Annotated in this window: 51 protein-coding genes (2 of these 51 cut by a window edge); 44 read left to right on the plus strand and 7 right to left on the minus strand. The window is 39.2% G+C overall.

The window, feature by feature from the left end:
* The 34 genes from ESV85_RS14425 to ESV85_RS14590 form a co-directional block, all read left to right on the plus strand.
* A protein-coding gene (locus ESV85_RS14425) for an SLBB domain-containing protein (protein WP_146918846.1) crosses the window boundary here: on the plus strand, positions 1-447 show its 3' end. 2,139 nt of this gene lie to the left of the window's left edge; the window shows 447 of its 2,586 coding nt (coding positions 2,140-2,586); the start codon falls outside the window, past its left edge; the stop codon is at positions 445-447.
* A 29-nt stretch (positions 448-476) separates the two neighbouring features.
* Entirely contained in the window at positions 477-1,796 is a 1,320-nt protein-coding gene (locus ESV85_RS14430; RefSeq protein ID WP_146918739.1) for a UDP-glucose dehydrogenase family protein, read from the plus strand.
* A gap of 59 nt (positions 1,797-1,855) precedes the next feature.
* Entirely contained in the window at positions 1,856-2,470 is a 615-nt protein-coding gene (locus ESV85_RS14435) for a DapH/DapD/GlmU-related protein (protein ID WP_146918741.1), read from the plus strand.
* A gap of 45 nt (positions 2,471-2,515) precedes the next feature.
* Positions 2,516-3,613 carry a GNVR domain-containing protein gene (locus ESV85_RS14440; protein ID WP_146918743.1) on the plus strand — a complete coding sequence of 366 codons (1,098 nt, stop codon included), beginning with the start codon at positions 2,516-2,518 and terminating at the stop codon, positions 3,611-3,613.
* A gap of 7 nt (positions 3,614-3,620) precedes the next feature.
* A complete protein-coding gene (locus tag ESV85_RS14445) occupies positions 3,621-4,748 on the plus strand; it encodes a DegT/DnrJ/EryC1/StrS family aminotransferase (RefSeq protein WP_146918745.1) in 1,128 nt (375 codons plus the stop codon).
* Positions 4,749-4,866: 118 nt separating this feature from the next.
* Positions 4,867-5,439 carry an acyltransferase gene (locus ESV85_RS14450; protein WP_146918747.1) on the plus strand — a complete coding sequence of 191 codons (573 nt, stop codon included), beginning with the start codon at positions 4,867-4,869 and terminating at the stop codon, positions 5,437-5,439.
* Between the two features lie 2 nt (positions 5,440-5,441).
* Positions 5,442-6,410, plus strand: coding sequence for a Gfo/Idh/MocA family protein (locus ESV85_RS14455; protein ID WP_146918749.1), 969 nt, complete (start codon positions 5,442-5,444; stop codon positions 6,408-6,410).
* Positions 6,411-6,506: 96 nt separating this feature from the next.
* Positions 6,507-7,658: a dTDP-4-amino-4,6-dideoxygalactose transaminase gene (rffA, locus tag ESV85_RS14460; protein ID WP_146918751.1), complete on the plus strand. Its 1,152-nt coding sequence runs from the start codon at positions 6,507-6,509 to the stop codon at positions 7,656-7,658.
* Positions 7,648-8,790 carry a TDP-N-acetylfucosamine:lipid II N-acetylfucosaminyltransferase gene (locus ESV85_RS14465; RefSeq protein ID WP_146918753.1) on the plus strand — a complete coding sequence of 381 codons (1,143 nt, stop codon included), beginning with the start codon at positions 7,648-7,650 and terminating at the stop codon, positions 8,788-8,790. The genes rffA and ESV85_RS14465 overlap by 11 nt, the downstream gene beginning before the upstream one ends.
* Entirely contained in the window at positions 8,790-10,256 is a 1,467-nt protein-coding gene (locus tag ESV85_RS14470) for a lipopolysaccharide biosynthesis protein (RefSeq protein ID WP_146918755.1), read from the plus strand. The genes ESV85_RS14465 and ESV85_RS14470 overlap by 1 nt, the downstream gene beginning before the upstream one ends.
* 25 nt (positions 10,257-10,281) lie before the next feature.
* Entirely contained in the window at positions 10,282-11,379 is a 1,098-nt protein-coding gene (locus ESV85_RS14475) for a glycosyltransferase (RefSeq protein ID WP_146918757.1), read from the plus strand.
* A gap of 23 nt (positions 11,380-11,402) precedes the next feature.
* Positions 11,403-12,623, plus strand: coding sequence for a glycosyltransferase (locus tag ESV85_RS14480; RefSeq protein ID WP_146918759.1), 1,221 nt, complete (start codon positions 11,403-11,405; stop codon positions 12,621-12,623).
* Positions 12,620-13,903, plus strand: coding sequence for a glycosyltransferase (locus ESV85_RS14485; RefSeq protein ID WP_146918761.1), 1,284 nt, complete (start codon positions 12,620-12,622; stop codon positions 13,901-13,903). Before ESV85_RS14480 ends, ESV85_RS14485 begins: the two co-directional genes overlap by 4 nt.
* Positions 13,896-15,056, plus strand: coding sequence for a hypothetical protein (locus ESV85_RS14490; RefSeq protein WP_146918763.1), 1,161 nt, complete (start codon positions 13,896-13,898; stop codon positions 15,054-15,056). The genes ESV85_RS14485 and ESV85_RS14490 overlap by 8 nt, the downstream gene beginning before the upstream one ends.
* Complete coding sequence (locus ESV85_RS14495; RefSeq protein WP_146918765.1) at positions 15,019-16,083, plus strand: glycosyltransferase family 4 protein; 1,065 nt, start codon at positions 15,019-15,021, stop codon at positions 16,081-16,083. The genes ESV85_RS14490 and ESV85_RS14495 overlap by 38 nt, the downstream gene beginning before the upstream one ends.
* Positions 16,080-17,675, plus strand: coding sequence for a glycoside hydrolase domain-containing protein (locus ESV85_RS14500; RefSeq protein ID WP_146918767.1), 1,596 nt, complete (start codon positions 16,080-16,082; stop codon positions 17,673-17,675). The genes ESV85_RS14495 and ESV85_RS14500 overlap by 4 nt, the downstream gene beginning before the upstream one ends.
* Positions 17,668-18,756 (plus strand): DUF1972 domain-containing protein, encoded by a 1,089-nt coding sequence (locus ESV85_RS14505; RefSeq protein WP_146918769.1) that lies wholly within the window; start codon positions 17,668-17,670, stop codon positions 18,754-18,756. Before ESV85_RS14500 ends, ESV85_RS14505 begins: the two co-directional genes overlap by 8 nt.
* A gap of 2 nt (positions 18,757-18,758) precedes the next feature.
* Complete coding sequence (locus tag ESV85_RS14510) at positions 18,759-20,444, plus strand: capsule assembly Wzi family protein (RefSeq protein ID WP_146918771.1); 1,686 nt, start codon at positions 18,759-18,761, stop codon at positions 20,442-20,444.
* Between the two features lie 252 nt (positions 20,445-20,696).
* Entirely contained in the window at positions 20,697-22,001 is a 1,305-nt protein-coding gene (locus ESV85_RS14515; RefSeq protein ID WP_146918772.1) for a nucleotide sugar dehydrogenase, read from the plus strand.
* A gap of 146 nt (positions 22,002-22,147) precedes the next feature.
* Positions 22,148-22,876 carry a polysaccharide biosynthesis/export family protein gene (locus tag ESV85_RS14520; RefSeq protein ID WP_146918774.1) on the plus strand — a complete coding sequence of 243 codons (729 nt, stop codon included), beginning with the start codon at positions 22,148-22,150 and terminating at the stop codon, positions 22,874-22,876.
* 12 nt (positions 22,877-22,888) lie between these two features.
* Positions 22,889-25,258, plus strand: coding sequence for a GumC family protein (locus ESV85_RS14525; RefSeq protein WP_146918776.1), 2,370 nt, complete (start codon positions 22,889-22,891; stop codon positions 25,256-25,258).
* A 156-nt stretch (positions 25,259-25,414) separates the two neighbouring features.
* On the plus strand, positions 25,415-27,118 hold the full coding sequence (locus tag ESV85_RS14530) for an ABC transporter ATP-binding protein (protein WP_191322016.1): 1,704 nt from the start codon (positions 25,415-25,417) through the stop codon (positions 27,116-27,118).
* The gene (locus ESV85_RS14535; protein ID WP_146918780.1) at positions 27,115-28,212 is read left to right on the plus strand and encodes a glycosyltransferase family 4 protein; all 1,098 of its coding nucleotides are present in this window, start codon (positions 27,115-27,117) and stop codon (positions 28,210-28,212) included. The genes ESV85_RS14530 and ESV85_RS14535 overlap by 4 nt, the downstream gene beginning before the upstream one ends.
* A gap of 7 nt (positions 28,213-28,219) precedes the next feature.
* On the plus strand, positions 28,220-29,227 hold the full coding sequence (locus ESV85_RS14540) for a glycosyltransferase family A protein (protein ID WP_146918782.1): 1,008 nt from the start codon (positions 28,220-28,222) through the stop codon (positions 29,225-29,227).
* Positions 29,228-29,230: 3 nt separating this feature from the next.
* The gene (locus ESV85_RS14545; protein WP_146918783.1) at positions 29,231-29,896 is read left to right on the plus strand and encodes a CatB-related O-acetyltransferase; all 666 of its coding nucleotides are present in this window, start codon (positions 29,231-29,233) and stop codon (positions 29,894-29,896) included.
* Between the two features lie 15 nt (positions 29,897-29,911).
* Complete coding sequence (locus tag ESV85_RS14550; protein WP_146918785.1) at positions 29,912-31,297, plus strand: hypothetical protein; 1,386 nt, start codon at positions 29,912-29,914, stop codon at positions 31,295-31,297.
* Between the two features lie 2 nt (positions 31,298-31,299).
* Positions 31,300-32,442 carry a glycosyltransferase family 4 protein gene (locus ESV85_RS14555; protein ID WP_146918787.1) on the plus strand — a complete coding sequence of 381 codons (1,143 nt, stop codon included), beginning with the start codon at positions 31,300-31,302 and terminating at the stop codon, positions 32,440-32,442.
* A complete protein-coding gene (locus ESV85_RS14560) occupies positions 32,435-33,556 on the plus strand; it encodes a glycosyltransferase family 4 protein (RefSeq protein ID WP_146918788.1) in 1,122 nt (373 codons plus the stop codon). Before ESV85_RS14555 ends, ESV85_RS14560 begins: the two co-directional genes overlap by 8 nt.
* Positions 33,553-34,617, plus strand: coding sequence for a glycosyltransferase (locus ESV85_RS14565; protein WP_146918790.1), 1,065 nt, complete (start codon positions 33,553-33,555; stop codon positions 34,615-34,617). The genes ESV85_RS14560 and ESV85_RS14565 overlap by 4 nt, the downstream gene beginning before the upstream one ends.
* 103 nt (positions 34,618-34,720) lie before the next feature.
* Positions 34,721-36,100 carry an O-antigen ligase family protein gene (locus ESV85_RS14570; RefSeq protein ID WP_191322017.1) on the plus strand — a complete coding sequence of 460 codons (1,380 nt, stop codon included), beginning with the start codon at positions 34,721-34,723 and terminating at the stop codon, positions 36,098-36,100.
* 127 nt (positions 36,101-36,227) lie between these two features.
* Positions 36,228-37,391, plus strand: a complete 1,164-nt coding sequence (locus ESV85_RS14575) for a glycosyltransferase family 4 protein (RefSeq protein ID WP_146918794.1) — start codon at positions 36,228-36,230, stop codon at positions 37,389-37,391.
* Between the two features lie 3 nt (positions 37,392-37,394).
* A complete protein-coding gene (locus tag ESV85_RS14580) occupies positions 37,395-38,198 on the plus strand; it encodes a glycosyltransferase family 2 protein (RefSeq protein WP_146918796.1) in 804 nt (267 codons plus the stop codon).
* Positions 38,199-38,201: 3 nt separating this feature from the next.
* Positions 38,202-39,281, plus strand: coding sequence for a hypothetical protein (locus tag ESV85_RS14585; protein WP_146918798.1), 1,080 nt, complete (start codon positions 38,202-38,204; stop codon positions 39,279-39,281).
* Complete coding sequence (locus tag ESV85_RS14590) at positions 39,281-40,204, plus strand: glycosyltransferase family 8 protein (RefSeq protein WP_191322018.1); 924 nt, start codon at positions 39,281-39,283, stop codon at positions 40,202-40,204. Before ESV85_RS14585 ends, ESV85_RS14590 begins: the two co-directional genes overlap by 1 nt.
* On the opposite strand, the gene ESV85_RS14595 is transcribed toward ESV85_RS14590, so the two are convergent.
* Positions 40,190-41,431 (minus strand): hypothetical protein, encoded by a 1,242-nt coding sequence (locus ESV85_RS14595; protein WP_146918802.1) that lies wholly within the window; start codon positions 41,429-41,431, stop codon positions 40,190-40,192. The two genes, ESV85_RS14590 and ESV85_RS14595, sit on opposite strands and share 15 nt — an antisense overlap.
* A gap of 94 nt (positions 41,432-41,525) precedes the next feature.
* Between ESV85_RS14595 and ESV85_RS14600 the strand changes: the two genes are divergently transcribed.
* From ESV85_RS14600 to ESV85_RS14635, 8 genes are all read left to right on the plus strand, one after another.
* The gene (locus ESV85_RS14600; protein WP_146918804.1) at positions 41,526-42,524 is read left to right on the plus strand and encodes a Gfo/Idh/MocA family protein; all 999 of its coding nucleotides are present in this window, start codon (positions 41,526-41,528) and stop codon (positions 42,522-42,524) included.
* The gene (locus ESV85_RS14605; RefSeq protein ID WP_146918806.1) at positions 42,521-43,216 is read left to right on the plus strand and encodes a cytidylyltransferase domain-containing protein; all 696 of its coding nucleotides are present in this window, start codon (positions 42,521-42,523) and stop codon (positions 43,214-43,216) included. Before ESV85_RS14600 ends, ESV85_RS14605 begins: the two co-directional genes overlap by 4 nt.
* Before the next feature lie 174 nt (positions 43,217-43,390).
* Positions 43,391-44,185, plus strand: coding sequence for an SDR family oxidoreductase (locus ESV85_RS14610; protein WP_191322019.1), 795 nt, complete (start codon positions 43,391-43,393; stop codon positions 44,183-44,185).
* A 13-nt stretch (positions 44,186-44,198) separates the two neighbouring features.
* Positions 44,199-45,242 carry an N-acetylneuraminate synthase family protein gene (locus ESV85_RS14615; RefSeq protein ID WP_146918810.1) on the plus strand — a complete coding sequence of 348 codons (1,044 nt, stop codon included), beginning with the start codon at positions 44,199-44,201 and terminating at the stop codon, positions 45,240-45,242.
* Positions 45,243-45,358: 116 nt separating this feature from the next.
* Positions 45,359-46,501 (plus strand): UDP-N-acetylglucosamine 2-epimerase, encoded by a 1,143-nt coding sequence (gene neuC / locus ESV85_RS14620; RefSeq protein ID WP_146918812.1) that lies wholly within the window; start codon positions 45,359-45,361, stop codon positions 46,499-46,501.
* Positions 46,464-47,333 carry an NAD-dependent epimerase/dehydratase family protein gene (locus ESV85_RS14625; protein WP_146918813.1) on the plus strand — a complete coding sequence of 290 codons (870 nt, stop codon included), beginning with the start codon at positions 46,464-46,466 and terminating at the stop codon, positions 47,331-47,333. The genes neuC and ESV85_RS14625 overlap by 38 nt, the downstream gene beginning before the upstream one ends.
* Position 47,334: 1 nt before the next feature.
* Positions 47,335-48,408 carry a nucleotidyltransferase family protein gene (locus ESV85_RS14630; RefSeq protein WP_146918815.1) on the plus strand — a complete coding sequence of 358 codons (1,074 nt, stop codon included), beginning with the start codon at positions 47,335-47,337 and terminating at the stop codon, positions 48,406-48,408.
* Positions 48,405-49,397 (plus strand): GDP-mannose 4,6-dehydratase, encoded by a 993-nt coding sequence (locus tag ESV85_RS14635; protein ID WP_146918817.1) that lies wholly within the window; start codon positions 48,405-48,407, stop codon positions 49,395-49,397. Before ESV85_RS14630 ends, ESV85_RS14635 begins: the two co-directional genes overlap by 4 nt.
* 1,086 nt (positions 49,398-50,483) lie before the next feature.
* Here ESV85_RS14635 and ESV85_RS14640 read toward each other — a convergent pair.
* The 6 genes from ESV85_RS14640 to ESV85_RS14660 are packed head-to-tail and all read right to left on the minus strand — an operon-like array spanning position 50,484 to position 55,704.
* Positions 50,484-50,852: a hypothetical protein gene (locus ESV85_RS14640; protein ID WP_146918819.1), complete on the minus strand. Its 369-nt coding sequence runs from the start codon at positions 50,850-50,852 to the stop codon at positions 50,484-50,486.
* 12 nt (positions 50,853-50,864) lie between these two features.
* Positions 50,865-51,014, minus strand: a complete 150-nt coding sequence (locus ESV85_RS22560; protein ID WP_170124584.1) for a DUF5989 family protein — start codon at positions 51,012-51,014, stop codon at positions 50,865-50,867.
* A gap of 1 nt (position 51,015) precedes the next feature.
* Positions 51,016-52,173 (minus strand): SGNH/GDSL hydrolase family protein, encoded by a 1,158-nt coding sequence (locus tag ESV85_RS14645; RefSeq protein WP_146918821.1) that lies wholly within the window; start codon positions 52,171-52,173, stop codon positions 51,016-51,018.
* A gap of 2 nt (positions 52,174-52,175) precedes the next feature.
* The gene (locus tag ESV85_RS14650) at positions 52,176-54,053 is read right to left on the minus strand and encodes a carbamoyltransferase (RefSeq protein WP_223276006.1); all 1,878 of its coding nucleotides are present in this window, start codon (positions 54,051-54,053) and stop codon (positions 52,176-52,178) included.
* 22 nt (positions 54,054-54,075) lie between these two features.
* Positions 54,076-54,750, minus strand: a complete 675-nt coding sequence (locus ESV85_RS14655; RefSeq protein ID WP_146918823.1) for an NDP-sugar synthase — start codon at positions 54,748-54,750, stop codon at positions 54,076-54,078.
* Between the two features lie 3 nt (positions 54,751-54,753).
* Positions 54,754-55,704 carry a polysaccharide biosynthesis protein gene (locus tag ESV85_RS14660; RefSeq protein WP_146918825.1) on the minus strand — a complete coding sequence of 317 codons (951 nt, stop codon included), beginning with the start codon at positions 55,702-55,704 and terminating at the stop codon, positions 54,754-54,756.
* Positions 55,705-55,822: 118 nt separating this feature from the next.
* Here ESV85_RS14660 and ESV85_RS14665 point away from each other — a divergent pair, with 118 nt between their 5' ends.
* Together ESV85_RS14665 and ESV85_RS14670 are read left to right on the plus strand one after the other, a co-directional pair.
* Entirely contained in the window at positions 55,823-56,683 is an 861-nt protein-coding gene (locus ESV85_RS14665; protein WP_146918827.1) for a class I SAM-dependent methyltransferase, read from the plus strand.
* Positions 56,684-56,862: 179 nt separating this feature from the next.
* Positions 56,863-57,671, plus strand: the 5' portion of a protein-coding gene (locus tag ESV85_RS14670) for a PKD domain-containing protein (protein WP_191322020.1). 6,286 nt of this gene lie beyond the right edge of the window; only the first 809 of its 7,095 coding nucleotides appear in the window; it begins with the start codon at positions 56,863-56,865; its stop codon lies off the right edge, out of view.

Raw genomic sequence — 57,671 nt, forward strand, 5'->3', positions numbered from 1 at the left:
TTAAAAGAACAGGATTTTGTTGGGATTGATTTAGAGTATATTTTGACCCATCCCGGCTCAGAAGAGGATTTACTCTTACTGGAAGGAGATGTAATACAGATACCAAAAGAATTACAAACTGTACGCATGGTTGGTGAAGTGCTATTGCCAACCACAGCCAGGTATAGCAAAAAAAATAATTTAAGAAATTACATATCAAAAGCTGGTGGCTTCACTGAAGATGCGCGACGCGGGAAGACTTATGTAGTCTATGCCAATGGTGATGCTAAGAGAACTCATCATTTTTTAGGATTGAGATTCTATCCAGAATTGGAGCCAGGAGCAGAGATTGTAGTTCCAAAGAAGCCAACACGAAGTCGAATAGGCCCAGCCACTTGGATAGGAATAGCCTCGAGTCTGGCAACAGTTGCCATTTTAGTTCAAACCATAGTGAATAATAGCAAATAGTAATTAGTTAATTCTAGTTTAAAATAGATATGAAAATAGCAGTAGTAGGTACCGGGTATGTTGGTCTGGTGTCAGGAGCATGTTTTGCTGATGTAGGGATCGAAGTTACTTGTGTTGACATTGATCAAAAGAAAATAGAAAACCTTAAAAATGGCATCATGCCTATTTATGAGCCAGGTCTCGAAGAGGTCGTCATTCGTAATTTTAAGAGTGGTAGACTCAAATTCAGTACGGATTTGGGTGAAGCAGTCCAAGGTGCTTCAGTTGCATTTATAGCTGTAGGGACTCCTCCAGGTGAAGATGGATCTGCTGATCTGAAATATGTATTGGGCGTGGCAGATGAGATCGGTACTAAAATGACTGATTACATCGTCGTAGCGACCAAAAGCACAGTTCCAGTGACGACTGGAGAGAAAGTTCGTGCTGCGATCAAGGCAGCTTTGGATAAAAGAGGTTCTGATTTGCCATTTGCTGTAGCATCAAATCCAGAATTCCTGAAGGAAGGTGCAGCAGTAGAAGACTTTTTGAAGCCAGATAGAATTGTGATCGGTGTAGATGATGAACGTGCTGAAGAGATCATGAAGCGTTTGTACAAGCCATTTCAACTAAGTGGCGAGCGTATCATCTACATGGATATTCCATCTGCTGAGATGACTAAATATGCAGCGAATGCCATGTTGGCCACCAAGATTTCTTTCATGAATGATATTGCAAATCTATGTGAACTAGTAGGTGCTGATGCAAATATGGTGAGAAGAGGAATTGGCTCGGATCCAAGGATTGGTAATAAATTCATCTATCCTGGCGTAGGTTATGGAGGTTCTTGCTTTCCTAAAGATGTAAAAGCGATCATCAAAACAGCAAAACAATATGGCTACGACCTAAGAGTACTTCAAGCTGTGGAGGAAGTGAACGATGATCAGAAATACGTGCTTTCAAAGAAAGTCAAAGAGCATTTTGGAGAAGACTTAACAGGCATGACCTTCGCGATGTGGGGTTTGAGCTTTAAGCCAAACACGGATGATATGCGTGAGGCTCCTGCTGGAGTGATCATTGATGAATTGAGAGCTGCTGGAGCTACAGTGAGAGCATACGATCCAGTAGCAATGGATGAAGCAAGAGAACATTACATTTTTGATAAGGTTACTTATTGCAAGGATGCTTACGAAGCTCTAGTGGATTGTGATGCCTTACTTTTAGTTACCGAATGGTCTGAATTTAGGATTCCTAGCTGGGATGTAGTAGGTAGACTTTTGAAAAACAAAGTCATCTTCGATGGACGAAATATCTACGATAAAAAATATCTAAAAACGCTGGGTTTTGAAGCTCACGGAATCGGATCTAAATAATAATTATTGCCCTTGGGTTATACTCAAGGGCATTACTATGTTTTAACAAATAGAAATTAATGATAATTGCTGGTGCCGGTGGACATGGATTAGAGGTGGCTTTTGCCCTTAGGGAATTAGGTTTTCTTTCCTCTGATATATGTTTTTTTGATGAAGATAAGTCCAAAGCACAGGACTCATTGTTCAAAGACTCCTTGATTGTGGAAGTGGATGTTTTGAAGATCAAATTGAAGCACGACCCGAGATTTATACTTGGAGTAGGCAATCCAATCTTTAGAGAAAAGTTATTTCACATGCTGACCTCCCTAGGCGGTAGCGCATATGGTATTAATTGCGTCTCCTATCAAGAACCAGAAAATTCAACTTCAGTTTTTGATGCGATGCCTTATAGTTTCATTGGTCCGGAGACCAAAATTGGCTTAGGCGTTTTAGTAAATACCAGAGCTCATGTCCATCATGAATGTGTAATTGGAGATTTCAGTGAAATCGGGCCAGGTGCAATACTGTTGGGAGCATCTAAGGTAGGCGCTAAATGTAGAATCGGAGCCGGAGCAATACTATTGCCGGGAGTTGAATTAGGTGATGAGGTGATAGTAGGAGCTGGAGCAGTAGTGACTAGATCAGTTTTTAGACAATGCGTTTTAGTTGGAATACCAGCACAGCCAGTTTCATGATTTTAAGTAAATTTATTTTTTATTTCAAACCTATAAAAGTTACTCATGCCTTCAAATGATCAGTCAAAAGTGGAGCTGAACTACCTGGAGTTGATCCAGAAAATCTTCTCTTATAAAAGAAGATTGCTTGCATTTACATTGGCGGGACTTTTATTGGGGATTTTAATTGCATTTACCAGCCCCAAAGAATTTACTTCCTCCTCTTTAGTGATCCTTGAAGAGTCTGAAAGTTCAGGACAATTTGGACAAATGGGAGCCTTAGCAGGTTTAGCAGGAATATCAATTCCTCAAATGCAGGGAGATCAAACCAGATTAAGTGCTGAATTATTTCCAGATGTAATCCATAGCAGGGATTTTATGCTGGATATCATGAAGGAAGAATTCTTTTTTCAATCTAAAGGGAAGAAAATGACTTTGGAAGAATATTATGCGGAGGAAAGACCGGGTAATATTGTGAAGAAAACCATTGACTTTATTTTTAGTATTCCAGCACGGATTATTAATGTTTTTTCATCCAGTGAACCTGCCCCAGCACTGGTTGAGGCTAGTGATTCAGAAGCTGTAGAACTCGGTTATGTGGCAGTGACATCACAGGAAAATTATGTCTTGAGGCAACTGAAAGAAAGAATTACCATTGAAGATCAAATGAAATTGATTGAGCTCAATGTATCCATGCCTGAACCGAAAATCTCTGCCGAAGTAAATGCTTTAGTGTTAGAAAGGTTGATTGGATACGTCACAAATTACAAGACTGTAAAGCAGAAAATAAATCTTGAGTTTGTGGAAGAGCGCGTTGATGAAGCTCAGGTTAAGTTTCAGGAATCTCAGTTAAAGCTCGCTTCTTTCAGAGATTCCAACCAAGGAATTATCTCCCGACGGGCTATGACGAAGGAAGAGCAATTGCAATTTGAGTTTAATATTTCCTTCAATATTTACAATACATTGAAGCAGGAGCTGGAACAGGCGACTATTCAACTTAAAAGAGAAACACCAGTGTTTACGGTCATGGAAAAGGCAAGTATTCCATTAGGACCAAGTAAACCAAATAAGCCTTTGATTATTGTTTTCAGTATGTTTCTCGGCTTTTTCGTAGGGGTATTGTATGCTGTCTATCGAATCCTGCTTTCCCAAATTACTAAGTAATCCAAGTATGCGTTCTATACAAATGGTGGACTTAAAGTCCCAATATGTTGCAATTAAAGCTGAGGTAGACCAGGCGATTCAAGGAGTTATCGATACTACTGCTTTTATCAATGGACCTCAGGTAAAAGAGTTTTCAAATGCGCTGGCAGCTTATACTGGAGCGAAGTATGTAATTACCTGCGGCAATGGGACTGACGCACTTCAGATTGCCATGATGGGTTTGGGTTTTCAGCCTGGTCAAGAGGTAATCGTTCCTGCCTTTACCTATGTGGCTACTGCAGAAGTTATCGCCTTACTGGGATTGAAACCTGTGTTTATTGATGTGATTGCTGATACCTATGAGCTTGATATCAGTCAATTGGAATCCAAACTAACTTCAAAAACCGTTGGGATAGTACCAGTTCATCTCTATGGTCAATGCTCCAATATGGAAGAGATTTTAGCTTTTGCCGCAACCCATAATCTGAAAGTGATTGAAGATACAGCACAGGCAATTGGTGCGAAATACACGTTTTCAGATGGGCGCACTTGTCAGGCAGGAACTATGGGTGATGTGGGTACCACTTCATTTTTCCCATCCAAAAACCTAGGATGTTATGGAGATGGAGGAGCAATGTTTACCAATGACGAGAAATTAGCAGAGAAACTTTGGATGATTGCAAATCATGGCCAAAAAAAGAAATACAATCATCATATAGTCGGAGTTAACTCACGTCTAGATACTGTGCAAGCCGCAATTTTGAATGTGAAACTGCAGCACTTGGATAGATACTCAGCTTCCAGAAATCAGGTGGCAGATAAATATGATGCAGCTTTTGCGGGGCATCCTAACGTCAAAACCCCAGTTCGAGCACATAATTCTACCCATGCATTTCACCAGTATACAGTGCAAATTGAAGGTGTCAGTAGGGATGAGTTAAAAGCGTATTTAGCTGAAAAAGGAGTGCCTTCTATGGTCTACTATCCTCTTTCCTTGCATCAACAGGTGGCGTATATGGATTTGGGATTCAAAAATGGTGATTTTCCTGTTTCTGAATCACTTTGTCTAAAGGTGCTCTCACTGCCGATTCATACAGAGATGATAGCCGATGATCAAGAGTATATTATTGAAACCATTAAAAGTTTTTTTGAATGAAATCGAGCCTGCCTGAGGCAGACAGGTATGACTCTAACTTCCCTTCGGAGGAAGTGTCAATCAAGCGAGATTACTGCCGATAGCTATTGGGAGAACCCTTTAAAATAATTATAAACAGATGAAAGAATATTTCGCACATGAAAGTGCCTACATAGATGAAGGCTGCGAAATCGGAGCTGGAACCAAGATCTGGCATTTTTCACATATCATGCCTAATTGTAAAATCGGCGAAGGATGTAATATAGGTCAGAATGTAGTCGTTTCTCCTCAAGTAATCCTTGGTAACAATGTGAAGGTTCAAAATAACGTATCCATTTATACTGGAGTAACTTGCGGTGATGATGTGTTCTTAGGGCCTTCAATGGTATTTACTAATGTGATCAATCCGAGAAGTGCCGTAAATCGCAAGTCTGAATATGCCAAGACTAATGTAGGAAATGGTGCCAGTATCGGAGCTAATGCAACTATAGTCTGCGGACATGATATTGGCCCTTTCGCGTTTATTGGCGCAGGTTCAGTGATTACCAAGAATGTACCTGCCTATGCATTGATGGTAGGTAATCCAGCCAGGCAAATGGGGTGGATGAGTGAATTTGGAAGTAGATTAGAATTTGATGAGCAAGGTCAGGCCGAATGCAAGGAAACTGGAGACCGATATTTGCTCAATAATAATGAAGTAACAAAGCTGTGAGTATGAAGAATTTTGCCTTGATAGGTGCGGCGGGGTATATAGCCCCGAGACATATGAAAGCTGTAAAGGATACAGGAAATGTATTATTAGCAGCTTATGATAAATTTGATAGCGTCGGAGTGATGGATAGCCATTTTCCAGAAGCTGATTTTTTCACTGAATTTGAACGCTTTGATAGACATGTAGAGAAGTTAAAGCGTACCAAGAAGCCAATTGATTATGTAAGCATTTGCTCGCCAAATTACCTACATGATTCTCATATTCGCTTTGGACTGAGGGTAGGAGCAGATGTGATTTGCGAAAAGCCTTTGGTATTAAATCCCTGGAATATTGATGCGCTTTCGGAAGTAGAAAAAGAACATGGAACTCGTGTTTATAATATTCTTCAACTTAGGCTTCACCCTTCTATCGTAGCGCTAAAGAAGAAAATAGAAGAAGGTCCAAAGGATAAGATTTATGACATAGATCTTGCTTATATTACTTCTAGAGGACATTGGTATTTTACGTCCTGGAAAGGCGATGTGAGTAAGTCTGGAGGAATAGCTACAAATATTGGAGTTCACTTTTATGATATGCTTACCTGGGTTTTTGGAGCGGTAAAGAAAAATGTGGTGCACGTGCATACGCATGATAGGGCTTCTGGATATTTTGAATTGGAGAAAGCTCGGGTCCGCTGGTTCTTGAGCATCAACGCCGATACTTTACCAGATGCTGTAAAGGCAAAAGGGGGTAGAACTTATCGCTCACTAACTATGGAAGGAAATGAGATAGAGTTCTCAGATGGCTTTACCGAATTACATACGCATAGTTACCAGCATATTCTCGATGGTCATGGCTTTGGTTTAGAAGAAGCAAGACCAAGCATTGAGATAGTTCACGATATCAGGCATATGGAGCCTATTGGTCTAAAAGGAGATTATCACCCTTTGGCAAAAAGCCCTTTGACAAAACATCCCTTTTTGACCACCTAAAAAAGAGGTGTTTTAAAATCAAAGAAAGTTGAAAATCTTTGATAGCTTTTAAAATTATTTAATTCCAAATAACAGTTTTAATTCCTCGAATATTTAATGATTCCATTTAACAAGCCATATATAACAGGGAAGGAACTGGCTTATATTGAAGATGCTGTAGCATCAGGTAAACTCTCAGGAAATGGGAAATATACTCGACTGGCGCAAACTTTTTTTGAGGAAAAGTATCAGATCAAAAAAACATTGCTGACCACTTCTTGTACTGATGCATTGGAGATGGCGGCTATTCTTATAGGAATAGAACCAGGCGATGAAGTAATTATTCCTAGTTACACTTTTGTGTCTACTGCAAATGCTTTCGTGCTCAGAGGAGCTAAAATTGTGTTTGCTGATAGTAGATCTGATCATCCAGGTGTAGATGAAGAGAGCCTAAAGTCTCTTATCACCGATAAAACAAAAGCAATCGTTCCAGTACATTATGCTGGAGTTGCTTGCGATATGGATATGATCATGGATTTGGCGTCGGAGCACAATTTATTTGTCATCGAAGATGCCGCGCAAGCTGTAGATTCTTATTATACCTCCAGAAGTGGAAAGAAATTACCACTTGGATCGATCGGTCACTTAGCTACTTTTTCTTTTCATGAAACAAAGAATATCTCATCCGGAGAAGGTGGTCTGCTGGCTATCAACGATGAACAATTTGTCCATCGAGCCGAGATTATCTGGGAAAAAGGAACGAATAGAGCATCTTTTTTTAGAGGTGAAATAAATAAGTATGGCTGGGTAGACATCGGTTCTTCCTTTTTGCCATCAGAGATTACTGCTGCTTTCCTTTGGGCACAACTTGAGCATTTATCAGAGATTCAGCTTAAGCGTATTCTAATCTGGAATAGGTACAATGCTCATTTTAGTCAAAAACTGGAATCATTTGGGGTACAGTGCCCGAAGATTCCTAGCTATGCGGACAACAATGCGCATATGTATTACATCATTACAAAAGATGGTAGACAGCGAGACTTCATTCTCAAAAGGATGAAGGAATCTGGTATTCTTGCGGTGTTTCATTACCTCAGCTTGCACAAAAGTGAGTATTTCCATAATTGTCATGACGGTAGAGATTTAGCATTCTCCGATCTATATTCTGATAGGCTAATCAGATTGCCATTTTTCATTGAACTGACTGTGGAGCAGGTTGATCAAATAAGCCAGACTTTACTCGATATTTTGGCTGAATATGAGAACTGAGAATCTCGTATTTCTTCCAGACTCCCCCTATACCGAATGGATAATTAATAGATCAGAAGATTTATTTTCAGGCCTTAATAAATATTTGGTTGTAGTAGAAGATATTTCCAAGCCTACTAGATTCACTAATTCAGAAATTTTGGTAGTGGAAAATGGGGATTTGGAAAACAGCCCTATTGTCTCTGAATTAAGTGATTTCAAACGTATCATCGTTAATTACCACACACCTTTCATAGGCCATTTTTTAATGCGACGTCAGTCCGAACTAAGTCATGCTAAACTGATTTGGATTATTTGGAGTGGAGATTTATATAAGCATCCGAGTTTTCTGTCAAAAGCATATACCAGTCGTACCATGGCCGTGCTGCCACCTGAGAAGATGGTTGAGACTTGGGGTAAATCGGTGCATCATCGAATTTTACAAGCTTTAGGAAAGCCTAACAAGTACAGTTTTGAGAAGTCATTTTCCAAATTTGATTTTGTAGCTACCATTTTCGAAAAGGATGTAATGGAAGCGGAATCGGTTTTAGGTTTAAAAGCCAAGTGGATTCGATTTGCTTTCTTGTCTTTGGAGGAGATGTTTTCGGAAGAATATCTGAAAAACAAACCCGTTTTAGGTGACAAAATAATGGTAGGCCATTCTGGTTCTCCTGAAAACAACCACTTGGATGTATATCATCAAATACATCATCTTTTGCCTTCAAACGAGATGACCATTCTGAGTCCTTTATCCTACGGCAACCCCACTTATATAGAAGCGGTAAAGTCTATGGGCGAAGAGTATTTTGAAGATAAATTCGAAACCCTGGAAGATTTTATCCCTCGCGAATTCTATTACCAAAAACTAGCGGAAGCTTCTGTTGCTATTTTCAACCATAAAATACAGCAGGCTTTCGGTAATATTTTAGGACTTATTTTTATGGGTGTGAAAGTTTTTTTAAACCCCGAAAATCCAGTTTACATAGAATTGACAAGCCATAATATCAAAGTTTTTGATTACAGTAAGATGACACAGGATGACTTGCTCAATCCTCTATCAGCCGAAGATGTAGATAACAATCGAGCAATAATCAGCTTGCTTTTTAAGGAAGAAAAGATCCGGGATTATTACCGTGATCTCTACATCGCCTGATGACGGTAGTCAAAAACATCAAAAATTTGGCTTCAGACAGCATGATCTATGGACTTGCTGGAATTGCCACTCGAGTAATGGGAGTGGTGCTGACACCGCTCTATACTAGAGTGTATTCTCCTGAGGATTATGGGGTTTTTGGCTTAGTGAATAATGCCTATTCTCTGATCGCCTTGTTATTAATCTTAAGCTTAGACAATTCCACTGCACGCTGGTTTTACGATACTGAAGACTATGACTACAGGAAAAAGATCATAAGTACCTGGTTTTGGTTTTATTTATTGATATCAGTCGTTTTCGCAGGGTTTTTCTTTTTTACAGCTCCTTATTGGTCTCAATTTATCACCTATAATGCCGAGGAATCCATAGAATACATTCAAGTTTTGGCATTTTCTCTTCCTGTCTCCGTAGCTACAGTGGTAGCTACCAAAGTGCTAAGATTTGAGAAGAAGCCTAAGAGCACGGTTCTGCTTACTTTTTTGCAAGCCTTATTTTTGATAGTTGCCAATGTGGTTTTTGTCCTAATTCTAGATCAGGGATTAAAAGGTGCCTTCACCGCCAGATTAGTAGCATTCCTGCTAATGGTTCCCTTATCCATGTACTACCTGAAACGCTGGCTGCAGAAAATTAAGCTTTCGGATTTCCGCCTGCTGGGAAAAATGATCAAGTACAGCCTGCCTTTTCTTCCGGCTAGTCTGTCCATATGGATGATCAATCTATCAGCAGTTTTCTTCTTAAATGGAAAGGTATCCGATGAAGATTTAGGACTATTTCAGATAGCATTCGCCATCGCTGGATTCAGCGGTATTGTCGTAAATGCTTTCCAGCAAGCTTGGTCACCTTTTGCTTTCTCCATAATTCATCAGGAAAATGCCAAGGAAACTTATGGAAAAATACTTCTAGCTTATCTCTTACTGATAGGATCACTTACCTTGCTGGCTTCTTTGTTTTCTCTGGAGGCACTGATGATCATTGCCACACCGGCTTATTATGGAGCTGCCACGATTGCCAGTATTTTGGTCTTTAGCAGCTTATTTGCTGGTCTTACCAATATCGCGGATTTGGGATCAGCGATAAGCAAAAATACAGCTCCACTTGGGATTGTTTACTCGGTTTCCTCAGTCATTCTTGTCTTGCTTAATATTTATCTAATTCCCTTGTATGGGGTTTATGGAGCAGCTCTTGCCGTTTGCATTTCTCAGTTTCTAACACCTGTTTTTGTGTTTTATTTCTCGCAGAAATCTTATCCCATTCCTTATGATTTTATAAGAGCTTTTGGATTTATGGTTCTATTATTTCTGGTAGCATTTCTTGGGTATTACTTGTCTAGCGATACCTCTGTGATCCAAGCGGTGCTGATTAAGATCGGTACCTTTGGTTTCTTTGTGCTGATTTCGATTTTGATTTTTAAGCGGGAGTTTTTGTTTTTGAAGCGATTAGTGAGCAATCGATTCAGTAAAACCTAAAATTTTTCAAAAGCTTGTCTTTCCAATGACTACAGTTAACCAAATAAAAAAAATAGTATACTTAGCATCCTTGGATCAGCGTCATAGTCCTGGGGTGTTCAAAAAGATTTTGGGCACGGTGGCAGGAGCAGAGCAAGCAGGATATTCGGCCAGCTTAAAACTGCTGGATACTAAACCAGGATTTCTAGAGAAGTTTGTTGAGGAAATAGATAATTCTGATGCGGATATCTTAATTGTCAGAAGTCTCTGTCAGTATAATTTTTATTTAATTCCAGCCTTTCGCCGAGCCAAAGCCCAAGGGAAAAAGATAATCCTTGATGTGCCTACGCCAAATACAGTCGCTGTCAGTGAATTGGCAGATGCGAACACTGGTTGGAAAAGGAAAGTAAAAGATCTAGCATATCTCATCTTATCTGGGCCGGTGCCTTTTTGGTTCGTTTCCAAGATTTTGCAATATGCCGAAGAAGGTGCATGGTTCTCCATTGGAAACAAGTCAAAAACTTCCCACATAGGAAATGGAATTCAAGTAGCTTCAGTACCTGAGAGAACGCAGGTACCTGTTTTTGACGGTTCTTGCTTGAGGTTGGTTTGTGTAGCCTCTCTGAATTACTGGCATGGAGTAGATAGATTGATCCAAGCTATCGCCACTTTCAATTCGGAGGGCAATGGCTTGAAAGTTCATTTGAAAATTATAGGTAATGGAGCCTCTTTATCCAGCTTGCAAGAGTTGACAGAAGCCTTAGATGTACAGCAATACATTAGTTTTTCTGGTTTCCTTGAAGGTGAAGATCTCTATAGAGAATATCAGTCTGCTCATATGGCTGTAGGTTCTTTGGCTCTATTCCGTAAGAAATTGAAATCAGCTTCCGAACTAAAGTCTAGAGAATATTGCGCTGTTGGAATACCCTTCATGGTTGTAGGTGATGATCCTGATTTTCCAAAAAACACTAGGTTTAGAGTACAGCTACCTAATCGGGAAAACCTTTCTGATCTCACTGATTTTTTCAGAAGTTTTGATTCAAAATACTTAGCATTCACACCAACTGAAATCAGGAAATATGCCTGCGAGAATTTGGATTTTTCTGTAAAAATTAAGGAAATCTTAAAAGAAGTAGAGGATTGAGTCAGCTTAGAACCCTAGTCCTTTTGACCCAAAAATACCCTTTTGAATCCGGAGAGGAATTTCTAGCCACTGAGCTTACTCACCTGGAACAAGCTTTTGATCGTGTAATAATCATACCCACAGCGGTGAGAGATTTCTCGCACCCAAGACCTACCGGGAAAAACACACAAATCAGGATTGTGAAAAACCCTGAATCAGCCAAAGGAATTGCTACAGCTTTTATAAGTAGATTTTTTCAAACGCTTAGCTTACTCGGCTCCGAGCTGAATAAATCTGGGTGGAATCTAAAGCTATTGAAGTATTACTTCTATCATATTCCATTTGCCCTTCAGATCAAGTCAGTAATTTCTAAAGAACTCGAATCAGCTGGAGAGTTTGTCCTTTATTCTTATTGGATGGACACTAATGCATTCGCTTCTTCTTTATTAAAAAAAGATTCTCCGGAAATAAAGTTAGTTGTTAAAAGCCATGGAGGTGACCTCTATAATGAGCGTCAGCCATCGGGTGGGGTAGCTTTCAGAGAAACTGTATATGCAGCAGCAGATTCACTTATTTTCATCTCCGAACATGGCTATAACTATGCTTCAAAACACTATCCAAAGTACTCTTCGAAAATGAAGGTGTTCAGATTAGGGGTAGAGGATAGTGCTACATCTCCCAAATCAAATTTTCCACAGGCTTTTCAAATTGTTTCCTGTTCTAGTTTAATTCCTCTTAAAAGAGTTAATCTCATCGCCGAGGTGTTGAATAACTGCCGTGTTCCTATTTGCTGGACTCACTTTGGCGGAGAAGATTCAGCTATTTCAGCTATGAATAATAGCCTCCCAAAACTTAGAAACGATCTGGAAATTAAATGGAAGGGTAAAGTGAAAAATGAAGAGGTCCAATCCTTTTATGCTAACCAACCCATAGATCTACTAATTAATTTAAGTTCCTCCGAAGGTATTCCAGTATCAATGATGGAAGCTATTTCATTTGGGATTCCTGTTTTCGCAAATGCCGTTGGTGGTATATCCGAAGTAGTGAAAAGTGAGACAGGTGAACTTATACCAGATGGATTATCCTCTAAAGAAATAGCTTCTCGTTTGGATCAATTTCTACTAAGTGGAAAAACCAGAAATGAAGATTTCAGAAATGGAGTTAGGCAGTTTTGGTTCCAGAACTATTCGGCGGAGCAAAATCATCAAATGTTGATCGCACATTTAAATACACAGGCCTTCACCAGGTCATTCCCTACGGAATGAAGAAAATACTTCTGATCTCCAATTACTTTACGCCATGTACGCTGACTCCTTCTCAGCGTATTACTTTTTGGGCTCGAAACATGCATCGTCTTGGATATTTCCCGACGGTCATTACTAGAGACTGGACATCCGAAACCCGATCCCATCAAGACACCAAACGCCCACTTGGCGTTAAGGTACGTCATGAAGTGTTTGATACGCATGAGGTTTATTACTTACCGTTTCGACCAGGAATATTAGATAAAGCTTACTTAGCTTTTGGGGAATCAGCCTTACGCCCTCTGTTTTTAGTGGTTAAGTTAGTAGATGTGTTCTTAGCACGTTTTACATTGAATTTCACCTCTTTCGCCAATTTCCTTCCTTTTATAAAAGAGCTTCTCAAGCAGAATAATTTTCATTCAGCCATTATATCAGGAGAACCTTTTTATTTATTTAGAATTGGATACTCCCTGAAAAAGGACTTCGAATTAAATTGGATAGCAGATTATAGAGACGATTGGAGTACCAACGAACTTCAGATGGAAAAGTCTGGGGGAGTAGTGCGAAAATGGATCGCACAAGTAGAGTCTGACTATGAGAAGCAATGGGTTGGAACTGCCGATGCACTAATCTCTGTAAGTCAGGTTTATACTGATCGAATAGCCAGATTTCTCGATAAAAAAGGGTATACCATTGAAAATGGTTTTGAAGAAGAGTTGCTCACGCTCAAATCCCAGCCCTTATTCCAAGAGTTTACCGTCATCTATAGTGGCGTACTTTATCCTTCTCAGGATTTATCCACCATACTTGGAGCACTACAGCTAGCCAAAAATGCCGATGTACCTTTTCGCCTTTTATTTCTCGGTGCAGGATATGATGTGAAGGAGAGAAGAAGAATAGAAGAAATGGTTCCTATGGAGCTGAAGCCATATGTAGAAGTTACGGATCGCTTACCTAGGGAAGATGCCTTAGTGGAACTTCAAAAGTCCCATGCATTTTTGGCGATGGCTTATGGAAGCATGAAGGGCATACCAAGCAGTAAGCTATATGAATATATGGCTTTGGGCAAACCTGTAGTTCTTTGTCCCTCCGATGGAGATATAATGGCGAAAATGCTAGCTGAAGCTGGATTAGGCTTTCCCGCAAATTCAGCTGAAGAGTGCTTTGAACAAATTCAACAAATTAGAGGCCTTTACAGCACCGGAAAAATTGAAGAATTAAAAGAGATTTCCAAGTCTAAAATCGCTAAGTATTCACGGTTTAGTCAGTTGCAGCAAATCAGGGAGGTATTGGGTGATTAACTCGCCATTGGTAATTCAATCGACTCGAGCGATAGGCAAAACTAGTTTGATCCTATTTGTTTTTCTGATCTCCTGTTCCAAGTTGATCAGTTTGCCTTTGGATAAAGCTGCGATGTTAGGCGTGATAGCCTTGCTGCTATTCCATCAGGTTTTTCTAAGTAAAACTTTTTCGGCTAGATTGCTTTTTCCGATTATTGGCCTGGCATCTTATTTCTTGCTGCCGTATTTGTTAAATCTACCAGATTCCTCATTAATCATCTTTTTTCCAGTCCTGGGGCTGTTTTTTGCTGGACTGGCGGCGGAAGAGGAAGAGTTTCTGGATATCCTATACTGGGGCCTGTTTGTACATATTTGTGTCGGGATTCTGTTTGTGTTCAGTAGTTACTTGATAGGGCTTAACTCCCACGTTCATCCTATGTACGACAAGGGATTACCTTTCCTTCATGCTGCTAAAGGATTCACTACCACAGTTCAGTCTTACGGTACTTTGTTGATCAGCTGGTTTTTGATTTACTATTGGAAAAAGGAAAAAGGGGAAACAGGCAAGTTAGAATCCCTGGCTTTTTGGGTGGCTATTTTGGGATTGATTCTCACATTCAATAGAAATACCTTCGTCATTTTCTACCTCATACTTTTTTTCAAGCATAGAAAAATATTCATTCTGACAGTGGTGTTTGCCGCGCTGTTTTACATCTATTATTTCGAGTTTATCAATAAACTAGTATTCAACGTGAATACCTTAAACTCCCGCGCCGACCTGCTTCAGGCTTTTAGGATATCATTCTTTGAGCAGTCAGGCTGGAAAGAGTACCTCATTGGCCATGGCAATAATATGGTGGATGATGTGATCGCCCGAACGACTATGTACCGTACCGGTTATATAGAAAATGGGACTTCTATGCTTCTTTATACCTATGGATTTATAGGTTATTTAGCCTATTTGGTGGCTGTGATGATCATGTCAGTTATGTTTTTCATGCGTGACAAAGTCTTTTATGCGGCTATGTTTTTCTACATTTTCATCATTGCACAGCAGTTCACACATGAGTTTTATGCCACTACACTTTACCTGATGATCAGTGTCTTTCTTATAATTTTAAATTCAAAAACCACGAGTGCCTCAAAGGATCGCATTTTTTCACCTGCTGAATAATTATACGGGTAGCCCTCAGATCTTGTCGAGCGTGATTAGTACTGCGCAAGACAATGGCGATCAGGTAAAGCTTTATACTAGCAGCACTGAAGGATTTTTGTCAGGATTTAAAAGCAATAACAACTTCTACAAGAGATCAGAACACAGAATCCTTACCCTCTTTTCCTTCTTTTTTAGCCAGTTTTTATTAGCAATAAAGTTGTTGTTTGAAAACAGGAAAGATGAAATCTATTATGTGAATACCATTCTTCCCTTTGGTGCAATATTAATGGGAAGACTACTTGGGAAAAGAGTAATTACCCACGTTCATGAGTATGAGATTAGTCCCAAACTTCTGAGCAATTTCTTGTTTTGGGTAGTTCGTACATTTTCTACTGAGGTAATTGTCGTTTCTAAGTTTCTAAAAACAAACCCCAACTTGGAAGGCGCAAACATCAGGGTGATTTATAATTGTGTCACCAGCGAATTTGAGATGAAATCAAAAGGATTTGTAAAGCCTTCTCAAGCTTTTGAGGTATTGATGCTCGCTTCTCTACGCCCGTACAAGGGCTTAAGTGAGTTTATTGAACTTGCAAGGAGAGTCCCTAAAGTGATTTTCACCTTAGTGCTCAGTGATGAAAAAAGAGAGGTGGATCAATTTCTTACTAAGGAATCCCTGCCTTCAAATATTCAGATTTACCCAGTTACCAAGGATGTGCATGCTTTCTATAGTAAAGCTTCACTGATCTTAAACCTTGCCCATCCGGACAAATGGGTTGAGACCTTTGGGATGACAGTGCTAGAGGGAATGTACTATGAACTGCCAGCCATCGTTCCAACTGTAGGAGGGATTACAGAATTAGTGGACCCAGGAGTGAATGGTTTTCAAATCAATTATAAAGAGTTGGACTTGATCGCCGAGGAAATAAATATGATGGTAAATCAACCGGAATATTGGGAGAGATTAAGTAAAGGCACCATACAAAAGAGGTCAGATTTTTCTCGGGAAGTTTTTTCAACGAAAATAGCTAAACTGCTACACCAGTGAAGAAAACCACTTTACTCTTTATTATTTGGATATTTTTGGGCTATCAAGCCCAAGCTCAGCAGAGTGCTTATTTTACAGCATTTGAAGATTTTGGGTCTGAACTCCCGAATAAAAGTGAATTTAAAGCCTGGAGAAATGAAACGCTGATCTTGCCATTTTTGGTCAATACAGATTCCACTAAAGGCCTGGATTTTCAATTGAAGATAAAAGAGAAAAACGTCAAGGCGGAGGTATTTCAGTTACACTTGGTAGAGGGAGATATTTCTGCTGGTAACTGCGGTATTACCAAAAAGAACGGAACCTTTGTCAAGCAAATGTTTCCGGATCGTGCAGAGTCCATAGTAGGAAATTCCTTTAAAGTGGAGAGTTCAAGTACTTATGGTTTGGTGAAAATTAGTATTCCAGCAAAGCTTAAGCCTGGGAAATATTCCTTGAGTCTGACATTTGAACAAAACGGAAGTTCTCGGGAAATAGAAGCAACCATTGATGTCATCGCTCGTAAGTTGCCAGACTTTGCTGAACTAGATTACGACATGGATTTCTGGCAATTTCCACTATCGATTTCTACCTATTATGATTTGAAACCCTATTCTGAAGAGCATTGGGAGCAGATAGCTCTCATGTTTGAGCAACTGAAAGGCTTCAATCAAACTGTGGTGACCACCTCAGTATTTTACGATCTCTACAATACGAAGATCAAGCCAGTGGAGGAAATGATGATTCAGGTGCGTAAAAAGGTGGACGGAAGTTATTCCTATGATTATTCCACATTTGAGAAGTACGTGGAACTCGCTGCCTCCAAAGGTATTTCGGAGGAAATAGCTGTCCATAATCTTTTCCCCTGGAACCTTACTTATTTTTATTGTGACGAAGCATCGGCTGCCGTTAAGACCTTTAAATCTGAACCAGGTACAGAAGCTTACAATGATTTCTGGAAGCCATTTTTACTCGACTTCTCCTCTTATCTCAAGTCTAAAAACTGGATGGACAAGACCGTCTTCTGGGTAGATGAACGGGATATTAATAAGACAGCCTTACTTGTAAAATATGTGAAGCAAATAGATCCGGCGTTTAAGTTTGGGTATTCTGGAAGGTTCAGTCCTGGTTTGTCAGAATTAGTTTATGACTATTCTCTTTCGAGTAATATTGTGCTTGATCCGGATAAGCTGGCTCTGAGGAAATCTAAAGGATTTAAGACCACTTATTATACTTCTTGCTATGAAGTTCAGCCAAATATGTTGATGGCATCAAATTATGACGATATTTACTTTTTGGTTATGCTTTCTAGAGCTAAAGGATACGATGGTATGTTGCGTTGGGCGTTTAACCTGTGGTCTCCGCAAATAATGAAATCAGCCATATTTTCGGATTTACCTTCAGGAGATAGTCATTTTGTGTATCCGGAAGGGCAGCTTTCTTTAAGATACTTGATTTTGAAAGACGCCTTGGAAGAAGTGCAAAAAGTAGATACCAAAGCGAATTCGGCTAAAACTAAAGAACTCTTAACCTCATACACCCGTTACTTTCTCTTAAATATTGAAAAGGACAGGTTAAATATGGTGAGTACCATGAAGAATTATTTGAATGATTAAGAAAAAACTTGCGATTGTAGGTATTGTGGGCGTTCCTGCTAACTACGGAGGTTTTGAGACATTAGTAGAATATCTGCTGGATCTGCTTCCCAAATTTTATGATATCACTATCTATTGTCAAAGTCAAAGCTATCCCGATAAAGTGGAAACCTATAAAGGGGCGAAGCTAAAATACTTGAATTTGAAAGCCAACGGCGTTCAAAGCGTAATCTATGATTCCGTCTCGCTCTGGAAGTCCATTAAGGGATTTGACTATATTTTGATCTTGGGTGTTTCGGGCGCCATTACTATTCCTTTTATTAAACCGTTTACCCGCGCCAAGGTTATTACTCACATTGACGGTCTGGAATGGAAGCGTGATAAATGGGGTGCTTTTGCAAAACGATTTTTAAAGTTTTCGGAATCTATAGCAGTGAAGTATTCGGACGCCATTATTTCTGACAATAAGCACATATATGATTACGTGCAGGAGGAATATGGCAAAGATTCTCATTTGATAGCCTATGGTGCCAACCATGTCACTAATGTAGATCCTGCCTTATACCAAAAGAAATACTCTTTTATACATAAGCCTTATATTTTCACAGTTTGTAGAATTGAACCGGAAAATAATATTGAAATGCAACTGAGGGTTTTTTCAGAGAATGAACTGGATATTCCTTATGTAATTGTTGGCAACTGGAATTCCAGTGATTATGGAATGCGACTATATCGGGAGTATTCTACTAAGAAGAATGTCATTCTTTACAATCCAATCTATACCAGTGAAGAGCTGAATGTATTAAGATCAAATTGTCACTATTACCTACATGGTCATAGTGCAGGCGGCACCAATCCATCTTTGGTGGAGGCAATGTACCTAGGCCTGCCTATCATAGCTTTTGGTGTTAACTACAACAGGGAAACTACTTTCAATCAAGCGATCTATTTCAACGATTCAATCGAATTGCTTCAGCAATTATCTCGCTTGGAGGAATTTGACAGAGAGGCAATCTCCCGTGATATGTATAAACTTGCTCGGAAAAACTACTCTTGGAAGGCTATCAATAAGAAGTACGTAAACATGCTGAAATCCCTTTGAAATTGAGGTATTATTTCTTTTTAAGCACTTGCCTTTTGGGGTTGCTTTTTTCTAATACCACCTTATCTCAGACTATTCCAGCAGGTTTTCCTGTATTGGAAGAAAGTCTAAGAAGGCAGCAGCTATTAGGAGCTGAGGAGATAAAAGATTTCTCTTTTGGTCTAAGACCTATAGTGAGTTTAAAACAAAACCGTTTTAATGCTTTAGATGATACTTTGCCAATCAAAACAAGTAAAGTTCACCTAGAACTCTTACCAGTTCTGAGCACAACAGTTTTCAACTCCAATAGACCCTATGGCTGGGGTAATTCTAGTATGATGAATAGCACTGGGATTCAGTCGCTACTTTCTCCAGGAGTATATGGTAAATTATTCTTTTTGAAATTTCAGTTCAGACCAGAGTTTGTAGCAAGTCAAAATAAAGCCTATCAAGGATTTGGGGAGAATTACTCTGATAATACCCTTTTTGCCAGATTCAGGTATTGGAATTTTGGAGATCACCCGGAGCGGTTTACTAAGGAGTATAATTCCTTTGCTTGGTGGGGCCAGTCATACGTTAGCTTAAATGTTGGACCAGTAGAACTTGGAGCCTCCACGCAGAATATTTGGTGGGGACCTGGTCAGTTCAATTCCCTGATTTTCAGTAATAACGCTAGGGGAATGAAGCACTTATACCTTCGCACAAGTCGTCCTGCAAATATTTTCATAGGAAAACTGGAAGCTGAGTTGATTATGGGCAGGGCAGAAGATTCCGGGATACTCCCATCCCAAAATGAACGCCTCAATGGCATTTTTGCCAGACCTTTTAGAGGAGATTGGCGATACGTCAGCGGAATCACCTTAACCTATCAGCCAGTGTTCCTGCCTAATTTTTTTGCAGGATTTAGCAGGACTTTCCAGCAATACAATGAAGATGTACCAAACACTTTCCGAGGTCGAATTCCTGTGCTTGAACCATTCCAGAAAGTGAAGCTTTTCAGTAATGATAATTCAGTCGTCTATGACTCTAAGGGACAAGACCAACAGATCGCATTTTTCTTACGGTATTTCAATTCAAAAGGTAATTTTGAGGCATACGCAGAATTTGGTAAGCAGGATCACAGTTATGATTGGAGGGACTTTATTTTGAGTCCGGAGCATGCCAGAGCATATCTTTTAGGCTTTTCCAAGCTTTTCAAAACAGGTAAGCAAGACCAATATTATCAGGTAAGGGGAGAAATCGTACAACAAGCTGAATCTGTGAATAGATACATTCGATACCCTGATCTCAACTCAGGAAATACCAGTTGGCATACGCACTATCAGGTACGGGGATTTACCAATGAGGGGCAATCTATGGGTGTGGGAATAGGAGTGGGCGGCAATGCACAGATTTTGGAAGTTTCCCAGGTTTCAAACCTGAATAAGGTCGGGATTCTGCTCCAACGAATAGAAAATCATCAAGACTTTTATTACAGGTCATTTGGAAATAATCCGAACAAGAGACCTTGGATAGATTTCAGTATGGGAATACTATGGGATCATCAGTGGGATAGATTTATACTAAGTAGTAAAGCCCAAGTGATTCAGGGCGTTAACTACCAATGGGAGAATTTAGCGGGATCAACTTCAGATTTCCCGAAGGGACAGAAGCTTTGGACTTTCTCTGGAACTTTAAATTTAATCTATCAGATTCATCACAAGTATTAGAAGGAAAGTTTAAAATCGCTTAAATCCTGTTAGTTTTGCTCCTTATTTGGAATGAGTAAATTTAGTACTCGTTTTAGCGAAAAATTAAGTTAACAATATGGCAGAGATCTTTTTAGAGCTGAGTTGTATCAGTGAGGAAGTAAAGGTTGTCCTGTCAAACATGCTAAGTTCTGGGACTGAAAGAGCGAAGCTATAGAATATTATAATAGAGAGATCAGATTTTTAAATGGTTATTTTCAAAAATAATTAGTAATGAGAGAAGATTTAAAAGACGTAAAGATTGCCATTATCGGCTTAGGGTATGTTGGACTGCCATTGGCGGTAGAGTTTGCCAAGAAATACCCTACAGTAGGTTTTGATATAGATACAAAAAGAGTAGGAGAGCTTAATAGTGGTGTAGACAACACGCGCGAAGTGGAGAATGACATGCTTCAGAAGGTGTTAGTAAAAGATTTTTCTTTCAGTAGGGAAAATGGTCTTCTACCAACTAATCAGTCTGAAGCACTTGCTGATTGTAATGTTTATATAGTAACTGTTCCTACGCCTACGGATAAACATAACCGTCCGGTACTTACGCCAATGCTCAAAGCATCTGAAAATATTGGAAAGTACCTGAAAAAAGGAGACGTGGTAATCTACGAATCCACCGTTTACCCGGGAGTCACTGAAGACGAATGTGTGCCAGTTTTAGAAAACGTATCGGGATTGAAATACAATGAGGACTTTTTTGCAGGATACTCTCCAGAGCGAATCAACCCAGGTGACAAAGAGCATACGGTTGCCAAGATTCTTAAAGTCACTTCTGGTTCTACTCCAGAGATAGCTGAGTTTGTTGATCAATTGTACCTCACTGTTATTACAGCAGGTACACACAAAGCCACTTCTATCAAAGTTGCCGAGGCTGCCAAAGTAATCGAAAACTCCCAGCGTGATATCAATATTGCTTTTGTAAATGAGCTTTCTAAGATCTTTAATTTATTAGGAATAGACACCAATGAGGTGCTGGAAGCAGCTGGTACCAAATGGAACTTCCTGAAATTCAAGCCAGGGCTAGTTGGTGGACATTGCATTGGTGTAGATCCATTTTATTTAGCACAAAAAGCTCAGGAAATGGGGTATCATCCTGAAATCATCCTTGCAGGTCGTCGATTGAACGATAGCATGGGAAAACATGTGGCTACTGAAGTGATCAAATTGATGATGCGCAAGGATCTAAAAGTGATCGATGCTAAAGTGATGATCTTAGGTTTCACATTCAAAGAAGATTGTCCAGACGTACGTAATACCCGAGTGATTGATATCTATAACGAATTGAGAACTTATGATATCAATGTGGATGTATACGATCCTTGGGCCAACCCTGTAGAAGTGAGCCATGAATACGGTGTGGAAATCATGTCTGGCACAGAAGCTCCAGATCTAACCCCTTATTCTGCTATCATTCTTGCAGTTTCTCATAAGGAATTTGCAGGTCTTACCTTAGAAAAATCAAAAACTCAGGTTATCTATGATGTGAAAGGATATCTTGATAAAAGTCTAATTGATGCAAGATTATAACTGCTCAGGAATTTATTGATAAAAATTTATACTAATTTAGCCGAAATTTTAAATAACCCATGTTCATGAATTCAATGAGAATCCTTCAATTTTTTGTTATAATATTCATGTTTTCATCATGTGTGTCAAACAAAAAACTTGTTTACATGCAGGAGCTAGAAGATAGTACTCCTAACGTTTATTCAAGCGAGAAGTACCCGTACAATGAAGAAAAATATAGATTTCAAAGCTATGATATAGTTGAAATAAATATCAAAACTACTAGCCCTGAGCTTAATGAGATCTTCAGCATCATATCAGGAGAGGCAGGAAGCACATCCATGAATATGGGTCAGAATGGAGGAGATGTTTTCTTCATGAACGGCTACACATTGAATGAAGAAGGTATAGTTGAGCTCCCTTTATTGGGTGAAATGAAACTTATAGGATTGACTACAGAGGAGGCTAAGGCTTTGATTGAAAAGAAAGTACAAGTCTATGTACCAGATGACGGCTTTTTTGTTAGAATTAGATTGGGAGGAATCAGATTTAGTGCCTTAGGTGAATTTAATGGTCCAGGTAAGCAGACAATCTTACAAAGTAGAGTTACAATTTTTGAAGCCCTTGCAGCTGCAGGTGACTTGACTACCATTGCCAAGCGCGACGAAATAATATTACTTCGTCAGTATCCAGACGGTAGCCAGATTCACAAAATCAACCTAAACGATAGAAATCTATTAGGCTCAGAATTTTATTTTTTAAGGACTAATGATGTCCTGTATGCAGAACCTCTAAAAGTGAGAGAACTTGGAGCTGGTACAAACTTTATACAGACTTTAGCCTTAATTACCTCAACAGTATCCACAATTGCCCTTATTTTGACTATCGTCAGATAATTTCTACGCATTATGAATTTTGAAAGTAACGAAAATGACTTTGTAGTCGAAGATTCAGGATTTGAACTGAATGCTATTTTTAACAAGCTAAAGCAGAGGTGGTTAATTATCTTGATTTCTGTTATAGTTTGTTTGGCACTAGGTTTTCTATATACTAAAATGTCTTCTCCACTTTTTAAAGTGGAGTCCATGTTTTTCATTAAAGAAAAGGAAAGCCCTCTTGCTTTCTTTGGATCCCCTTCAATTATCGAAAGCTCAAGTATGGGCCTTCAAAACGAAACCATCATTCTTAAATCTAAGCCGGTTGCATTAGAAGTGCTGAAGGAACTTGATTTTCAGGTTGAATATTTCATAGAAGGAACGTTTGTAGATTCAGAAATCTACCAAAGCAAACCTGTGATTATAGAAGTCAATTGGAAAAGCCCTCAAACTATCGATGGGTATTTAAAAATTGAATGGGAAAATGAAACTGATTATACGCTTTCATACGTGGATGAGGCTTACAACAAATTACTTCCAGACGGAAGTAAGGTTGCTTTTCAGTTTAATCCAGAACCAGTAAAATTTAAATTTAATGAGCAACTCAAGAATAATGAGTTGGATATAAAAGTATTGAAAGTCTCTTCTGAAAAAACTGGAAGTATTCTAGTCAGATTAAGAGATTTAAATTCATTGGCCAATTCTTATTCGGGCTCTTTGAGTATTGAACCCGTAGAGAGAGGTGCTTCCATCATGTTGATGTCGGTGACTAGCCCTAACTTGCAAAAAGGACAAGTATATCTCAATACGTTAATGCGGATATTTCTTGAGATGGAGTTGGATCAAAAGAATCAATCTGCTAGTAAAACCGTCAATTTTATTGATTCCCAAGTTGCTGGTGTTGCTGATTCACTGAGATATTTTGAAAATCAATTAGAGAATTTCAAGTCATCCAACAAAATTTATAGCCTGAGCTCTGAAAGCTCTTCTGTTTACGAACGATTGATCGAATATGAAAATCAATTGGCTCAAGAGGAATTTAAGAGAACCTATTATCAGAGTCTTAAAGATTATCTGGCAAACGAAAGTTACCAAGACGTAATTGTCCCTTCAGGTCTAGGCATTGAAGATCCTTTTTTAAATGGGTTGATCAAAAATTTGCTCGAGCTTCAAGCTGAAAAATCTAGAATGCTTGCTAGCCAGACAGAAGCTTCCCCAGCAGTAATAGAAGCAAACAGAAAAATATCAGACCTTAATAAGTCCATTCGTGAGAATCTTTCCAATGTAGATCTTAATTCTATAGCGCTTATTAAGGATTTGAGAAGTAGGATTGCAGATATTGATAAGTCATTTGCAAGCCTTCCTAAGACAGAGCAGAATTTGATTAGAATTCAACGTGAATTCACCTTAAGTGAGAATATCTATAATTACTTAATGGAAAGGAGGGCTGAAGCTGCTATTTCAAAAGCTTCAAATGAGGCCAACAATAAAATTGTAGAGCCTGCAAAGGGTGGGTATCAAATCAGTCCTACTCCTCTTAAAAATTATATGATTGCTTTCTTGATTGGTTTATTCTTGCCTGTAGCTTTCGTAGTCATAAGAGAACTATTCAGAACCAAAATTGAAGATGTTCACTTCTTGGAGAACAAGCTTAAAATCCCTCTTTTGGGTACAGTTCTTCTAAACAAGAAAAACCTAAGTAACCTGGTGGTTTTCGATCAGAAAAAATCTGGTATATCTGAATCCTTTAGATCCTTAAGAGCCAATATGAAGTTTATTCTTCCAAAGGATAAGCAACTCACATTTTTGGTAACTTCTACTATTTCAGGTGAAGGAAAAACCTTCTGCGCCATGAACTTGGCTGCTGCTTATAGCCTAACTGGTAAAAAGACCGTGCTGGTAGGTTGTGATATGAGAAAGCCTAAAATATTCAGCAATTTTGAGTTGAAGAATGATATAGGCCTTTCCACCTTCTTAAGTGGTCAATTGGAAGATTTTACTAAGATTATCTCCGATACCAAATACAGTAACCTTGATGTGATTGTAGCAGGACCTACACCTCCAAATCCTGCAGAATTATTGTTTGATTCAAGGTTTGAATTACTTCTAAATCACTTGAAAGCAAACTACGACGTAGTAGTTCTGGATACTCCTCCAGTAGGCTTGGTTAGTGAAACCTTGGATTTGCTAACCCTTGTAGATTGTAGCTTGTTTGTATTTAGACAGAATTACAGTCAGAGAACATTTATTGATGCTGTTAACGGGCTCAAGACAAATAAAGGAGTCAAGAATATTTTTGGCATATTTAATGGCGTGGCCGATTCTAAAAAAGTTGCTTATGGCTATGGTTACTCGTATGGCTACGGATATGGCTACTACGAAGATGATAAAAAGTCAAAATAAAATTATTGAAAGAAGGGTTAGAATTTCAAGCCCTTCTTTTTTTATAGCTCAACCTTATTAATGAATATCAAAGGTATCATTCAAAAGAATTTTAAATACTTCTTTTTTTTCTTCTCGTATTTAAGATTTAAAATTTTCGTTTTAATTCTTCTTAGTTTGCTAGTGGGCCTACTCGATGGGTTTGGCCTCGCTTTATTTATCCCACTTTTTCAAGTGGCAGTAGATGATTCCTCATCTCAGGCAAATCCTGAATTAGGCCAAATGGATTTCCTATTGGATTTTATGAATTCAATAGGGTTCAGTCTGTCCATAAGTAACATTCTTCTATTTATGACCATTTTGTTTATTTCAAAAGGGGTTTTTAAATTTTGGGATAGTTACTATAAAGTATCTCTTCAAATATTCTTTGTTAAAAAACTGCGTTTTCAGATGTTGCGTGGTTTGGAAAATGTAAGCTATCAGAATTTCGTAGGTATGGATGCAGGTCGTATCCAAAACACCTTATCAGCGGAAGTTTACAAGGTTACTGCATCTTTTATAAGCTACTTCAATACCCTACAATATGCCGTGCTTCTGGTAGTATATATGGGGCTTGCATTCTTTTCCAATTGGCAATTTGCAATCTTGGTGAGCGTTGGAGGATTTATTTCAAATCTCTTTTTTAAAATGTTGTTTCGCAGAACTGAAGCTGCGTCTATCAGTATTTCTAATAAAGGACACCATTTCCAATCCTTCTTAATTCAGGCAGTTCAGCATTTTAAATACCTCAAAGCAACTTCCTACTTTAAGAAATACAAACAAAAACTAGTCGACCAGATAGATGATATTGAGAATCTTCAGCAAAGAATTGGCTTATATAATTCTCTATTAAATGGTCTTCGAGAGCCTATTGTACTAGTCATTGTAATTTTAGTTATACTGATCCAAGTTAATTTACTTGGTGGTGCTTTGGCTAGCATTCTTTTGAGTTTGATGTTCTTTTACCGTGCATTGAATTATGTCATCAGTGTACAATCTAGCTGGCAGACTTTTATATCACAATTTGGAGGTATAGTATCATCCACAGAGATAATAGAGCTTTTCGAAAAAGGAGAGGAGGAAATCAAAGGTTCAACAGCTTTTGGAAAGCTTGATTCCATCGTCCTTACAGACGTAGTCTTCGGGTTTAAAGACGGAGCTGAAATCTTATCAAACATAGATCTTACCATCAATAAAAACGAAACCATAGCCTTCGTTGGTCCAAGCGGAAGTGGTAAAACTACCTTGGTTAACCTGATAGTTGGATTGTTTGACCAAATCGGTGGTGAAATACAAGTTAATGGCCTGTCTAGATCTACGATCAATATGCTAGAGCTTCGCTCTAGAGTAGGTTACATCACGCAGGAGCCTGTCATCTTTAATGACTCCATCTTTAATAATGTGACTTTCTGGGCAGATAAGACCCCAGTAAATTTAGCCCAATTCTGGAAGGCCATAGAAATGGCCAACCTGGTTGATTTTGTAAATGAACTTCCCGAAGGTGAGGAGATGATCCTAGGAGATAATGGTGTTAAGGCTAGCGGTGGACAAAAGCAAAGAATATCTATCGCAAGAGAGCTGTATAAAGAAGTGGAAATTATCGTCTTTGATGAAGCTACATCTGCGTTGGACAGTGACTCTGAGAAAATCATCCAGGAAAATATTAATTCCCTTCAGGGGAAATATACGATCATACTAATTGCTCACAGACTAAGTACGATCAAGAATGTAGACAAAATATACCTTATAGATAAGGGTAGAATCAAATCTTCAGGAGACTTCGAACAGTTGTTTAGTTCTGATGTCAATTTTAGAAGAATGGTTCAATTGCAGGAATTTTGATTAAGGGTAAGAAAATTCTTCTTGTAGGTCCATTGAATGCCGCCGGGGTAGGTGGGCGCTTGGAGGAAATGAAGGTCTGGGCCAATGCCCTTACACTTGCTGACTGTGAGGTAAGTGTTTTCAGTATGTTTAATGCTAACCCATATTTTGGATCTATTCCTGTTTACGAGTCTTTAGATATCCTTACCCCATTTTCTTCAAAATCACTCCTTGGAAAATTGGCATTGCGGATTTGGGGTTCAAAACCATTCAAAAGGCACAGAGACAATTTTTACTTATCCAGAAAGTGGGAGTCTTTTTCAACTAGATTTGATCACATTATACTTTTTATCACCGATAGCTCAAGAGAAAGATTGATTTTTGAATCCTCCTCTCAAACAAGCGTATTGATTAGATTTACTGGTACCATATTCGATTTTACCAATCTTAAGCGAGATGCAGGCCTGAGTTCCTTACCCTATAGGAAATATGTTTTTCATGATCCTGCTTTGCTATTTGACTATTCTCCTGCTATCTCAACCCATTTTGTAGATCAAACAGCCATAGAAGAAGAGAAATTATTGCAAATTCCAATTACTTCTTCCTTAGCTACTTTCGCTATGATAGGCTTGTTTATGGAAGTCAAGCAGGTAGAAGAAGTTATTTTGAAATTTGCCCAAGTTCCTGACCTTAAGCTGTTGATTTTTGGTCAAGGAGAATTAGAGTCGGTCTATAAAAAATTGATTGCTCAGAATAAATTGTCCAATGTAGAAATCAGAGGTTTCTACCCTTCTTCTCAAATGGACCAAATGTATTCACAGTTCGATGCACTTATCATTAATTCTACGGAAGAAACCGGTCCCATGACTGGGGTAGAGGCTATGGCTGCTGGGAAGATCATCCTCTCTAAGCGAGTAGGTGCCATGGCAGGAAGACTTGCTGATGAGCAGTTGCTTGTTGATGCTAATAATTCTCTCGAAAATACCATTCAATCTCTAGTAAAGGCTGAAAAGGACACGATAACAGAAATAAGAACAAGATTGAGGAATCGATACATTGAAAGTTATTCCAATGAGTCAATTTCTAATAAAATCGCACAGGTAACTCTTAATTAGGATTTCAATGAGAAAAGGGACCAATCCTTCTAAGGCTGATCATAAAATGGAGATCTCTTCTACACATAGAGTTATTCTCGCAGTTTATATACCAGAACTTAAAACGGACTATTTTAAAGATGCTAAGACGATATTTAAGTATTGCATAGAATCATTGTTGAAAACAGTCCATTCTGATACTCGAATTTCAATTATTATTAATGGCTGCTGTGAAGAGGTTATTCAGTTGATTTATGACTATCAGAAATCAAATCAGCTCATTGATCAGGTGTTTTATACCCGGGAAAATCTAGGCAAGATCAATGCTATTTATTCTATAATTAAGAGCAATTTAGAGCCCCTCATTACGATTTCTGATGCCGATGTGATGTTTTTACCTGATTGGCAAAATCAGGTGGAGCAAGTATTTGTTGATTTCCCGGAGGCAGGTATGGTTTCCCCTGTACCTAGTAGTAAAGGATTTTTGTACAGCACAGCTTCTACGCTGTACTATGGTCTTTTCAAGGGTAAAATCAAATTTCGGGATGTACAAGACCCTGAAGGTTTGATTAACTTTCAAAAAAGTGTTGGATCTGATTTGTATCAAAAAATACATTTGGAGAAATACCTGGTCGTCTCAAATGGCATCAATGAAGCGGTGGTAGGCTGTGGCCATTTTGTGGCGACGTTAAGAAAGGAGGCTTTCGAGTCCGCTCCTTCTAATGTTTGTGAATTTCGAATACTAGGAAATAGTGATGAAGACTACGTAGATGAGCCCAATGACTTAGCTGGCTTTTTGAGGTTGGCTACCCTTGGTAACTATGCATACCACCTAGGCAATAGTCCTCAGCCATGGATGGAGGAAAAGTTGCAGTATATAATGGATAGTTCAGCAGCCTCTGCCTCCTTGGAAATTCCTGCTCCTATATCATTTTCTAAAACTCAGTATAAAATAGGGAAGTTTTTAACCAGGTTATTGTTCAACAAATTCAGAAAGCAATATTTTAGTTTTTTGGGGGTCAATGAACCTTATTAGGAGATGAGTTTTAAAAGTAGACTTTTTCAGAAAGTACAATATTGGATTAGACCATACCTCACGTATAAGGATGGGGTAAAGGTGTCTTTGTGGGCCACTGGAGTTCATCATGTGAACTTCGGAGGAAGTAACGCCGTACCTGAATTTTGTGCTTTCTCAGATAGTACCTACATAGGTTACAGAACTACACTAGGCACAAATAATTTTTTTGGAGGTAAAGTGACCATTGGTAAGTATTGCCAACTGGGAAGAGACCTGGCATTTCACCCTACCAATCACCCCATAAGTCACCTGACTACCTACATCAACAGTCAGCTATTTGATGGCGAGCTCAAATCACTCAAGTCCGAAAAGCCAATTAAAATCGGCAATGATGTGTGGATAGGACATGGCGTAGTGGTATTAGCAGGGGTTACGGTCGGCGACGGTGCTATCCTTGCAGCTGGATCTATAGTGACAAGAGACGTTGAAGCTTATTCCATTGTAGCTGGCAATCCTGCTAAACTTATCCGAAAGCGTTTTTCAGAATCCTTGATTGAAGAATTGCAAAGCCTAAAATGGTGGGATAAATCAGACGAAGAACTTGATTTGTTGAAGCCTCTATTTTTTGTTGATCTTGAAGAGCATAATACTCTTCACCCTATTTTATCTCAAATTCAAAAACATTAATTCTCCCAACTACCAATGAAAGTCTGTTTATTGATTCCTGATGGCATTGGTATCAGGAATTATTTATATTCTGATATTATACCTTTACTTCAGGAGTCCAATGTTGATGTTGCTGTTTGGCATTCATTGGACCCTTCAGTTATGAAGGAGGCGGAGCGCCTAAACCCTCAAGTAAATTTTGAGAATTACGCATTCCAATTCTATAAAGAAGATCCCTTACCAAGATTCCTAAGAGACTGTGTCGGTTACGGCCGATTAAAAGTAAATGCCAAAATGGAGGGAAACCCTACTATTTTGGATAACTGGTTGCCTAAGAAGAATTTTAAAGGGAAAATATCTAATTACTTTGCGGAAATAATGGGAGGCTCCTTTACAGATTTGGATAAAATCACAAAGGTGGATACCATTATTCAACATCAGCATCGAAAATCAGCTGCTTATCGAAAATACAAAGAGGATCTGAAAAGAATAAATCCAGATATATTGTTTTGCACGCATCAGCGTGAACCTAATGCCGGTGTTGCCATGCTTGCAGCTCAGGATTTAGGCATCAGAACAGTAGCAGCAATTTTTTCTTGGGATAATCTTCCTAAAGGCCGGCTTCCTATGAGAGCCACCAATTATTTGGTTTGGTCGGAATACATGGAAGAGGAGTTGTTGAAGTATTTTCCAGATATAAAAAAGGAGGATATTCAGATCGTTGGCACCCCTCAGTTTGATTTTTATTCTAATCAAAAGCTGATTAAATCAAGAGCTGAATTTGCAGAAGAAAATGGGCTTGATCCTCAAAAACGCTGGATTTGCTATTCGGGAGATGATTCTTTAACCTCTCCACACGACCCTATTTATCTCAATGACATAGGGGAGGCTTTACAAAATCAACAGGATATTGAAGTACTATTTAGACCAGTACCTGTCGAAGGATTTGAGCGTTATCAATCAGTTTTAGATAAATTTCCATTTATAAAAACTCTGGTACCAAAATGGAAAAAGGGAGAATTCTGGAATAAATATTTCCCTTATCCTGAAGACATCGCCGTGTTGGTTAATCTCGCATATCATGCTGATGTGGTATTGAACGTAGGATCAACTATGGCTCTTGATTTTTCTCAATTTGATAAGCCTGGTGTTTACGTAAACTATGAAGTAGTTCCTGATCATCCTTGGTCCATCAAACGGGTTTATCAGTTCCAGCACTTCCGCACCTTCGCAGACTTGGATGCCGTGGGCTGGATAAATTCACCTGAAGAGATTTTATCCACCATTAGGAAAGCTATCGATACTCCTGCAGAAATCGCAAAAGATCGATTACTATGGAGGGATAGAATTGTTTACCAAGATCAAAAAAGCTCCTCTTCAAGTCGAATAGTAGATTTCCTTATTTCTACCAGTAAGTTATAATAATGCACATTTGCTTCCTTTCTCATGAATACCCAAAAGCCGGACTCAATCCAGGTGGAGTAGGGGTTTTCCTATATACTTTTTGTCATTCACTTACCGAAGCGGGGCATAGAGTAACTGTGCTTGGGGCAAATGATTCCAATAGAACCGAGGACGAAAGCCTAGGGGATTTGAGAGTTATTAGATTTGCCAAACCTTCCCTTCCCGGAGTGAATTGGTGGCTCATCGCAAGGAAATTGAATGCATACCTTAAGGATATCAATGCTTCTCATCCATTGGATATTGTTGAAAGTTCCGAATTAGGCTTGGCATTTCTACAAAAGCTGCCTAACGTCAAGTATGTAATTCGTCTGCATGGGGGACATCATTTTTTCTCCGAATCCGAAAATCGCGGGATTAACCGATGGAAAGGGTTTCAAGAGAAAAGATCCTTTAATAAAGCAGATGCCTTTATAGCAGTTTCTGATTATGTAAGAGAACATACCGCGAAGTACCTTTCATATCAGGGAAAACCTCTCGCGACAATCCGATACATGATTGATCAAAACCGCTTTGCCTACCAAGAATCATATCCTGAAGTGAAGGACTTTTCACTTGTTTTTGCAGGAACTATCTGTGAGAAAAAAGGAGTTGGGAATTTGGTAGATGCTATAGCCAAAGTTTCTCTGAAATTTCCCCAAGTCACTTTAGATATCTATGGTAAGGAATGGTTTTTTCCAAATGGGGATTCATACACTGACTATATCCATTCCAAAATTCCTTCCAATCTAAAAAATCAAATAAGAATTCACGCTCCAGTTGCCCACGACGAAATTCCTAAGGTTTATGGAAAAGCAGCTATTTGTATTTTTCCTTCCTTCATGGAAACGCAAGGGCTTGTAGCTCCTGAAGCTATGGCAATGGGTAAAGTGGTGATTTTTACAGACAAGGGGCCCGGCCCTGAAACAATCACACATGGATTTGATGGTTTCCTTTGCAATCCTCTGGATGTTTCAAGTATTGAGAATTCAATTATCACCGCCTTTGAGGCTAAAGACCAGTTTCATGAAATTGGAATAAGAGCTTACGAAAAAGTGAATTCAGTATTTAATGTTTCCAATGTATTAACAAACATCACATTTTATAAATCTTTGATAAATGGATGATTTCTTAATCATTACTTGTGTACAACACACCAGTAAAAATGGAGACTATTACGCTTATGGACCCTATGTCCGTGAGATGAACCTTTGGATAGAAAACGAAAAATCTGTTAGGGTGGTCGCTCCATTGAAGGAGAATTCTACTCCTGACAAAATAGATACAGCGTACAAACATTCCGCATTTACTTTCCAAGAGGTTCCTGCTTACCATGTACAAAACCCCAAGGCAATCATTCAGGCCATAAAAGACCTACCTTTTATCATAGCTGAGATTTACCGGGCTATGAAGAAGGCTAAGCATATTCACATTAGAATCCCAGGCAATATGGGACTCTTAGCCATGTTTGTTCAGGTCATGTTTCCTAATAAGCCTAAAACTATCAAGTATGCGGGTAATTGGGACGTTGATTCCAAGCAGCCAAAGACATATAAGATTCAACGATTTATAGCTAATTCTACATTTCTGACCAAAAATGCCAAGGTTTTGGTTTACGGACAATGGCCAGACAGTACGAGTAATGTATTGCCATTTTTTACAGCTAGTTATAGAGAAAATGAAAAGGAGCAGGTAATAAAGCCAGCTATAGAAGAGAAGATTCGCCTGGTTTTCGTGGGGGCACTATATGACGGGAAAAACCCGGAAATCGGTCTGCAACTTTCAAGTTTGATGAAGCAGGCTGGTCTTAATTTCGAGTTTATCTACTGTGGTGATGGTGTAATGAGGCAAGAGCTGGAAGCTCAATCGCTTCAATTAGGCTTACAGGACAATATAATATTCAAGGGAAATGTGAATGCCGACACAGTTAAGGATATACTTAAAAAGTCGCACTTCCTGATATTCGTTTCCGAAACAGAAGGTTGGCCAAAAGCAGTAGCTGAGGCCATGTTTTGGGCTTGTATACCCTTTACTTCACGTGTGAGTTGTGTGCCTCAAATGATTGGGGAAAAGCGGGAAAGAGGCGTATTGGTAAATAAAAATCCCCAAGAGATATTTGAGCAACTGAAAACTTTATTGGAAGATAAAATGGAATTCGAGCGCATGGCTGCTGCGGCCATGGACTGGGCCAGAAATTACACCTTGGAAACATTCCAGTCAGAAATTGAACGATTGAAATGAGAATTCTACAACTAATAGATTCCATGGCAGTCGGTGGTGCTGAGCGGATGGCTGTAAATATTGCAAATCTGTTTTCGAATGAAAATATCCCCAATATTCTCGTGGCCAGCAGATCAAATGGCCCAATGAATGACTTCCTACTGGAGAAGGAGAGTTTTCTTTGTCTCCACAAACAGTCATTTTTTGATTTTAGGGCTTTTAAGAAACTGGTTTCCACAGCACAAAACTTCAACCCCACTCATATTCATGTTCACGATTCTTCTGTTTTCTGGGGAGTATTGTTAAAACAATTTATCCCTTCCTCCAAGCTGGTTTGGCACGCACATTACGGAGGTTTCTCTGGAGATGATCAACGATTTGGAAATAAAATCAAATTCTTTGCAGGCTCAATTGACGCAGCCATCACGGTGAATGAAGAACTTAAAAATTGGATCGAAAAGGAATTGACCCAAATCCGAAACGTTGCCTATATACAGAATTTCCCAGATCTACCTGTGCCTGTTTCTAGGCAAAATCCCTCAGATGTGATTCTTTGTTTGGCCAATTTAAAACCACCCAAAAACCATCACTTACTGGTCAATACATTTTTGGAATTTGTAGCATCACACCCTACATACCTGTTAAAACTTGTAGGTTCCACAGACAATCCTGTTTACCTCTCGGAGATTAAAGAGATTATCAGGAAAAAGGGAATGATGGATAAGATACACATTGAAGGAACCCAGCTTAATTTGAATCCTTATATGGAAGAAGCTCAATTTGCCGTCCTGAGTTCTGATGTGGAAGGATTACCTGTGTCTTTGCTGGAGTTGGGATTGGGCAAAGTACCGATAATAACCACTGCGGTTGGGCAATGCGAAGCCTTATTGGAAAAAGGTAAATTCGGTTATTTGGTGGAGCAGGGAAATAAAGAAGAGCTACTCAAGGCAATGAAGCATGTCGCAGTAAATATTTCGGAGGCAAAGGACAAAGCGGAGTTGTTTGCCAGTCATGTCTCAGCTAAATTTGGCAATATGAATTTCTTGGAAAAATATACTAATCTATTAAACGGGCTAAGCTAAGATGTTCATATTTTTCAATTCTTTAAAACAACATAATAAATCTTTTTTTTGGTTTATAGTTCATGTGCTTTTAGGTGCATCTGCGACTATTTCGGCCTTTCCGATGATCATATTTTTTTATGTGGCTCTAGGATACAGTTTCATTAATTTATTCACTGTCAGTGCAACTGAAAGACCCCGTTTGATCGCGGAGATCATTATTTATTTTGCATCATTTGAAGCTCTTGGAAGATTGGCAGAATCTGATCCATTTATCCCTTATGAATTAGGGAAATATATTCTGCTTTTTCTTTGCCCTTTAGGTATTCTTCTCAGTAGGAATCAGACGGCCAAAGGTATGATAGGGGTGGTGATAATTATTCTATCCATTCCCGCCGTCTTGTTTGACGAAAGTAACCAGGTTTCCTTTAATGACATTAAATTCAACCTATTGGGGCTTTTGAACATTGGAGTTGCAATTTGGTTTTATTCCACATTGAATTTAAAGCTTAAGACGCTGATTAGCTGGTCGAAACCTTTGGTTTACCCTATTATTTCTGTCCTGGTTTTTACAATCATCCGTACCCCCAACTTGGATGAGGTGGAGTTCACTCTGGGGGCTAATTTTGCCACTGCCGGTGGATTTGGATCAAACCAAGTCTCTACTATCTTGGGATTGGGGGTTTTCGTTGTAGCAGTAGCTATTCTGTTAAATTATAAGATTTCAGGATATAAATGGCTAGATGGAATATTGCTAGGGCTTTTCACAATTCAAGGTCTTCTGACTTTTTCCCGTGGGGGTATGATAGGAGGGTTTATAGCTATTTTTGTCGTAATGTTTTACCTCACCAAGTTGAGTGTAAAAGAACGCATGGCAATGCGGATCCCCAATTTTAAGAAATTCATCCTCCCTGTAGGTATACTTCTATTTATTGTGATGATGGCCGCAAACCTGATTACAGGTGGAATGCTGCTACTCCGCTACATGGGAGAGACACAAGGAACTCTTGCTGGAAGTGCAGAAAAAAGCCTCAATAAAATAACCACCAATAGATCCGACATTTTCATGGAGGATGTTGATTTGTTTTTAGACCATAGCATGTTGGGAGTAGGCGTAGGAGCTTCCACCTATATGCGGGATGAATACAAAGGATATGCTCCCCACGTAGAATTATCAAGGTTGATCGCAGAGCATGGGATTTTGGGTTTGATAATTTTCATCTTGTTCATAGTTGTATTTTTCCTCAATAAAGGCTACGCCCCGGAGTCTATAAGTAAGGGGATATTGATAGCACTGTTTTTATTGGGATTTCTGGCTACTTTCCATTCTGCTACGCGTACTTACATCACTCCTTTGCTTATGGGGATATCCTGTGTTAACATTGGATCTATGGTGAAGGATAGAAAAATGAATCGAAGAAAAGGTAATTCTAAGGGTAATTCATTAGCAAGAAATAGATTCCAACTTCAGACTGTTGATAAAGTGGAAGAGTTACCTGCTTAGGTTATTCCTTCATTTTGATTTGATTTTCTTTCGAATTTTCAGCATTCACATCTCATTTTTTGAAGCCTTAGTTTCATATAAATAAGCCTTTCTCATTTCACACATTTTCTAAAAGCTAGTTTATCCATTGAAGATATTTGCCTACAACGACTTTATTTTAAAAAAGAACAAGGGTAAAATATATGCCGACGATTCGCATATCTTGTTTATTAAGGCTACCTGTGAGACGTATTTTGATGAATTCCAATTAGGCTCCAGATGCATTGAAACCGAGGACCTAGGACATTATTTTTTCACTGAGAAAAAGGAAGAAGTTCTGGTATTCCCCTTTTATTCCAGTGTATCTCAGTTTTTCAAAAAGCCTAGTTTACTCAGCAGATCCAAGGATTTGCTGAAGTCTGCAGTGGGGCACTTCGATGTGTTTTGGCTCACATGGCCTCACCCCATCAGTTTTCTTGTTTTAATGCTGGTAGGTAGAAAAAAACCAGTGGTCTTGTTCGTCCGACAAAATTTGGAAGCATTAATTCACGTACGATATTCTGGGGTAAATCGCTTTATAGGCAAAAAATTCACACAGTTTCTTTATGCCTACGCGAGCCAGTTTCATAAAAATGCGCTGATCGTTTCCGTGGGAGATGAAATGTATAATTACTTCAAACCGGTTTTTCAGAATAATTTTTATGTCAGTGATTCAATAGTTTCAGAAAAACTGCAACTGCCAGCCAGAAAAGAATTCAATAAAGATGTAAAGCTTCTCTTTGTGGGAAGACTGGAGCCTGAAAAAGGCCTATTCGACCTGGTCAATGCAGTCAAATTGATCAATGAGAGTATTTCGGTTTCATTGACTATCGTTGGCGAAGGAGGGGTAGGAGAAGAGCTAAAGGCTTTTGTTGAAGAATTGGATTTGTCCCACTGCGTGAAGTTTGAAGGATATAAAGCTTTTGGTGAATCTTTGTTTGAATTGTATAGGTCTCACGATATCATGATGATTTCTTCCTATAGTGAAGGTTTACCAAAGATCATCAATGAGGCCAGAGCATTCGCTATGCCTATCGTCTCTACGAAGGTAGGTGGAATAGCTAAAGAACTCCAGGAAGGAGAAACCTGTCTTTTCGTCCCTCCTGGAAAACCGGAATTACTGGCAGCTGCAGTCGTATTTTTACTCCATAACCCAAAGGTTTATCAAAGGATCAGTCAAAATCTTCATAACCAATTTTCATCCAATTCATTGGAATATTGGAGTGGGAGATTCGCTTCCTTAGTGAAAGACTATGCGTCCAAGAATTTTTAGCATATGAAAGACATATCCTCACCCCTGGTTTCAGTAGTAGTTCCTGTGTACAATACCCATGGTTTTGTGCAGGCTTGTATCGATTCTGTTACCAATCAGAGCTATACAAATTGGGAACTTATCTTGGTCGACGACCAATCCACAGATAATTCCTTTAAGATCTGTCAAGATGCAGCGGATAAGGACCCCAGAATAAAGGCGATCAGACAAGAGAAAAATGCAGGTGCTTTGGCAGCTAGAAATAGAGGTATCAAAGAGTCCAGTGGGAAATTTCTATGTTTTCTTGATTCAGATGATACCTATGAGCCTGCAAAGATTGAGATACAGCTGGCCTTTATGCTAAAGGAAAAGCATGCAGTATCCTTCACTATGTTCCAGAGAATTACTGAAGCCGGGGAATTTATGGGTAAAAGCAATGTTCCTTTTGCTTCTGAAATCTCCTACAAGCAGCTTTTAGGAAATCCCCAGTTCTCTATCATCACTATAATGGTTGACACAACGCAGGTTTCCCTTCCACTTTTGAAATTGGATCTGGTGAAAGCTGAGGATTATGTATTCCATTTGGCAATATTGAAGCAAGGGTTTAAGGCCTATGGCATAAATATGGCCCTATCCAATTATCGATACCGCCTCGGGTCTCAGAGCACTTCTTTTATGGGAAATGCTGCAGATCTGTGGAAGGTGTTATATTCCATCGAAAACCTAGGTCTCCTTTCATCTACATTCTACTTTTCAAGATATATAAGTAAGGGACTTAAGAAAAAAATGATCTTAATGAGTCAGATTAAACAAGTTCAGGGAAACTGATATATGACTATTCTCCAGAAAATCAGCAATAAATGGAAAACCTACACAGGTAGGGTCAAGACTTATTTTTACAGAGCAATTGACAAGTTATACCCACAATATTATGACCTGAAAAAGGTAGAAGAGCGCATCTTTCCTTTAGGGTATTGCATCCCAGATGAATTAATTTTGGATGAGGTTCCAGAAAAAACTTCCTTATGGGCAGAAGTAGTTCCCGGTTTGAGAGAAACCTACAGATTCTCAAATGAAAAGGACTTCTACGCCATGTACGCTCAATCCCAGTTTGCTTATACCTGGAAAAAGGGAGGCTGGGACTGCCTCCGGCATTATGAAATCCTTGCCAATGGAACAATCCCAGCATTCCCAGACTTAGCAGCTTGTCCAAATGACACACTTACGCATCTCCCAAAAGAACTGATCCTTCAAGCAAACAAGGAGTTGTTACCATGGAAAGACAATCCTGATTACTATAGCAAATATCAAAAATACGCAACCGCTATCCTTGAACACTGCAAAGAGAATATCTCCTGCTCTGCAGTAGGGGAGGGATTCCTGAAAAATCTAGGAGTAAAACCCAACCAAAAAATCCTCTTCCTGAATTGCGATACAAATGTCAATTATTCGAGAGAACTGCTTTTTATTGGATTAAGCAGAATTCAAGAGTCTGGCAAAGGGCTATGCTATGGCTATCCCAAGCTTGATTTTCTTTACGATAGCTTCACCTTGGAAAAGGCTGACAAGTGCTATGGGAAAGGATTTGGTTATACTAGGAGACTAACCTCCTCTCCAGATTCAGAAGCGCTTCCTACTAATGATGAAGATGTGGAAAACTCCATTAATCAAGGTCATTGGGACTTTATAGTCTACGGAAAAATGGGAACAGATGAGGGTGTTCTTGGAACATCTCCTACATGTCCCTTTTGGAAAACTGTGTCTGAAGTATATACTAAAGATCAGATTGCTTTTGTGTATGGTGGAGATCATATCCAAAATTTAAAAGATATGGGAAGTGAACATTCCCGGCATTTGATAGCCCATGCAAAACTGGGTAAATGCTTTGTACGCGAACTAAAATTGAGTTAATGCTTTCTAAAATTTCATTTGAAATCCCTATAGTATTCTGCGCTGACGGAAAGTTTATTTCCCACGCAACGGCTACTATGCTATCCGTCCTGAAAACTAATCAGGACTATAGTTTCAAGTTTTACTTGATGGGTAATGCACTTGGTGAAAGCCAAAAAAATGCAATTTCAAAGACTGTAGAATCCTTAGGCTCTGCCTTTGAATTTATTAAGCTCGATGATGATACTTTTGAAAATTTCCCTGCTCCACATCATTTTTCTATAGCTAGTTATTATAGACTTCTCATTCCAGAGTTAATTCCTTCTACAAAAGCAATTTATTTAGATGCTGATATTATTATGGTTTCTTCAATGAATGAATTTTTGAAAATTGATTTGGAAAACAAGGTTCTTGCAGCTGTAGCTGATCCCATATATAAGTGGAAATCGGACCTAGGAATGAAAGATTCGGCTTCGTATTTTAATTCAGGAGTCATGCTGATCAATCTTGATCTTTGGAAAGAGATGGATATTACCAACAAGGCATTTGAATTTATACACAACCATCCCGACAAAATCAGGTTTGTAGATCAATGTGCTTTAAACGCAGTTATTGACGGAGACTATTTGGAATTGACTCCCAGATTCAACCAACAGGCGATTTTGTATAGAGAAGGTTTTGATTTCGGCGAAACGACCTGGACTGCTGAACAAATAAAGGAAGCGGTGGATTCTCCTATCCTTATCCACTATACAGGCCCAAGCAAACCTTGGGAGTATAACAGTAATCACCCAAGAAAGTCCGAGTATTGGAAGATCCAAAAAGATTCACCTTTTAAAAGGAATTTTCCTGAAGGAATGACTCGCGTAGATCATATTAAGCGTCTATTTCCAGTAAGTCTGAAAAAAAATCTGAAAAAGTGGTTTTCTTTAAACCAAGGATAAAAAGGGTTGCTTCTCCAAGATCAAATTGATGTATCTCCAGGAACCATACAATCCTAAAACAAACAGGATAAGTTGATTGCTGACATCCAATAAGTTTGAAGCTTTTCCAGATCGATTGACGTTTTCAATTCCAATGATTCCCATGATAAATACAGGAGCTAGCCAGCGAATTTCTATATACGATATGATCATGAGGGATATTACTAGCATGGTGAATAATTGAGCCCCACCTAGATAACCTAGTTCGCGACTTCCGAACTTTAAAAATCCCCATACTCCTAAAATTGGGAAAAACACTCCTAGTCCACATTGCCTGAATCCCGAATAGATCATGTAGGCAAAATCCTTGATAAATTCTTGCAGAGTGAGTAAAGGGTCAAATAAAATTGATTCCACGTTGGTTTTAGGAAGGCTTGCCTCACCATTTTCCTGAACATAGTCAAAGGTCTCTTCCCAGGAGACATGAGTGAATTCCGGTAGTTTGCCCGCGTTGAAATTAATTTGAGAAAGATACTGGCGTTGTGCCCAAGTCATTCCCATTTGCTGATTGGTATCTTTGTTGTCAAAACTTATGAACCCATTTGCCTGTATAGATGGTATATTCAAAACAAACCAAACTAGTATAGTGGACAGGGTGGCCAGGTATTCCTTCCTGAAAATACTTTTCTGGTGAAATACCAAAATTAATCCTGCTAAGATTATTGGGGAATAAATAATAACCATTTGCCTAGTAAAAAGTGAAGTAATCATGCATACTAATGCGTAAAGTGGTATCCTCTCCTGCCTTTTCACCAATACGAGATAAACTTCTGTAAAGAAGACGGTTAAAAGGCAAAAAAGCAGATTGTCATTGGTGCCTAAGAGAAAAGAACCAGAGAATAAATAGAATAATATATGATTTTTGAAATTTTGAGACTTAAAATTCAATCTCCGGTTAAGGTAAAAATATAAAAATATCACACCTGCTAGACTCACAATTCTCAGTGCAAAATAACTGGGGAAAATGAAGCTTAGAGGATAAACTAGAAGGGAATAAGGAAGAGAGAAGTTTCCCTTTTGAATAAGCCAATAATAGCCTTCCTTGTTTCCTTCGCTAAGGTATAATGACATCAAGCCCTCATCTCCAATACCCGGAGCCAGAATAAATAGCCAGTATACAATGCTTAATGCGGCGTAAAAAAATACTAAATATTTTAATGCCTGATTAGGGGCAGGAAGTTTTGCCATTTTTACCTTATACTAAGAGTTTTTACAATAATATTAGATTGAAAAATAAATTCTAAATAATCACCAATATATTAGGCTATAAAAAATTTGAGATTTGTTAAATATACAAGATAATATTTTAGTTATTGGAATAGGGTCTATCGGTACTAGGCATGTTTCTAATCTATTGTCATTGGGGTATGACAGGATTACTTTGATCACTGGGAGAAAAGAATTCCCATCACACTGGCCTGACTTTCCTGTTTATCCAGACTTTACAAGCATTCCAAATATTTCAGAATTTACTCATGCTTTTGTCTGTTCACCCACAGCCAGTCATGTGGGGCATTTGAAAGAACTGCTAAAGACAAAGGTTTCTAAAATATATTTGGAGAAGCCTATCAGCCACAACTTGGATGATTTGGAGCAATTCAAAACCGCATCGGAGCAAGGAGTTCAAATACTAGTAGGCTTTGACCTTCATTTTGATCCAGGCTTGACCAGAGTCAGAAAACTTCTGCATGATAAAGCCATCGGGAAAGTTTATTCCGCCAATGCCTTTGTAGGTCAGTACTTGCCAGATTGGAGACCTTACGAAGACCATAGAAAAGGTATGAGCGCTTCTCTCCAACGTGGGGGAGGTGTGATGCTTGATTTAATACATGAATTTGATTACCTGATTTGGTTGCTAGGAAGCGTACAAAGTGTTTCGGCCATCTATCAAGAAAATCCGGAATTAGAAATTGAAACTGAGGATGTTGCAGATGTATTGATCCGATTCGAATCTGGTGCTACCGGAACAATCCATTTGGATTATCATCAGCGTGTACTGATCCGAAACTGTGTTTTTACTGGCGCTCTTGGAACTATTAAATGGGATTTAGCTGCCCGCACAGTAACTCTCACCTTATCGGATAAAAAGGAAGAAATGTTTGATTTTTCTAGTTTCGAGAGAAATGACAGGTATTTAGAAATTGCAAAAGCTTTCATGAACGCAGAATCAGATGATAGAATTTGTACCTTTGAGCATGGGTTAGAAAGCCTTCAACTTGTAATGGCATCCAAAATTTCCAGTCAATCCAATACCATATTAAAATCCCCATTATTTAAATGATTTTAGCTACAATTTGCTGCCGCGGAGGATCCAAAGGTGTTCCGAATAAAAATCTACGGCTAATGCATGGAATTCCTTTAATTGGCCATACGATTGTCCAGGCTCAGCAAAGTGAATTGATTGCAGATTTGATTATCTCCACAGATTCCCAACAAATTGCTGATACAGCCAAAGAATTTGGAGCAAAAGTGCCTTTCATGAGACCTGATGATTTAGCCTCTGATTCTGCTAGCAAGTGGCCTGTATTCATACATGCACTTGAGTTTTACGAAAAAGAGTATGGTGTAGAAGTAGAGTACTTGGTAGATCTGGATGTCACAGTTCCTTTGAAAACGCCTCTTGATATAGACGGCGCTATTCAACTTGCTTTGGATAATCCTTCCACAGAAGTAGTGATTACCGGCTATGAGCCAGAAAGAAATCCTTATTTCAACATGATGGAAATCAGGGAAGATGGATTAGCTGAAATCGTAAAAAAATCTGAGAAACCTATCGTAAGAAGACAAGATGCACCTGATGTCTATAGTCTCTCACCTGCTGCTTTTGTGATCAAAAAGTCAGCACTTTATAACTATCCTCATTGGAGTAAAGCGCCCTGTAGAATATTCCCTATTCCTAGAGAAAGAGCTATCGATATAGATTCACTGTTGGATTTTGAATTGGTGGAGTTTTTAATGGGTAAAAAACAATAGTTATATCCGGAATTGCCCCAGTAAAAACGACCTATTATAGATTGAAAACTAGCCTTGAGGCTACTTCGGACTCCGGTCTTCGGTCTTCCCTCTCCTCAAGCAAAATAAATAATACAACTGGCAAGATCCGATAGCTATCGGATGAGGATGATAATGAAAAACTTTGATAAACATATGAACGATATTTTTAACCTAAGTGATAAAACTGTTTTAATCACCGGTGGAGCAGGATTATTAGGTCCTGAAATGGCTTTAGCATTACTTGAAAAAGGTGCTACCGTAGTCATGGCCGATTTGGATAAAAGCAAGTGCGATGCAATCATCGCTGAGAAATCCTGGCAAGAGCTACCTGTTATTGGAATTGGTCTGGATGTGGCTTCTTCCCAGTCTTGGAAAGATGCCTTAAAACTCATCTTGGACAAATACGGCAAAATCGATGTCTTAATTAATGGTGCCGCCAGCACCAATCAATCTAAGACTGCAAATTTTGAAGCTGGATTTGAGGACTTTCCTGAGGAAGATTGGGATAGGATTATGGACATCAATCTAAAAGGAGTTTTCTTAGGTTGTCAGGTAATCGGAAAGCAAATGCTCACGCAGGGTAAGGGTAATATTATTAATATTGCGAGTCTTTACGGGGTGGTTAGTCCCAATCATAGAATTTACCCAGGTACTGGTATTTTCCAGCCTGTTGCCTATAGCGTTAGCAAGCAAGGTGTTATTGCCCTCACCAAGTACTTAGCCACCTTATGGGCCGACAAGCAAATTCGGGTAAATTCCCTTACTCCAGGTGGTGTATGGAATGGGCACGAAGGCTTGTTTTATGAAAGATATAAGCAACTTAACCCTTCTGGGGATATGGCTCATAAGTCTGATATGAATGGGGGTATAGTATTTTTGGCATCTGAGGCTTCCAAACATATAGTGGGACACAATTTAATTATTGACGGAGGTTACTCCGTATGGTAAAATCTACAAGCAAATGAATAAACCTTATATAGAAATAGCTGGACGCAAAATAGGCTATGATTTTCCTCCTTTAGTGATAGCCGAAATTGGGATCAACCATGGTGGCTCACTTGAAGTAGCAAAGGAAATGGTAGATTCTGCTAAGCGCGCAGGAGTAGAAATGGTGAAGCATCAGACGCATATTGTAGATGATGAAATGAGCCGGGAAGCAAAAAACACTATTCCTTCTCACACCAAAGAAAGTATTTATGAAATCATGCAAACCTGCGCGCTATCTGAGCAGGAAGAGCTGGAGTTTAAAGAATATGTGGAGGCACAGGGGATGATTTTCGTATCAACTCCTTTTTCTCGTGCAGCTGCAGATAGACTGATTTCCTGGGATGTAGAAGGATTTAAAATAGGTTCTGGCGAGTGTAATAACCATCCTTTGCTGGAGCACATAGCATCCTTTGGGAAGCCTATGATTCTAAGTACAGGAATGAATGATTTGGCCAGCGTAGCAAAGTCAGTGGCTATACTGGAAAAGCACAAGGTGCCTTTTGCCTTGCTTCATACTACCAATTTATACCCTACACCAAACCACTTGGTTAGATTAGGAGCGATGGCTCAGCTTCAGGAAGCTTTTCCTCAGGCAGTAATCGGCCTGAGTGATCATACGATTACCAATCATGCCTGCTTTGGCGCAGTGGCTCTGGGAGCTTCCATTTTGGAAAGGCACTTTACGGATCACATGCAAAGACAAGGTCCAGACATCGTTTGCTCTATGGATGAGCAAGCCTGTACTGAATTGATCGAGGGTTCGCAAATCATCCAATTGCAAAGAGGCGGAGACAAAAAGGCAGTAGCAGAGGAGCAAGCAACAATAGACTTCGCCTTTGCTACCGTATGTACCATCCGACCTATTCAGGCAGGAGAGCTATTTACAAAAGAAAATATCTGGGTAAAAAGACCTGGTAAAGGCGGTATTTTAGCCGAATACTTTGAGTCTATTCTGGGCAAAACAGCTACAGAAGATTTAGAAGTGGATATTCAGGTTCAGTGGAAAAGTATTAAATAAAACACATCAATAAGTAGTTAAAAAAATGAAATCGAGCATGACTATAAAGTCACAAATTGGGCTGATTATCACCCATGCGAGATTCCATCTGACCATTAAAAACCAATTATAAACAGATGAAAGTATTTGTACTCATAGAAAGAAGAGCTGATTATAGTAGATATAAGCCAATCTTAGAAAGAATGACAGCTGATCCATTCTTTGAAATTTACCTAGTAGTGACGGGTATATGCCTGTTGGATCTTCATGGTAAAGATGTCAACTATATAGAAGATGACGGATTTACTATAGATGCCAAAATCCCAATGTTTGACTCCAATGCACCTGATTCAGGAGCTGAAATGGTTCGTTCCATGGCTAGAGTCTTGACAGGAGTGACCTATGAGTTGGAGAAATCTAAACCTGATTTGGTTCTATCTGGCTTTGATATCGGAGGAAACTTTGCCGTGACTGTTGCAGCTGCACATATGAATATCCCTGTAGCACACATTCAAGGTGGAGAAGTAACGGGAAGCATAGATGAATCTATCAGACATGCGATGACTAAGTTCTCCCACATTCACTTTCCTGCCACTGAAGATGCAGAAAAGAGATTGATTAGACTTGGGGAAAATCCAAAAGATATTCACGTAGTAGGCTGCCCATCTATCGATGTATTGGTCAATACTCCTACCATGGATGCTTCCGAATTGGAAAAAGAGTTTGGCCTGGATTTCTCAAAACCTTTTGTGTTGGTAATTCAGCATCCCGTGACTACGGAGGCTATGTCTTCTATTGATCAAATCAGAGAGACACTCAAGGCTCTGAAAAACATAGATGCTCAAGTGGTTTTCCTTCTGCCTAATAACGATGCAGGACATTCTAAAATCATTGAGGAAATCAAATCCTCAGGATTCAAGTGGATACCTTCTCTTCCTACGCTGAAATTTGTCAATCTGTACAGAAACGCATGGGCTTTGGTAGGTAACTCTAGCTCTGGAATCCATGAAACTCCTACTTTAAAAATTCCTGCTATCAATATAGGGAATAGACAAATGGGTAGAGAGCGTGCTTCCAATGTATTAGATGTACCAAATGATGCTGCTCAAATAGAGAAAGCAATTCATAAAGCATTATTTGATGAATCGTTTAGAAAAGAAGTCTCTGAAATAAAGAACCCATACGGAGAAGGAAATTCTGCTAAACAAATCGTGGACATTCTCAAAAATATAGACCTTTCAAGTGTCAGCATTCAAAAAATCTTTTACGAAGGAAAGTAAAATCTTACTACTCGGTGGAAATGGCTATCTAGGTAGCCATTTCTCCGCCGTTTTAGAAAAGATTGGCTTTTCGAATATCTTCATAGGCTCCAGAAAAGGAGAAGCTGCACGTCATCTGAAGTTGGATATATGCACACCCGAATCTGTACAGTTGATTAGGGAAGAGAAATTTGACTTTATCTTCAATTTCACTGGCCAAATCAGCCGGCCTATACAAGCTTGCCTTCTTCAAAACACCTTAGGTATCCAACACCTGATTCAGGCTTGTGCTGAGCACACCAAACTGATTCAATTGTCAAGTGTAGGCGTGTATGGCTCAGGAGATTTTGTAGATGAATCTCATGCCTGTCAACCCGAAACTCCTTACTCCACACTCAAGTTGGCTGCTGAAGAGTTGATCTTGGCAGGGATGAACCCGGAAAACAGATTGATCCTTAGGCTATCCAATATTTATGGATCCACTCAGCCTAAAGGTGTTTTTGCCTATTTGCTGAGATCTGGACTCTCTGATCAGGTGCTTGACTTCAATAATGACGGAAGTCTATTCCGCTTTTTTCTTCATGTCGAGGATTTGTCCCAGGCAATGTCCCAGGTGATGGAGAGCATGGAATGGGGGAAAACTCCGATTTTGAATATGGTAGGCAGCGATTATTTCAATGTGCATCAATTGATTGACTTGTTCGAGAAAAACCTAGGCTTCCACTACCAAAGGAATTTTGAGCCTATCAAGCCTTATGATAATATGATGAAAATATCAGATAAAATCTTCAGAGACTTAACTGGTTTTCAAGAAAGCTTTACCTTAGAAACATACATCAAGGAATTAGTTTAATATGTTTATTGATAAAGATAAAATCAACCTTTTCACAGCTGCTCAAGATATATCAATTCGTGAAGCAATGCGACTTATTGAGGCAAATAAGAGGGGGCTCATTTTTGTATTAAATGCTGATGACAAGTTAGTTGGTTCTGTAAGTGATGGTGATATCCGTAGAGGAATATTAAATGGCTGTCAGTTAGATGATCAACTTTCTACGGTCATGAATTCCAATCCCTTTACTGTTTCCATTCAGGAGCAGAAAACCTTGGATATGAAGCAGATTACCGAGCAGGGAATTAAACTCGTCCCGGTGATAGATGCCCAGGGGAAAATACACCATTTTCTTTCCTCAGAACCTGAAAAAGCCAGCCCAACGATTGAAAACCCGGTAGTGCTGATGGTAGGAGGGAGAGGAATTCGATTAGAACCCCTCACTCAAAACATCCCAAAACCACTGCTCAAGGTAGGTAACAAGCCTATTTTGCAAACCATACTAGAGAGGCTTCATCTTTTCGGGTTTAGGAATGTTTACCTCTGTACCAATTACTTGTCAGAAAGCATTGAAGCGTTTTGTGGAGATGGTTCTTCTTTTGGGCTTAGCATTCGATATTTCAAAGAAGATAAAAAACTAGGAACTATCGGAGCTGTCAAATACCTAGAAGATCAGCTTAAGCTTCCATTTCTAGTGATGAATGGAGATCTGTTAACTTCCTTGAATTACAAGTCAGTACTTGATTTTCACATAGAAAATAACGCCAAACTGACCATTGGTAGCGCTTCCTACGAAGCCAAAGTGCCTTATGGAGTATTGCAGACGGAAGGTTTTCATGTAACCTCCATTTTAGAAAAGCCAACTTACTCATTCCGAATCAGTGGTGGAATCTATGCATTAAGTCCAGAAGTACTAAGTCACATCCCAAAGGGTAATTTTTATGACATTACAGATCTGATGGATGTGCTTCTAAGAGAGAAGCAATCTGTCGTCGCATTCCCTATAGAAGAGTACTGGCTCGATATAGGCCAACATCAAGACTACGAAAAAGCCAATCTTGATTATAAAAATCTATTTAATAAATCAAATTCATGAATTACACCGGAAAAAAAGTCCTTGTTACTGGAGCAGGTGGCTTTATAGGAAGCCATTTAGCTGAAGAATTGGTTAAAGCAGGTGCTGAAGTTACAGCCTTGGTTCATTACAACTCCAATTCTAATACGAACAACCTTCGCTTTCTTCCTAAGGAAATACTCAGTCAGATAGAAATCATTTTTGGTGATATCCAGGATGGGTTTTTGATGAATACCATATCTAAAGGAAAAGAGATCGTATTTCACCTTGCTGCACTGATCGGAATTCCTTATTCATACGTAGCTCCCGCTGCTTATGTCTCTACCAACATTACAGGTACGCTAAACATGCTGGAAGCTGCAAGAAGCAATGGTGTTCAAAAGCTTTTGGTTACTTCAACTTCGGAGACTTATGGCACTGCCTTGTATGCACCTATTGACGAAAAACATCCTATGCAGGGGCAATCCCCTTATTCAGCTACGAAAATTGGAGCGGATAAGCTTGCAGAAAGTTATTTCTTGTCCTTCAACCTTCCAGTATGTGTTTTTAGACCTTTCAATACCTTTGGTCCAAGACAATCTACCCGTGCGGTTATTCCAACTATAGTTTCTCAGGTGCTTTCAGATTCCAATGAAATCCGACTAGGCTCTCTGGACCCGGTGAGAGATATGCTTTATGTAAAAGATACAGCAAGAGGCTTTATGATGGCTGCGTTGGCTGATTCTACTATTGGCGAGGTAGTGAGTGTGGGTACAGGAAGAGGAGATACGATTGGAGAAATAGTAGCTATGGTTCAAAAGATTTGTGGTACAAACAAAGAAGTTATTGCCGAAAATCAACGAATTAGACCTGAGAAAAGTGAAGTTATGAAATTGATTTGCGATTACTCTAAAGCTAAAACCCTATTTGATTGGGACCCGCAGTTCTCTTTGGAACAAGGATTATCCGAAGTCGTTGAGTTTATGAAAAGCAATAAGCCAGATATAGATCCCTCCAAATACGCGATCTAAACTTCTGAAAGTAAGTAATACAAAGCACTCCCTCGGGAGTGCTTTTTTTTTGATTTTAATTGCCACAGTGTTTAGCTCCTTTATAAATAAATCGCGTCCTCTGCGGTTAAAAAAAGAAATATTTACCACAGAGGTCACAGAGAATAACACAGAGATTCACCGAGAATGAAAAGCCGCGCAGCGATACTCGTTAAGGTTGTAACCTTTAATCCTTTAAACAAAAAACCATTACTAAATGCCTCTCGATGTTTTCTTGGATTACACCCTTCTAAAATTAAACTGCGTCCTCTGCGTTCCCTCCGCGCCCTCTGCGGTTTAAAAAAACACTGCCCTCTGCGGTTAAAAATGTTATACCAAGGGCTGAAAGCCCAAAATACCCTAGCCCAGCTCGCTAGGGCTGGGTTTTGAAAGGACGATAATTGCCCTGAAGCTCTGAAGGAGCGCAATAGAACTATCAACAACTTGAGTTCTGCTTATTTAAAATTAACTCGCGTCCTCTGCGTTCCCTCCGCGTCCTCTGCGGTTAAATAAAGAAATATTCACCTCAGTGGTCACAGAGAATAACACAGAGATTCACTTAGAATGAAAAGCCGCTCAGCGATACTGGTTAATCTTTTAATCTTTAATTATTTAAGCAAAAACTAGTCTCGATCATTTAAAATTAAACCGCCTCCTCTGCGTTCCCTTCGCGCCCTTTGTGGTTAAATAAAGAAATATTTACCACAGACGTCACAGAGAATAACACAGAGATTCACTGAGAACGGAAAGCCGCGCAGCGATACTGGTTAAGGTTTTAACCTTTAAACAAAAAACCTTTATTGTGTACCTTTCGATGTTGTTTTGAATCTCACCCACTTAAAATACACCGCGCCCTCTGCGTTCCCTCCGTGCCCTCTGCGGTTAAAAAAGTTATACAAAGGGCTGAAAGCCCAAAATACCCTAGCACAGCTCGCTAGGTTTTGAAAGGACGATAATTGCCCTGAAGCTCTGAAGGAGCGCAATAGAACTATCAACAACTTGAGTTCTGCTTATTTAAAATTAACTCGCGTCCTCTGCGGTTAAAAAAAACCGCGGTTAAATAAAAACTTACCAAGGATTCTTCAAATCCTCAGCTTTGAATTGCTTATTCACTTCCTTATAAGCCGAGCCGACCGGTCTTTTGATCAGTAAAGGATCTGATTTGGTGAAAAGATTCGCCAAAAAGGCAATAGGAGTAAGGAACAAATAGAAAATGGCGCCAAGCAAAATGTTTGGAACAATCATGCTCAACAGCTTGGTTAACTGAAACCAAACCCACTCGATCTTTTTGCTGATCCACTCAGATAGGATACTTAGGATACCTATTCCAAATGCTACGAATAGAATCCATTTTAAAGAGAAGATAAAGTATACTAAAATTAACCCAGTACAAATCACCAAAACCGTTTTGCTCGGATCACTTTTTAATGCTTTCATTAAGCTATTGAATTAGAATAAGGTGTAGATAAAAGGTGCTAGTGCACTGCCTCCACCAAAAATGATTAGTACGCCCAACAATAAAAGAATGAAAATTACCGGCGCTAGCCAGAACTTCTTTCTTTCCTTCATAAAGGCCCAAATGTCTTTTAGGAAATCCATCTTAATTTATAAAATATGTTTGTTGAATTGTCTTAGAAATTAAATCAGTGCTATAGGCAACCCCTCCCTTATTGAAGTGGCAATCATCGTAGAAGTAAGCATTGGTTTTTGGAATCAAACTTTCCAAATCTAATAAGTTCACCGAATCTTTTGCTGCCAGATCAATGATAGACTGGTTCATTTCACCTAGCCTTCCTGCTAGCTCGTCTTCTGGATATCTCTTATCTCCTATACCAACCATCCAGTGGGAGTTGGAAAGGTTGTTTTCCTCCTGACTGTCCCAAGTGAATGTCTGGGTCAAAAGTAATAAGTCTATGTTTTGACTTTTACAGATTCCTATAAAACTTTGAGTATTTCTTTCATAAATAGAAATATCAAACTCAGGTAAGGAGGATTCCAGAGGTAAGCTCTGAACTTCCTTTACTTTGTCCTTGTAGTTGGTAGACAGGAAGATAGCTTTCCTTGCGCTTTCCTCTTCAGGATTCATCACATTGATAAGCCTTCGAATCAGTTGGAAATTGCTGAGGAAAAACTTCAAATCCACTTTCCAATTTCGTTCTACCTCTGTTGACTTAACAGGGTAATGCAGGTAATCATACCCGGCAGCTAGTCTGTTGAGATCATTGATTCCCGGGAAGAGAATAATCAAATCCGGCGTTAAATGCACCAGTCTATGACCTAGCATGGCCAAGTGATCCGGACTCGCATCACCGGATTTTCCGGCATTGTATACTTTGATCGTTTTAGTCGGATTCTCTGCCTGCAGTTTCTCTTGAATCTGCCTTTCAAAACCAAGCTTATCGTCAATAAATAGATTTTCCGTAGTACTTCCGCCTACTAAAAAGATCCTGTATTCATTACTTGGCTTTGGAGAAATCAAAGAGTCTCCTCTAAAGCCCATGTTATTAGTAGTGAACGTAGTGGAGGAATCCATCAAAGGTAAATCGGACTCAATTTCAAACGTATAGGATACTTTTTTCGAAAATTGAGATTCTATATACTGATTGTTGAGGGGGGCTGCGTTTTTATACTTCGCAAAAGGATCTGCCACCGGAGCTACTTTCCAAAGGATAATTTCCACCACCACCAACATGATTACTATCATGGGTATCGTGATCGTAAAGAAAGATTTGATATCGCTTTTAGAAATCAAGCCCATGATTAATCCTTTTTAAACTCTACCATCCACTTATCCTTGTTTTCCCAATCAGGCTGTTCCTGCTTGAAAAACACATATTCATTGATCACCAACACATCCATTTCCGTGCTCATAAAGCAACGGTAAGCATCATGCGGTGTACAAACTATAGGTTCACCTCTCACATTGAAGCTTGTATTGACTACAAGTCCATAAGAAGTCTGACGTTGGAATTCCTTAATCAAATGATAGTACCTAGGGTTGGTGTTCTCATGTACTGTTTGGATTCTTGCAGAAAAGTCGAGATGCGTAACGGATTGTATATCACTTCGTTCTTTATATAATCTCTCCCAAAGGCCCATGTTGTTATAGTCAGCAGGAAGTTCTTTTCTCCTGGATTCCTTCACTGGTGCTACGAGTAGCATATATGGAGAAGGTTCATCCAGATCAAAATAGGTAGACACTTCTTCTGCAAGTACAGAAGGAGCAAATGGTCTAAAGCCTTCTCTATATTTGATTTTTAAGTTCAGCTTCTTCTGCATCTCTGGGTTTCTTGCGTCTCCCAAAATACTTCTGTTGCCAAGGGCTCTAGGCCCAAATTCCATTCTACCTTGAAACCAACCTACAACCTTACCCTCTGACAGCTCTTTAGCCACCACGGGATACATGTTTGCAAGATCCTCGTACTTCGTGTAGTTGCCTTTCACCTTACGGCTCATCAACTCAATTTCCTTGCTGGAATAGGAGGGACCTAAGTAAGAACCAAACATAGAGTCTGGCTGATCTGCCTTTATCCTTTCCTGTCCAAAGAAGATATAATTTGCTGCCAATGCAGCTCCTAAAGCTCCACCTGCATCACCTGCTGCTGGCTGTATGTATATATTTTTAAAAATTCCGGATTTTTGAAGTTTTCCATTTGCCACACAGTTAAGTGCAACACCACCAGCCATCACCAAATTATCTGAATTGGTTAGCCTTTTGGCTTCCATTGCCATTTTAAGGACAATATCTTCAGTTACTCTTTGTATCGCCAAAGCTAAGTTGCAGTGAATTTGTTCTAATTCACCTTCTTCGCCTCTACGCTCAATTCCAAATAATTCCTTCCACTTATTGTCATGGACCATTCTCAGGCCTGTGGCATAGTTGAAATAACTTTGATCTAACCAGATAGAGCCATCTGGGTAAATTTCAATCAGGTTTTCCTTGATTAGTTTTTCAAACCTGGCAGTTTCATCAGACTCAGGATTTCCGTAAGGAGCCAAACCCATCAATTTATACTCTCCGGAGTTTACAGTGAAACCTAAGAAATAGGTAAATGCACTATATAGCAGACCTACTGAATGCGGGAAGTTCAACTCCCTCAGTACTTCAATTGAAGCACCTTTTCCATGTCCAATTATAGCTGTGCTCCATTCACCCACACCATCGATAGTCAAGATAGCAGCATCTTCAAAAGGAGAAGGATAATATGCACTTGCCGCATGGGATAAGTGATGCTCTGGAAAAAGCATCTTCAAGTCCTTTGACTTGTAATCCTCTACCTCAGCTAAACCTTCTCGAATCAATTTTTTCAAGAACATCTTTTCATTTAACCAAACAGGCATGGCCTTGGCAAAAGAAATGAAACCCTTTGGTGAAAACTTATAATAAGTCTCAAGTAGCCTCTCAAATTTTAAAAGGGGCTTATCATAAAATACTACTGCGTCTAATTCATCAATAGAAAAACCTGCCTCCTCTAAGCAATATTTAATTGCATTTACCGGAAAATCAGGGGTGTGCTTATCTCTGGTGAAACGCTCTTCCTGGGCTGCAGCAATGATTTTTCCATTTTCGCAAATGGCTGCCGCAGAATCATGGTAAAACGCAGCTATGCCAAGGATTTTTATAGACTTATTTTGCATGTAGTATTCTAGGTGATAGTAATCAGGATTGTTGACTATTCATTTGCGCCAATTGCTCTACGGTATCTACAGTAAACCACTTGTCAGGGAATATAGATGAGCAGTACAATTCATTCTTCTCAATTAAATTCTCCCAAACTTCTCCGAAATCCTCCAAAGGGGACATCATTTGGTTTATCTTATAAGGGTTCAGGATTTGTATCCCTGAGCAATACGATTCTGCAGGATCATTTCTATCCAGTTTGATTACACAATTTTCTTGATGGTGGATAAAATCTCCCACAAGTCCATTCACTGGAAGAACGGGAACTACCATACAGGCAGGACTCCCAAGTCTTATGTATTCTTCTAAAATTAAATCAATAGTAAGATCAGTCACGTTATCTGAGGTCAGTACCAAAACTGGCTCATTTAGGCTTGCCATCAGGGTGTTGAATATCCACCATGAATTGCCTTTGCCCTCGGTATTGAAAACAGAGTCAACCCCAAGCTCTATGACATGTTTGGCAAGTTCCGCGCCTTTATAACCCACTGTAATATGTAGGTTGGGAACATGCGGAACCAGTTTTTTGATGCCATTGGCAATCAGGGTAGAACCCCATAACGGAGCCATTGGCTTTGGAATCGTATTGGTAAGAGGTGCCATACGAGTACCTCTGCCCGCAGCCATGATTAATGCGTGATTAATCTTATTCATGGTTTATTGCTCCTCAATAGGTGGATTGTTGATGATAGACAAAATCTCTTCACGAGTCAGTTTATCAGTGTTTGCTGATGAAAGTCCAAAAGATACAGGGTTCTTCACTTTGTCATTGAAAGAAATAAGGTAATGCTTTATACCATCAAATTCTAATTCTTCTGTATAGGCCAATTCTAGGTCGCCAATTAGAAACTCATCGTCTCTCTCTCCTGGTCTGCCTTCTATTTTCTCCCATTTACCTCCTTTTTCCTCAATCCATGTTTGAAGAATGTCCTGCATTTGGGCAGCTTTCATATATCTGGAAAGTACCTTTCCTCGCGCTAAATCTATGTTGTCCATCGCTGTAACAACCAAGTTAACAGCTTCATCTACTGAAAAGAAAAATCTTCTCATTTCTGGACCAGTAGTTCCAATCATGCCGGTCTCTTCCAACATTTTTTTCCAGATAGTCAAAACTGATCCTGTAGACCAGGCTACGTTTCCGTATCGTACTGCGGTGAATTTAGTAGCTGATTTCCCATCCATTGCGCAGAAAATACGCTCCATCACACTTTTTGACATACCGTAAATATTCCTTACAGGCGGAGCTGCCTTATCAGTGGAAATACCAATTACTGTAGGAATCTCTCTTTCTACAGCCACTCTAGCTACGTTTTGCGAACCTAAAATATTCACATCCACGCACTCCATAGGATACTTCTCTGCCAAATCCACAAACTTAGTAGCCGCAGCATGAATCACTATGTCTGGTTTGAATTCCACAAATACATCTCTTACGGACTCTATATTACTGATGTCCAGTGGTGCTACCTGGCATCCAGTATACTTTGAAGCAAAAAGATTTTGTTTGTTGTTTCTACCGGTTAAAATAATTCGGTACTCATTTTTAAGCTTTAAAGCGAGGTTTCTGCCTAAAAATCCGGTTCCCCCGGTAATCAAAATTGTCTTCATCCTGTAAATTAAATTGAATTTTACGTCCGCAAATCTAAGTAATCATTATTTGTTTCCATTTTTTTCTCACAAATAATACCAATTGTAGTTAATGATTTTTTGAACTTTCTTTGAATCCATGAAAAATATCATTAAAAATTTACTTAGGAATTTCCTTATAGCAATAACGGGGCCTAATTGGGCTTGGACTCTTTATAAGCCTATTGCTGAATTGAATGCTGAAGTTTACATGAAGAAAAAAGAAGAAGAAAAAGCTAAGACGCAAAAACAATTCTTTGAAAAATATACATACCTGATCTCAGACTCGGTAAAAAATGGGCCTTTTAAAGGTTTAAAATACCCTTTTCTCAGTTCCCTGCACTCTACTTTATTTCCTAAATTATTGGGATGCTATGAATTTGAACTCCATGAGATTCTCAATAAGGCGTTTCAAAAGACATATTGCTCTATTCTGGACATAGGCTGCGCAGAAGGCTATTATGCAGTGGGGCTTGCTAGAAAATTTCCTGACTCCATAATCTATGCGGCGGATATTAATCCTGAGGCCAGAGACAAAACCAATGTTATGGCTAAAGCCAACGGAGTAGTGGATATTGATAAGTTTCGAGTTATGGCGGAAGTGACTCCGGATTTCCTTCTAGGTCTGGATCCCTCACAAAGACATTTGATATTCTCGGACTGTGAAGGATATGAGTCTGTTCTATTCTCAGATTCAGTGATTACCCACTTGAGTAAATCGGATTTTATAGTAGAAATGCATGATTTCATTTCTCCAGGTGTATCAGATAAGCTACTAAAGCGCTTCGAACGCACACATGCTGTTCAACTTATCAAAAGTATAGATGATGTATTTCGATACAGGGAAATTTCAAACCCGGAGATCATGAATATTCCTATCCCTGATCAGATAAATATTCTTGCTGAGAAAAGACCTACTCAAATGGAATGGATCTTTTGTGAGGCCAGAAAATTGGTTTGAGTTTAAATTAATAAGAGATATTTTCAGGTTTCATGGCAAACTGGTTCTATTTTTGACCTAAATTGAATTATTGAACAGCAGATTGATTACCCATCGATAGTGCCGGTATTTAACTAATACCACAAGAATTACTTATGAGCAAAAATTCCTACTCAAAACTTTTGATTTTTTTGCTAATAATGCTCTCGAGCTTGGGGGCAATTTTCGCTATCTCCCCATTTAGAAATAATGATGATAGGCTAAGACAATTGTCTGAAAGACTCGAAGCCTTATCTCAAGTATCCACAGATACGATTCCCGGAGCAGGCAACGCACGCACCTTGGCTGATATAGAGATCCCTATTCGAACAGGATTTCCTTTTTGTGAGACATTTATCGGTACTGATCTTAGAGAGAATATTGTATTTGGAGGCAATGCTGCTGCCGATGTCCGTCTTACCGGTAATTCCTTACAGCTTACCGGCGTTTCTAATGATGAAAGTGGTTACATGTTCGTTGATATCCCTTTTTCATCCGTATTTGGACTAAAAGTCTCCTTCGAGTTTTCTAATTACGGTGGATCTGGTGCTGATGGGGTCAGTTTCTTTATGTTCGACGGTTCAATCCCAGTTGCCGATTTTTCTATTGGAGGTACTGGGGGTGCCTTAGGCTATACTTCCGTACGGGCCACTGCCAATGAAGCCACCTTGATTAGCCCCGGTCTAAAAGGGGCATACTTGGGGATTGGATTTGATGAATTAGGTAATTTCGGAAACTCTAGAACTGGTAAGTATGGAGGATTTGAAGATCCTACTAACCTAGACGCACTTAGTAATACTCCCTTATTCCCCCATTCAGTAGTGGTAAGAGGCCCTGTAGATGGTCCGCCTCCCACAGCTCCCGCAACCCCTTTTCGTGATTGGGATAGAGTTAATTCCAACAAATGGATATCTGGAACGGTAGGCCCCCCTAGATTCGAATCATACAAATTTATTGACGGCCGGATTTT

Origin of the sequence: Algoriphagus aquimarinus, from assembly GCF_007997215.1 — a bacterium.
In the GTDB taxonomy this organism is placed as follows: Bacteria; Bacteroidota; Bacteroidia; order Cytophagales; family Cyclobacteriaceae; genus Algoriphagus; species Algoriphagus aquimarinus_A.

What these genes read in the sequence shown, in the direction of transcription:
- ESV85_RS22560 (WP_170124584.1), bottom strand. Translation starts at nt 51,014, where the DNA reads ATGGATTTCCTAAAAGACATTTGGGCCTTTATGAAGGAAAGAAAGAAG.
- ESV85_RS14485 (WP_146918761.1), top strand. Translation starts at nt 12,620, where the DNA reads ATGAAGAAAATACTTCTGATCTCCAATTACTTTACGCCATGTACGCTG.
- ESV85_RS14550 (WP_146918785.1), top strand. Translation starts at nt 29,912, where the DNA reads ATGAAAGTCTGTTTATTGATTCCTGATGGCATTGGTATCAGGAATTAT.
- ESV85_RS14450 (WP_146918747.1), top strand. Translation starts at nt 4,867, where the DNA reads ATGAAAGAATATTTCGCACATGAAAGTGCCTACATAGATGAAGGCTGC.
- ESV85_RS14555 (WP_146918787.1), top strand. Translation starts at nt 31,300, where the DNA reads ATGCACATTTGCTTCCTTTCTCATGAATACCCAAAAGCCGGACTCAAT.
- ESV85_RS14655 (WP_146918823.1), bottom strand. Translation starts at nt 54,750, where the DNA reads ATGAATAAGATTAATCACGCATTAATCATGGCTGCGGGCAGAGGTACT.
- ESV85_RS14645 (WP_146918821.1), bottom strand. Translation starts at nt 52,173, where the DNA reads ATGGGCTTGATTTCTAAAAGCGATATCAAATCTTTCTTTACGATCACG.
- ESV85_RS14515 (WP_146918772.1), top strand. Translation starts at nt 20,697, where the DNA reads ATGAGAGAAGATTTAAAAGACGTAAAGATTGCCATTATCGGCTTAGGG.
- rffA (WP_146918751.1), top strand. Translation starts at nt 6,507, where the DNA reads ATGATTCCATTTAACAAGCCATATATAACAGGGAAGGAACTGGCTTAT.
- ESV85_RS14455 (WP_146918749.1), top strand. Translation starts at nt 5,442, where the DNA reads ATGAAGAATTTTGCCTTGATAGGTGCGGCGGGGTATATAGCCCCGAGA.
- ESV85_RS14610 (WP_191322019.1), top strand. Translation starts at nt 43,391, where the DNA reads ATGAACGATATTTTTAACCTAAGTGATAAAACTGTTTTAATCACCGGT.
- neuC (WP_146918812.1), top strand. Translation starts at nt 45,359, where the DNA reads ATGAAAGTATTTGTACTCATAGAAAGAAGAGCTGATTATAGTAGATAT.
- ESV85_RS14435 (WP_146918741.1), top strand. Translation starts at nt 1,856, where the DNA reads ATGATAATTGCTGGTGCCGGTGGACATGGATTAGAGGTGGCTTTTGCC.
- ESV85_RS14665 (WP_146918827.1), top strand. Translation starts at nt 55,823, where the DNA reads ATGAAAAATATCATTAAAAATTTACTTAGGAATTTCCTTATAGCAATA.
- ESV85_RS14540 (WP_146918782.1), top strand. Translation starts at nt 28,220, where the DNA reads ATGAGAAAAGGGACCAATCCTTCTAAGGCTGATCATAAAATGGAGATC.
- ESV85_RS14615 (WP_146918810.1), top strand. Translation starts at nt 44,199, where the DNA reads ATGAATAAACCTTATATAGAAATAGCTGGACGCAAAATAGGCTATGAT.
- ESV85_RS14525 (WP_146918776.1), top strand. Translation starts at nt 22,889, where the DNA reads ATGAATTTTGAAAGTAACGAAAATGACTTTGTAGTCGAAGATTCAGGA.
- ESV85_RS14565 (WP_146918790.1), top strand. Translation starts at nt 33,553, where the DNA reads ATGAGAATTCTACAACTAATAGATTCCATGGCAGTCGGTGGTGCTGAG.
- ESV85_RS14635 (WP_146918817.1), top strand. Translation starts at nt 48,405, where the DNA reads ATGAATTACACCGGAAAAAAAGTCCTTGTTACTGGAGCAGGTGGCTTT.
- ESV85_RS14595 (WP_146918802.1), bottom strand. Translation starts at nt 41,431, where the DNA reads ATGGCAAAACTTCCTGCCCCTAATCAGGCATTAAAATATTTAGTATTT.
- ESV85_RS14505 (WP_146918769.1), top strand. Translation starts at nt 17,668, where the DNA reads ATGATTAAGAAAAAACTTGCGATTGTAGGTATTGTGGGCGTTCCTGCT.
- ESV85_RS14475 (WP_146918757.1), top strand. Translation starts at nt 10,282, where the DNA reads ATGACTACAGTTAACCAAATAAAAAAAATAGTATACTTAGCATCCTTG.
- ESV85_RS14580 (WP_146918796.1), top strand. Translation starts at nt 37,395, where the DNA reads ATGAAAGACATATCCTCACCCCTGGTTTCAGTAGTAGTTCCTGTGTAC.
- ESV85_RS14520 (WP_146918774.1), top strand. Translation starts at nt 22,148, where the DNA reads ATGCAGGAGCTAGAAGATAGTACTCCTAACGTTTATTCAAGCGAGAAG.
- ESV85_RS14570 (WP_191322017.1), top strand. Translation starts at nt 34,721, where the DNA reads ATGATCATATTTTTTTATGTGGCTCTAGGATACAGTTTCATTAATTTA.
- ESV85_RS14640 (WP_146918819.1), bottom strand. Translation starts at nt 50,852, where the DNA reads ATGAAAGCATTAAAAAGTGATCCGAGCAAAACGGTTTTGGTGATTTGT.
- ESV85_RS14545 (WP_146918783.1), top strand. Translation starts at nt 29,231, where the DNA reads ATGAGTTTTAAAAGTAGACTTTTTCAGAAAGTACAATATTGGATTAGA.
- ESV85_RS14465 (WP_146918753.1), top strand. Translation starts at nt 7,648, where the DNA reads ATGAGAACTGAGAATCTCGTATTTCTTCCAGACTCCCCCTATACCGAA.
- ESV85_RS14605 (WP_146918806.1), top strand. Translation starts at nt 42,521, where the DNA reads ATGATTTTAGCTACAATTTGCTGCCGCGGAGGATCCAAAGGTGTTCCG.
- ESV85_RS14630 (WP_146918815.1), top strand. Translation starts at nt 47,335, where the DNA reads ATGTTTATTGATAAAGATAAAATCAACCTTTTCACAGCTGCTCAAGAT.
- ESV85_RS14650 (WP_223276006.1), bottom strand. Translation starts at nt 54,053, where the DNA reads ATGCAAAATAAGTCTATAAAAATCCTTGGCATAGCTGCGTTTTACCAT.
- ESV85_RS14585 (WP_146918798.1), top strand. Translation starts at nt 38,202, where the DNA reads ATGACTATTCTCCAGAAAATCAGCAATAAATGGAAAACCTACACAGGT.
- ESV85_RS14660 (WP_146918825.1), bottom strand. Translation starts at nt 55,704, where the DNA reads ATGAAGACAATTTTGATTACCGGGGGAACCGGATTTTTAGGCAGAAAC.
- ESV85_RS14590 (WP_191322018.1), top strand. Translation starts at nt 39,281, where the DNA reads ATGCTTTCTAAAATTTCATTTGAAATCCCTATAGTATTCTGCGCTGAC.
- ESV85_RS14560 (WP_146918788.1), top strand. Translation starts at nt 32,435, where the DNA reads ATGGATGATTTCTTAATCATTACTTGTGTACAACACACCAGTAAAAAT.
- ESV85_RS14440 (WP_146918743.1), top strand. Translation starts at nt 2,516, where the DNA reads ATGCCTTCAAATGATCAGTCAAAAGTGGAGCTGAACTACCTGGAGTTG.
- ESV85_RS14470 (WP_146918755.1), top strand. Translation starts at nt 8,790, where the DNA reads ATGACGGTAGTCAAAAACATCAAAAATTTGGCTTCAGACAGCATGATC.
- ESV85_RS14445 (WP_146918745.1), top strand. Translation starts at nt 3,621, where the DNA reads ATGCGTTCTATACAAATGGTGGACTTAAAGTCCCAATATGTTGCAATT.
- ESV85_RS14430 (WP_146918739.1), top strand. Translation starts at nt 477, where the DNA reads ATGAAAATAGCAGTAGTAGGTACCGGGTATGTTGGTCTGGTGTCAGGA.